Here is a 55,382-nt window from a genome sequence, read left to right as displayed (position 1 = left end):
GCCTGCTCGTTCGTCGAGTCATCCGGGCCGCCTTCCTCCAGCGGGATCTTGTGGTCGCGCTGCGTGGCCGTGGTCACGCGGTCCTTCAGCAGACATAGCACGCACAGCGGGTGCCGTGCGAAGAGGTCCGCACGCATCTTCTGGAGCCGGCGGCCGGTGATGCGCTTCGTCGGTGTCGTCTTGACCCACGATTCGCGCGGATGCTTCTCGCATCGCCCCGAGCCATCCGAGACGAGCGCTTTGCAGCCAATATGGCTACAGGGTCGTGGTGCGGCGCGAGGCATGCTCGATCCTTTGTGTAGACGTCTGCACAACGTCTGGGTAAATGTCGTCGCCCGCGCCTGGGTATTGCGCTTGCGTTGGAGAGTCGGCCTTTGTTCGTCGACGACTGTGCCTGTTACGCGCCACTGGGAGGCACGCTGGCGGCCTGCCGCTCACGTTGAAACCACAACTTCTAGCGATTCACCGTCCAGCGTTTGCTTGAGCTGGAGGGCCAATGCCACTACCATGTGAGCATGAAGAAGAAAGCCCGGTTGCCCGGGCAAGAGAACGAACCGTGTGTATCCCCCGCTATGCTGCGGATCGAGACGGATCACCACCTTTCGTCGTTGAGAATTCTGTGCGCTTATCGTTGTCGCCCAACGCCGCCGTGCTTAGGCTACGGCCGGATTACTGGTCGATGAGCGCCCAGCTCAGGCGCATCGCGGTGCATGCTCCATCCCATCGAGCGGCATGACGGCGATAGATGCGGTATTGCTTGCGGATGATGATGAGGGAACGTAGAACACGGGCGGCAGGTAGCCGCCGCTGCAACGGGTTACTCATAGGCCTCCTAGGTTCAAGAACACTGCAGGCACATCGAGGACGCAGAAATGCAAAAAGCCCGCACGAGGCGGGCTTTGGATGCAATTACTGCGATGATGACGAAAATATATACCCTCTGGAACATTTTCGTCAATGCATTATTTAATTTTTGCAACAGACCCCGCTCTCAACAAATAGCGGCTCGAGGCGCGCTACTGCCATCTGCTCCAGCTGTCGTACGTGTCCCTTGATGGAAGCGATGGCGCGCACGTAGGTCATGTGACTGCCGCCGAACTGCGCGGCCAAGTCGCGACTGCTGATCTCGATCTTCTTGTGGTTCGCGAAAATCCTCCCCAGCATGAAGTCGATCGCAAACCTATTCAGCCTGGGGAACATCGGAGCCAGCCAGTCGGACAGCCCCTTGATTGCGGCGATGCGCTCAGCAGAGAATGCATAGCGCCGCTGCACCCGCGGATGCTCAGTCGGTGGCAGTTGCTTATCCCCCAGGTCGAGGTCTTCATAGTCGACCTGTCCATACTTCGCCTGCAGCACCCAGCGTTCGGCATCGGGCAGCTTGGTACGCACCGCTTGCGTGATCATGGCGCACTGCGCACGAATCTCCTCGCCACGCAGGCCACTGAAGTTAACCGATCCGCCGCTGTTACCGCGCAGCTGCTCCAGCCACTCGCGCTGCACGTCGCTCTCGAGGCGAATCGACTCCATCGCCCGGATCAGCGCCTTTCGGAATGGCGCGTCCCCGCTCGGCTCCTGCCCCATGATCAGGAACGCCACGTGCACTGCCTGCCCCGCGTTCTCGAAGATCCCCTCCTGCTCCAACCTCATTGCTGCTCCCATCGTTCACCCTTTCAGTTATCTCGACGTTCTATGTCGCCCATCCACTAGCCCCGTTACCGCTTCTACTCGTCCCTCTCGACTACGTACGGCAAACCCCTGCTATCCCACTGCACCCGCGTCCTGGCCGGGCTTGGCACCCCGAACGTCCGCCCATTCTCGGCGGCGTAGAACACCGGCTCTCCCTTCACTGCCCTGCGCAAGACCGCATCGATGTTGTCCTTCCCGAAAACCGCTCGGTAATCGTCGATCAGCTGCGCCGTCACCGGCATCACCTCCCGCAACCCCCCTTTGCTCATCCCCTTGCCTCCTCAATCTGTCTAACCTCTAAATGGTTGGTCAGATAGGTTGGACGGCTTGAACCCGCATGGATGCTGGCTCTGTCTAACCTCCTAACCTGTCTAACCTGTTTTTTTGTTTTGCCAGCGACAAAAACGGCCCTTTTGACTCGTCGCACACGTATACGCGCACGCGGGCACATGTGCGGGCGCGACCCGGTTGGCGAGGTTGGACGGTTGGACGGAGCCAGTATCCATGCGGGTTCCAGCCGTCTAACCTCGAAAACGCTAGGTTGGACGGTTGGCCGCCCATGGTTGGACAAGTAGGCGTTGCGGATCGACGCCATCACCTTTTCCGCCTGCGCACGAAGCGCCCGCGATCCCTGGTGAAGCGCCGGCACGACGCCAGCTTGTTGGTCAGAATGGGAGCGGAGCATCGTCCTCTCCTGTCTTGGATGCCCCTTGCTCCGCTTCCGCTACGGGGCGTTCGTAGTACCACTCCCGCGCGCCACTGGACTCGCGATGCTTGGTCCACCCGAACTTGCGCATGATCGCGCCCACACGCATCGTTTCGGCCCTTGCCGGGCCGATCTTGGACAGCTCGAAGTGCAGCGCCCTGGTGAGCAGCTCGCGCGCCGTGACGCGTTTGAGCGGGCCCGCCGACATCGGCTTGCCCTCCGAATCGATCCCCTCGCAGAACTCCCAGATCCGGCCACGCCATGGGTCCGGGATCTCACGGCTGTCCTGCATCGGGTCGATCAAGCGCCGCTGCTGCTCGAAGGTTGGCCACCACTGCACCCCTGCCTTCATCAGCGCGATCGCTTCGCCGAACAGCTGGTCGCGGTCAGCCTTGAGCGCCTCGATGTCTAGACGGCCTGTCTCGACCGGCCAAAAGCGGCGATTACCGGTCGTATCCTTGAAGTAGGCGTCTTCGTTCGTCGTCGCGGCGAAAGCACAGCGGCGCGGAACGTTCTTCATCCGGCGGCCGTAGGGCTCGCGGAATCGGTCGACGGTGCTGGACATAAACGCCTTGATGGCGGTGACCTCGGAGCGGTTGAACTGCTCCAGCTCCGCGACCTCGTACAGCAGCACGCCCTGAATGGACAGGTAGCCATCCTTGTCGCCCATCCTGAACGGTGTATCGGCGAACCAGTCGCCGCCAAGAACCTTCAGCGAGGTCGACTTGCCTTGGCCCTGGCCGCCCTCGAAAACCGGCGCGTGGTCGTTCTTGACGCCTGGCTTGTAGCCGCGCATGACGATACCGATGAAGAACATCGTCGACACCAGGCGCAGGTATTCGGAATCTTCGGCGCCCCAATAGCGCGAGAGTGCCGTGGCCACGCGGGCCTGGCCGTCCCATCCAGCCGCACAGCGATCGAAGTAGTCGATCACCGGGTCAAACTGGTGCCGGCGAGCGGCCTGCGCGACTCCGCGCTCGATGTCGCCTACAGAGGCCAGCACCAGGCCGTAGTTCTGCGCCAGGTACATGCCCAGCTCGAAGTCGTCGGATTCGGTCCATTCGCCGGGCGTACTTGGCCAGGGCGTCTTGCGCAGCTTTACCTGCAAGCCAGAGAACAGGTCGAGCCCGACCATGCCGCGCAACCTGTCGTCGCCCTCCATCACCAAGTAGACGTTCTCGCGGCACCCCTTGATCCCACCGTTCGCGGTTGGAATGAGCTTGGCCCGCAAGGAGACGCGAGAACCCGCGCCTGCGCCAGCCGGCAAAGGGGTAGAAGCCGCCTCGAGCTGGTCGGACATCTGTTCGTTGAACCATTCGGGCACGTCGTCCGAAGAAGCCGACGCGTCAACCTGGTCGGCCGGCTGCGCCTCGGCGGCCTGCCCCGCGCCAACCACTTCTTGCGGACGCAGACTCGTCGCCCACTGGACGACTTCTTCTTCAGTGGCGCCGCCGGCGATCAGGTCCGCGACATCCCAACCATCAGGCTTCTCACCAGGCGGCGGGATGTCGACGAAGAAGACGTTGCAGCCCTGGGCGCGCAGGATATCTGCGATCTTGAGCATTGCGCCCATCCCCGGCTGTTCGGGTTCCGGCATCACCTCGCCAGCGCGCTCATGGCCTTTCTTGTAGACCTTGGCATCAGCGTCAGCCCATAGGATCACGTCGCGATTGGCAATCGCGGACCAGTCCGCCTTCTTGATGGCCTTGCCACCACCAGGCCAGGACAGGATCTCGAAGGCCTCGTGCATGGCTGGCATCGACACCGCGGCATCGACGCACTTCTCGCCCTCGACAATCAGCACCGGGACATCGAGTCGATGCGGCCCACGCAGATACAGAGGCCGCGGTTCAGGAAAGGATAGCCAACGCCATTCACGCACGCTGGTTCCGTTGCGCTCTGCAAACACGCAGGGCAGCACTTCTTTGCCCTCGCCATCCGAGCGCCGGAAGCGATAGATCACGCCCAAGAGCTGGCCGGCCGCGTTGCGGTACTCCCAGTGCAGCTCAGGGCGGCCACGAACGACGTGCGCCTTCGGATACGGCCCTGCGTCATCAGGAACGGGCAGAAGTGGCGTCCAGGGAGTGCGTTTTTTCTCCTCGGCCGGTGCTTCTACCCCTTTGTCCGCTGGCGCAGGCGCGGGATCAGGTCGTGTTGCCGCTGGCTTGATATAGGGTTTGATGCCCGTACGCTTGCTTGTACCATCCGCGATGTGAATACCCAGGCGCTCTCCGAGCGCTTTGCAGGCCTGGCCAGGCTTGAGGTCATGAATGAACGCGTAGAGCGAAATCAGGTCGCCGCCGGCTGCGCCGTCGGAGAAGTCGGACCAAACCCCGGCCTTGTCGCCGGTGAGCCGGATGCGGAGGGACTGCCCCGCCTCACCTGAGCGCGAGCCGATGCAGAACTCCTGGCCTTCCTGGACCCCGCTCGGGAACCACTCCTGCAGGAGTATAGAAATGGAGTCGAGCGCTGCGCGCCCGACTGCGGAAAAATCGTCCAGCGTCACGCTACCGCCTTCTCTCCGTGCTGCAGCAGCTGGCTGCTCATACGCGAGGGAATCTCGCGATAATCGAGCGCACCAGGGCGCATCGACACGACGCGCGGACGATTTTGCGCCGAGAGGGCGCGCTGCGGCGGGACATAACGGCCGGTAACGAGCTGCAGCTGGGGCGCAGCCTCCACCGCAGGCGGGCGCAGGTACAGCTGGCCCAAGCGCGTAATCGCAATGCTGGCACCGGTGATCTCAGCGACGCGGAGACGAACGAGCGCATCGACGATCTCCCGGGTGAATTCGTGGCTATTGCGCTTCCAGTTAACAGCACCCATGAGAGCCGCGGCGCTGACCAAGCCGGCGCCGTCCAGGTGCAGCAGCGCAGCATGTGCGCGGGTGCCTGGGCGTGGTCCGTTGATCCTGTTCATTCGACCTCCTTACCACCTTGCGGCGCGTAAATGCGGAGAGTGAGAGCCATCAGCTCGGCCAGCACTTTGTGCAGCTGGGCCACGTCGTGCTCGAGGAGCATCTGCTCCCGCTTGTCGATCAGGTCATCGGCGGTCGCTGCCGAGAAGTCCTTTGAGAACTGCCCAAGCTCCGCGTAGAGGGACTGGAACTTCGCCATCAGCAGTTCGTTGTCCTCGGCCAAGTCGCCAGGGAGCTTGATGAAGGTGCCGCCGCTTGCGGTCGCCACAGCTTCCGCGAAATGCGTGCACTGGGAGAACGCCTGGATCTGCAGTGCAGTATCGACCGTGACACCCTGCCCTTTGCGTTCGTAAACGCGGTTTTCCAACGCATCGCGGCTCATCCCGAGAGCGGCTGCGATCGCGTCCCAGCCGCCCGGGAACGCCTTGATCATCGAAAGAAAAGATTGCCTAATGTTCACAACTGCCTCTTAGTCTCGGTGGTTGCCGCGCTGGGCGGAAAAATTTAATCTTGCAAAATGGAAAATGTCTAACTTGTTTATTTCCACTGGGAAACAATAGGGGCGCGACGAAGCATCCGGGCTACCCAGTGATCATCAACTCCGACTATCTCAAGAGGGGTGTGCGCTCATCAGGAAAGTGTCCCGTGAATGAGGATCGCTTTCGTCAAAGCTGGGCGCTGTCGCCCGAGTGCTGGCCTGCGGCGCTGGTATGAGAAACAGGTCTGGATGATCCAGCTTGACCTGGGCGGGAATGCCCCGAACGGTCCAATTCTGGACGCGCTGGACAGTGAAGCCCAACTTATGAGCAAGCTTGGCTGGACCGCCAAGCTTTTCGATGAGTTCTTTGTCGTTCTTCATGTGCCAGCCAAGAGTGTGTTGGTCTAGCCACCATTAAACACCATGTTTAATCCGCTCGTCAACATGGTGTTTAACACATTTTGTTTAGTACCCCTGATAATTGCGCAATGCATGAGCAAATGGAAAGGCTGTACCGCGCAGCCAAAGAACTCCGGGACATCGAGGGCCAAACCGAGGTCGCGCTTGCGCTCGGCCAGTCGCCCCAAACAGTGAATAACTGGGAGAGCCGAGGCGTATCGAAGTTGGGTGCTTTGAAGGCGCAAACTGTGCTGGGATGCTCAGCCACCTGGATCCTGACCGGTCAGGGCACGATGCAAGTAGGTCAGTCTGGCGACGAGCCCTCGGCCCCTTCCGAGCGTCGCCTGGGCCTCGGCGTAGCTCGCGTTCAGGTTGCCGTTGATCCAGCGACCGTCCCCATCAGATTTGTCCAGCTGCGACTGCGTGCTGGTGCAACAGGGTTCGTCACCGAGCTTGAGCCCGATGACGGCGGAATTTATGAGGTCCCTGTGCAAGTCATTCAAGAGCTCGGGATCGAACCGCAGTGGCTACTCGCAATGCGCGTCAAAGGCGACAGCATGCAGCCAATGATGTTCGACAAAGAAATCGTCCTTGTCAGCCGAAAGCATGTGGACCCGATCGACGGCTTGGTTTATGCCTTCACCTTCGACGGAGAAGCCCTGATCAAGCAGCTAATCCAAAAAGGTAAGGACTGGTACCTGCATTCGTTCAATCACAAGTGGCCCGACATTAACACGCGTAGTGGCCAGTGCGACATCGTAGGTGAAGTGGTGTATCAACCAGGTCGATCGATCCGTAAATACCTGTAGCCGTGCGCGTCGATACTGCTGTCGTAACGATCCTCGGCGTACGGATTGTCTTGGTGTTCCCTCACCCCAGCTACGTTTACCCAGGCGTCGGCGATCTGCTCATCAAGCGCCTTGAGCCTCATTTCCCGACGACTCCGATCATGCTGGTGCACTTAGAATATGGCGAAGAACGTGCCTATGCGACCTTTCAAACAGCACCTTTCCTCACGGCACTCGATATCGACCAAATCTTCCTCAGAGAAGTGGACTTAGACGTCCTACCTGTCGAGGAAATCGAACTACCCTTCTGACCTCACCGCGCCAATGCCCCGCTTAGTCGGGGCTTTTTTTCGTCCCTCGCCTGTGGCTTTTTAAACACAACGTGTTGTTTCGACCAAGGACTAAACACCATGTTTGACTGAATTCTAAACATGGTGTTTAATATCATCGATTCTTTGGAACATCAACCACCGAGGACAACATGACTCCGTTCCGCATCACTGTGGCCACCCAAGCCCGCCGCGTAAGTTACGTCGCACTCTCAACATGCAGTTGCCAAGCAGCGATCGATGCCGTCGACTTGCTCACCTTGGGCGCCGACCCGTGCGCTATCACCGTGGTGCGCGCATGAGCGCCGTTCGCGAAATCCCGCGCGTGAAGACAGCGACGCCACGAATTGGCACTGGTCCGCTACACCAAGCACTAGCCACATCGGAGAAGGCTGCGGCCCTCCGCTCGTTCTGCCAAGCCACCGGCACTCGTCCGGATGAAGTGTCATCGGATGGAACCAGCCTCGATGTCCTCCGCGTGTTCGACGCGATGCGCACCCGCGGCTACGAGGTATCTAAACCGCAGCGCCCACAGCATCAGCCCAAAAAAGGCTTCACCACGTGGTGGGTCCATGTGCGGAAAGCCAACGTCGAATTTGCACTCGGCTTTTACACCGCCAACCAGCCCTAATCCAACCGCATTCCTGCAGGAGCAACCATGACTACTACACCTTCCCGCGCCATGTCCGTCGACGCGATTGCCGAAAGCACCTTGAGCAATGGCGGTGAATATGGCGAGTACGAACTCGGCAAAATCCGCAAGTCGCCTGACAACCGTAAGCGCTTTAACCAAGATGCGCTGAATGAGCTTGCTGCCAGCATCAAAGCAATGGGCGTCGCGCAGCCGATTCTGATTCGCCCCGTTATGCCAACGCCGGAACAACCCGAAGAGTTCGAGATCGTCGCCGGCGAGCGCCGGTACCGGGCTTCTACCATCGCAGGCATGAGCACAATCCCGGCCGTATGCCGCCAGCTGAACGACCTGGACGCGGCGAAGATCCGTATCTTGGAGAACCTGCAGCGCGAAGATCCACATCCGATCGAGGAGGCCGAGGGCTACCAGCTGCTCATGCTGCAGCACGGCTACAACGCGGACCAGCTGGCCGACGAGGTCAAGAAGAGCCGCGCGTATATCTATGGGCGCCTCAAGTTGTGCGCCCTCACCCCCGAAGTTCGCGAGCAATTCCTTGACGACAAAATCTCAGCATCGACGGCGTTACTGATTGCCCGCATTCCAGTGCCATCCCTGCAGGTCAAAGCCTTGGGCGAGATTCTCAATCCCCCCGCTTGGCAGGGCAGCGAGCCGCTCTCTTATCGCAAAGCCGTAGAGCACATCCAGTCTCGCTATATGCTCGACTTGTCAGCGGCTATCTTTAAACTCAACGACGGCAAGCTCCTGGCGGCGGTCGGCAGCTGCGTGAAGTGCCCGAAGCGTACCGGCAATCAGCCGGAGATTTTCGCTGGGCTAAGTGCAGACGTCTGCACAGATCCGGACTGCTTTGCCGAGAAGAAGGCTGCGCACCACACGGCCGCGATCACCCAGGCAAACAAGAAGGGTATCCCTGTCTACGAAGGCGACGAAGCCAAGACTATTCGGGATAAGCGATGGGATAAGGACTCCGACCTGGTAACGGCAGATCTGCACATAACCCGCTTCGAACGAAACGCCCCATCCACAAAGAACGAAGGCTATGTCAAAGACTACTTGAACGCCGAGGCTCTGGAACTCGTCGGTGTCGCCGCGTATTTGCGGGACCCGAATGGGGAAGCCACACCGTACTATCGCCGCAGTGACATCCAGATCGCGCTTGAGAACGTTGGCGCATGCGAGACGGAAGACGCGCGCGAAGCCCGTCTTGAGGAGATCAAAGCCGACCCCAGCAAAGCACCTCCAAAAACCGCCCATCAGATCAAGTGGGAAAAGGAGCAGGAGGAGCGCGAGGCCGCTGAGGCAGTCGCCGAAAAAGAGAGCGCCTACCGCTTGACCGTGTACAAGAAGCTGCGCCAGCAAGCCAGCTTGACTGGGTTAAGCCTGCCTTCGTTGCGCGAATATGTTAAGGCGGTGCTCGACCAGTTCCATTTGACAGAGAGCGTGCAGGAACTCTACGAAGTTGATCTGCGCACCGACGGGACGAACTTTATCGACACGGCTGATACCGGCACATTGCAGTTGCTTCTGCTCGACATCATGCTCGGAGAGACACTCGAGGCGAGCTGGTATGACATCAAGTCCGGCAATGCCGATGAAGACGGCTTTCAAGCCATCGTTTCGATGGCTCGCCACGAAGGAATCGACGTCGCAGCAGTGCGTGCTGAGATCTTCCCTCCGAAGCCCGAAGCTGCACCATTGGCAGATCGGGGCGGCGCTGATATCGGCTCGGTCGCCGTCCGCTACCGCCACCCGAGCACTCCCTCGCAGACCTGGACCGGTCGCGGGCGGCAGCCACTGTGGGTCAGCGAGTGGATTAAAAGCGGCAACTCGCTGAGTGATCTGGAGGTTACCTTGGCGTCGGCAGAAACCGACCAGGTAAATGAATCAGCCCCTGCTGAGACCCCACAGACTCCGATCGTCGAGCCGGAGGTGGCCGAAGCTCCTAATGATGCGCCGGCAGCGGAAACCCCGATAGCAGATACGGCGTCTGCAGACGTCGCGGCGATCACGCCAGAGATCGCATCATCGGCACCAAAAGGATCGAAGAGAAAACCTGCGCCGGCAGCTAAGAGGACCAAGTTGGCGCCGCCGAAGGTTTCGGACACTGAATCTTCGCCTTCTCCAACTGCAGCACCTGAGCCAGGCCCATGGCCATTCCCGAAGTCCTCGACCATTGAGCAGAAGCCGGCGAAGACCAGTCGCAAGAAGACTCCTGCAGCCGAGGTCTCAGCATGACCCATCTCAGCGATGAAACCGCAACCGTAGTGTCGCTCGCGCTGATCGATCGGCGCCGTGAGCTACAGCAGCAAGAAGCCTACTGGCGAGACCTTGCAGACGCCAGGGCGGAAGCCCTGACCCGTCAAAACCTCAACAAGGTGGAGGCCGCAATCATCGAGCTGGACCGACGCGGGATTCCTTGGCTGCACATGCACCCTGACTGCTGCGACTTGTTCGGCAATGCGAAGATCCCGGCGCCTGCAGGAGCTGCAGCATGACCTGGACGATAACCCGGTCAGCCAGCAAATGCGTGCGCTGCGGCCAGCCTCAAGGGGCTAAACATCTACCGGAATGCCCTCTCAACCGATTTACAATCAGGAATACGAACTGTGAAACCGCTCTACCTTGAACTTGAGGCAGTAGCCAGCGTAGTCGCTTTAGCTACAACCACCGTTCAGCGTCTAGTGCGTGAAGGGCACTTCCCCAAGCCACGTCAGCTGTCCGGCAGGAGGGTTGGCTGGCTTGTTCGCGAAATTGAGGAATGGGCGGAAGCCCGTCCGATATCAGTTTTGCCGCCGCCGTCGAACACAGCCAGACGCGGGAATTAGGCCATCGCTTTGCACATGGACCTACGGAAAGACCGTAGAGTCCTTCTCTATGGTTAGGGCTCCAGCGACATTGATAGCTCGTGCGTGCTCTCTGTGGCCCAAGCGTAAGTTCCAATAGATGCCGTCGTGCATGTTCGGATCCGGCTGGATATGCGAAAGGTACAGCATCATTACCACCTGATCTGTCCGGACTCCCCTTGTGGCCCGGTGCTGAAGCATCTTCTGAAATTCCTTGCGACCTCGAGCAGATTTATTCGTCTCAACATCCTCGGGGAACATGATCGCTCGATCAAGAAGTTCTATGAAGAGCACATGGCAGAAGTTAAACCAGTTTTCGAAGATATCGAAAACCGCGGTATCAATACCATTCGCTTTAGAAAGTTGGATCAGCTCGGCATGCAGTGCCCCTACACTCAGCGCGCGGGATACTTCTTCGACCATCGAACCATCGTGGCCGCAGAGGTGGCTAACCACAACTGCATCTGCGGCTTGCAAAACCGCGTAGCCTCCCGAATTTTTATCTAGTCCGGAATGCACAATCCAGTCGCAGTACAGCTTTAAGGTGGGATAGGTGCGAGCTAAATCTCCTTTCTCAAGGATTAATCTAGCCAGCCGCAAGATTTCGATGAACTCTGAATGGCGAACACTACCCTCCTTTTTCAGTGACTCAACATGACGTGCAAGCCTTGCCGCCGGATCGTAATTCATAAATTTCCCTACTTCCCTAGCTGCTCAAGTCGATCGGCCAGTTTAACAAGCCACTCTCTTCGCTCTCTATCATAGCGATGACGATTGTACACATTAGATCCCGTGTCAGGCGGGAGGTGGCCGATCAGCACTTCGCCGACTGGATCGGGGCACCCCATCGCGGCTAACAACGTTCGACACGATCGACGCAAGTCATGTGGCCCCCAACGTGTTACTGGTAGGCGTGGTCGCTGCTGGTCAGGACGCGTTTCCGAATAAGGCATGTGCGTCCACACTGCCACGCCAAGCGCTTTCTGCTCCACGTGGCCACTCCTCCCTCGCGACGGGAATAGATAGCCTTGGTCGGCCACGCCCAAGCGCCGACGCACAATCGCTTCTGCACGCCCGACCAGCGGCACACGGTGATCCTCTGCGCGTTCCCGCTGTCGGTTCTTTGTCTCCGCCTTCGGGATCGTCCACCATAGCCCATCCTTTTCCTCAGTGATGTCCTTGGCATGCATCGACGTAATCTCCGCCCCACGCAGCAGCGTCCAGAGATATAGCGTGAGCGCATCATCAACCGTACGGGAAAAGTTGGGCAGCCAGCGAATGAGCTGCCCTAACTCCCCATCACTCAGGACACGTTTGGCAGTCCCGATGCGCTCCCCCTGAAGGATGCGTCCCCGACTGCGCAGCTTCCCTCGCATGAGCAGGCGCCACCAGTTCGGCACGTTCTCATCAAGGCGGCCCGCATCGAGCGCATGATCCCAGGCCGCACCTAACTCCCTGCGAAGGTTAGAAGCCAACACCGGAGTGTCGATCATTCCCTGCAGCAGATCGAACGCCTGCGCGCGTGTCAGCTTCGACGGGTCCAGATCGGCCAGCTCCCCCAGGTGGACATTGAACAATCGGCGAACCTCTTTCGCGCCCTTCTCCTGCCGCCGCGGGTCGACGTGCTCATCTAAGTACTGGTCGCAGATTCGCCGTATGGTGACCTTCTTCGATGCCGCTTCACGTTGCGCTTCGCGCTCGGCCTGCTCAGCTTGGCGTGCAGCACGCCGCTGATCAGAGGGATCTTCACCGCTAGAGCGTATGTCTCGTAGTTTTTCCCATGCGACCACTGCGGAGTGGTACGACATCGCTGGCCAAGTACCGATTTTCACTTGGCGCATCCGACTATCAACTGGGCTCTTGTAGCGGTAAGTCCACGATCGCGTTGATGCGGTGGCCTCTAATCGGAGTCCAGGACAGTCGGAAATGGTAAAGTGTTGGCCGGGCTGGAGGAGCTTGGCGGCCTTGGCATCGAATTGCATCTTCTCTCTTGGCGTAGTTTTGGCGTAGCTTTTTAGGGCATTTGCCACATGCCGAGAATTGTAGCGTAACGCACCGGCGAGCGGACCATAAAAGTTACGCTAAATCATGGAGTGCTGCGGTACGTTATGGAGTGTCGAGACCAAAGCCGAGCTGCCAGGCGCGCGCCTAGATATCCTTATAGAACATGGACTTAGCAGAACAAATGCCGCTAGATCAACGAGTTGCAGAACACGGCAATAACAAACACACCCCAATGATGCAGCAGTACCTGCGCATCAAGGCCGACTACCCGACCATGCTGGTGTTCTACCGCATGGGCGATTTCTACGAACTGTTTTTCGAGGATGCCGAAAAGGCGTCCCGCGTGCTCGGCATCACCCTGACCGCGCGCGGCGCCTCGGGCGGCAATCCGATCAAGATGGCGGGCGTGCCCTTCCACTCGCTGGACGGTTACCTGGCCAAGCTGGTCAAGTTGGGCGAATCCTGCGCGATCTGCGAGCAGATCGGCGACCCGGCCCTGAGCAAGGGCCCGGTGGAGCGCAAGGTGGTGCGCGTGGTCACGCCCGGCACCCTGACCGATTCCGACCTGCTGCCCGAAAAGGCCGAACGTCCGCTGCTGGCCCTCTACCTGTTCAAGGAGCGCAAGACCGTCACCGCCGGCCTGGCCTGGCTGTCGCTGGCCAGCGGCGCGCTGCGCCTGATGGAATTCTCCGGCGAGCAGCGTACCGTCGAGCAGCGCCTGGCGCATGAGCTGGAGCGCATCGCGCCGGCCGAGATCCTGCGCGCCGACGGCGCCGAACTGTTCGACGAGGCGCCGGGCGTGCCGCAGTTTACCCATACTCAGCGCGTGCCGGAGTGGCACTTCGACGTGGTCAAGGGCCACCAAGCCCTGCTCGAGCAGCTGGGCGTCGCCACCCTCACCGGCTTCGGCGCGGACGGCCTGGGCGCCGCCTTCGGCGCGGCCGGCGCGCTGCTGCGCTATGCGCTGTCGACCCAGGGCCGCGGCCTGCAGCACGTGCGCAGCCTCACCTGCGAACAGGAAAATGAATATATCGGCCTGGACGCCGCAACCCGCCGCAACCTGGAGCTGACCGAGACCATCCGCGGCCAGGAGTCGCCGACCCTGTTCTCGCTGCTCGACGGCTGCCGCACCGCGATGGGCTCGCGCCTGCTGCGCCACTGGCTGCACCATGCACGCCGCGACCAGAACGTCGCCCGTGCGCGCCACCAGTCGCTCGAGGCCCTGCTCCAGGCGGATGCCTGCGGCGGCTTGTCCGCCACCCTGGCCCAGGTGCCGGACATCGAACGCATCACCACGCGCATCGCGCTGCTGTCGGCGCGCCCGCGCGACCTGGCCAGCCTGCGCGACGGCCTGCAGCAGCTGCCGGCCTTGCGCCAGCAGGTGGCGCGCTGCTTCATCCCCGGCGACTCCTGCCTGCTGCGCGAAATCCACGACGACCTCGCCACGCCCGAGGCCTGCCTCGACCTGGTGATGCGCGCGATCATGGAAGAACCCGCGGCGATGGTGCGCGACGGCGGCGTGTTCGCACGCGGCTTCGACGCCGAGCTGGACGAGCTGCGCGCCCTTTCCGAAAACGCCGGCCAGTTCCTGGTCGACCTCGAGACCCGCGAACGCGCCCGCACCGGCATCGCCAACCTGCGCGTCGAGTACAACAAGGTGCATGGCTTCTACATCGAGGTCACCAACGGCCAGGCCGACAAGGTGCCGGACGACTACCGCCGCCGCCAGACCCTGAAGAACTGCGAACGCTACATCACCCCGGAACTCAAGGCCTTCGAGGACAAGGCCTTGTCGGCCCAGGACCGCGCGCTGGCGCGCGAGAAGCTGCTGTACGACCAGCTTCTGAACGACCTGGCCCCGCACATCGGCTGCCTGCAGACCATCGCGCGCGGCCTGGCCCAGATCGACACGCTGGTGGCCCTGGCCAGCCACGCGCTGCGCAACAACTGGTGCGCGCCGCAGCTGGTGAGCGAGCCTTGCCTGAGCATCGTGGAAGGCCGCCACCCGGTGGTGGAGAACCAGATCGAGCGCTTCATCGCCAACGACTGCCGCCTGTCGAACGACCGCCGCCTGCTGCTGATCACCGGCCCGAACATGGGCGGTAAATCGACCTTCATGCGCCAGGTGGCCCTGATCACCCTGCTCGCCTACGTCGGCAGCTACGTGCCGGCGACCAGTGCGGCCATTGGCCCGATCGACCGCATCTTCACCCGCATCGGCGCCAGCGACGACCTGGCCAACGGCCGCTCCACCTTCATGGTGGAGATGACCGAATCGGCCGCCATCCTCAACGGCGCCACCGAGCATTCGCTGGTGCTGATGGACGAAGTCGGCCGCGGCACCTCGACCTTCGACGGCCTGGCCCTGGCCTGGGCCATCGCCCGCCACCTGATCGAATCGAGCCGCAGCTTTACCCTGTTCGCGACCCACTACTTCGAGCTGACCCAGCTGCCCGAGACCCACCCGAGCGCGGTCAACGTGCACCTGTCGGCGGTGGAGCACAAGGACAGCATCGTGTTCCTGCACGCGGTGCAGGAAGGCCCGGCCTCGCAAAGCTACGGATTGCAGGTGGCCCAGCTGGCGGGCGTGCCGCCCGCCGTGATCAAGGCCGCGCGCAAGCACCTGGCGCGCCTCGAGGCGCAGGCGCTGGACACCACGCCCCAGCTCGACCTGTTCGCGGCGCCAAGCGAAGAGCTTGATGAAGCGGCGCCGTCCGCACATGAAGCCCCGCTCGACGACGGCCTGCGCGATGCGCTGGCCGCCATCGATCCGGATGCGCTGACCCCGCGCGAAGCGCTCGAACGCCTCTACGAGCTCAAGCGCCTCGCCGCCTGATGCCGATACCGCGCCCGTCCGTCCTTCTCTCTTCCGTGCTCGCCGCGCTGCTGCTCGCAGCGCCGGCGGCCGCGCGCGACAAGAAAGACCCGAAGGACGAGACGGCGCACGAATTCGCCTTCGTCGGCAACAGCGCGGCCAAGCTGGCCGGGGACGAGGGCGAAGACCGCCTCAAGCGGGCACTGAAGGAGACCTCGGAGAAGTCGCTGGACTTCGTGGTCCTCACCGGCATCAAGGGCGACAAGGAAAGCTGCGGCGACCGCCTGTATCAAAAGCGGCGCGACCTGGTCGACGGCGCGCGGCGTCCAGTGATCGTCTCACTGGCCGGCAGCGACTGGACCGGCTGCCGCAACTCGGCTGGGCGCACCAATGCGATCGAACGCCTGAACCGGCTACGCGAACTGCTCTACGGCGAGCCTACCTCGCTGGGCGAGGACAAGCTGCCCGTTTCGCGCCTGTCCACCAGCCCGCGTTTTCGCAGCTATGCGGAGAACGCGCACTGGCAGGTCGGCAAGGTGGTGTACGCCACCATCAACCTCCCCGCCGGCAACAACCACTTCCTGCCGGCGGCGGGCCGCAACAGCGAATACGAAGACCGCATGGTGGCCAACCGCTTCTGGCTGAACCGCCTGTTCGCCATCGCGCGCAACGACAAGGCGGAGGCGCTGGTGCTGTTCGCCGAGGGCGACGCCAGGCCGCTGCTGCAGGAAGAAGCCAAGGGCTTGCGCGGCCTGCTGCGCCGCGAGCCGGCGGTGCAGGACGGGTTCGCCGAGACGCGGCGCCAGATCCAGGCGCGGGCGGGCAAGTTCAAGGGCAAGGTGCTGCTGGTCGACAGCGGCGCGCTCAAGGGCAAGCAGCCGGTGATCGAATGGCGGGGGAATCTGGGGCAGCTTTCGGTCGGGGAGAAGGCTGTGGAGGTGGAGGTGTCGTCGAAGGACGGCGCGGTGTTCAGTGTGGGTGACGCGAAGCGGTAGTCGTTGAGGCTCGCGGCTGCTCAAGCAAACTTGGGTCCCCGCCTTCGCGGGGATGACGTTTGCAGGGCGCGGCCCCAAGCTTACGTTTGCTTTTCGCCACCTACCCCAAAACCGTCATCCCCGCACAGGCGGGGACCCAAGTTCGTACCTAGCAGTTAGCGCGAATCGCAGCCGTCCCTCTGAACGGGACAAGCCACGACGCACCCAAGCATCACTGCAGCGGCTGGCTGCGGAAGTGATCGCCCTCTTCGCTGTCTTCCATTTCTTCATGGCCGTGATGATGGCCATGCGGGCCATGCACGTGGCCGTGCTGCACTTCTTCCGCGGTCGCCGCGCGCACGTCGACCACCGACAGGTCGAAACGCAAGGCCATGCCGGCCAGCGGGTGGTTGCCGTCCAGGACGACCTTGTCCTCGGCGATCTCGGTCACGGTGAAGATGGTCGGTTCTTCGTCGGCGCCTTCGGCCATGCCTTCGAACTGCATGCCGACTTCGATCGGCTCCGGCAGGCGGTTGCGCTCTTCGACTTTCACCAGCGCGGGATCATAGTCGCCAAATGCGTCTTCCGGTTCCACCTGGATCGTGGACGAATAGCCCGCTTCCTTGCCGTCGAGCTCTTCTTCGATCTTCGGCAGGGTATTTTCATAGCCGCCGTGCAGGTAGACCATCGGCTGCGAACCTTCTTCGATCAGGTTGTTTTGCGCGTCCGACAGTTTGTAGTTCACCGTCACGACCGTATCCTTGGCAATCTTCATCGCACATCCTTTCGTTGTAAGGTGCGGATTATACCCCTGGACGCGGATACCGCCCCGCTCCGATGGTTATAATGGCGCATGAAAAAATTACAGCTTCTTGGGGATATTACTCCCGCTCAGTTCTTGCGCGATTACTGGCACAAGAAACCCCTCCTGATCCGCCAGGCCATTCCTGGTTTCAAGCCTTTGCTCAAGTTCGACAGGCTGGCCGAACTGGCCCGCCTGAACCATGTCGAGTCGCGCCTGGTCACCCAGCGCGGCGGCCAGTGGGACATGCAGCACGGTCCGCTGGCCGAGCTGCCGGACCGCGGCGAAGCCGGCTGGACCATGCTGGTCCAGGGCGCCAATCTCTACGACGAGCGCGCCGACGAACTGCTGCGCCAGTTCCGCTTCGTGCCGGATGCGCGCCTGGACGACCTGATGATCAGCTACGCCAGCGACGGCGGCGGCGTCGGTCCCCACTTCGACTCCTATGACGTGTTCCTGCTCCAGGCCCAGGGCAAGCGCCGCTGGCGCATCGGCGCCCAGCAAGACCTGAGCCTGGTCGAAGGCCTGCCGCTCAAGATCCTCGCGAACTTCGAACCGGAAGAAGAATTCGTGCTGGAGCCGGGCGACATGCTCTACCTGCCGCCGCACTACGCCCATGACGGCGTGGCCGAGGGCGAATGCATGACCTATTCGATCGGTTTCCGCTCGCCGTCGTTCCAGGAACTGGGCGAAGCCTTCCTGCAGTTCATGGCAGACTCGATCGACCTGCCCGGCCGCTATGCCGACCCCGGGCTGCAGCCGGCCAAGAACCCGGCCGAGATCCCGCGCGAGATGCTGTCCAGCATCACCGAGGAACTCAACAAGGTGCGCTGGGACGAGGAAGACGTGACCATCTTCCTGGGCGAGCACATGTCCGAGCCCAAGCACAACGTGTTCTTCACCGGCCCGGCCAAGCCGCTGGTCGTGGGCCGCTTCATGGAAGCGGCGGCCAAGCGGGGCGTGAAACTCTCGAGCAAGACCCTGATGCTCTACCGTGGCAAGCACGTCTTCATCAACGGCGAGTCCTTCGCCGTCGGCCGCGCCGACAAGGCGGTGCTGGACGTGCTGGCCAACGAGCGCCGCCTGAGCGGCGCGCAGGTCGAAGGCGCCACCGACGACGTGCTGGACGCCCTGTACACCTGGTACCAGGACGGCTGGCTCGAACTCGGCTAAGCAGCCAGACGAGGAAGACCATGGACGAAGCGCTCACTGTCCGTTTCGACACCCGCCGCGAGTGCGAGGCGCAGTTCCGCGCCTGCCTGGCGGCGTCGAGCACGCTGCTGGAGCTGTTCGATCCGGATTTCGACGTTTTTCCCCTGGGCGCGCCGGACGTGGACGCCGCCCTGCGCGCCTTCCTGGCGGACGGCGGCCGGCTGCGCCTGGCGCTGCACGATCCTTCCCGCATCGAGCGCCACTATCCGCGCTTCCTGCGCCTGCTGCGCGACTACGGCCACCTGTGCGAATGCCGCCAGACCCGGCGCGGCCTGCGCACGCTGACGGATTCCTTCTGTATCGGGGACGGCAGGCACGTGGTGCGGCGCTTCCATAGCGACCACCTGCGCGGTGAAGCGGTCTTCCATTCGGAGGAGGCCTGCGATGTGCCGGAGCACCGGTTCGCGGCGATTTGGGAGGAATCCCAGGTTGTGCTGCAGCCGACGACGACCGGTCTGTAGATCAGAAAATTGCTTAAAAAACAGCGATTTCGGCTGCGGTTGCATCTTGTAACAATATGAAGCTTAACTCTTCATAAAATACTTTCACTGCAGCATGAGTTCGCTATTGCGATTCAGTAAATTTGGCTATAATATCAGGTCAGGAAGGTTCCGTTGCCTATATGGCAGTATTGCTATTTTTGAAGCACGAGAATTCCGCCGAGCAATAATTACCGGTAATTATTATTCGCAACAAGCAGTACTACTTTTAGAAATTAAGGAAAATCATGAAAAAATCCCTGCTGATCGTTTCCCTGATGGCTGTTGCTCTGGCTGCTTGCAGCAAGAAAGAAGAAGCACCTGCAACCCCAGCAACCACCGAAGCTCCTGTCGCTGCTCCGGCTGACACCGCTGCTGCTCCGGCCGCTCCGGTTGCTGACGCTACCGTTGCTCCGGCTGCTGACGCTGCCGCTGCTGCTTCGCAAGCTGCTTCGGCCGCTGCTGACTCGGCTGCTGCCGCTTCGGCTGCTGCTTCGACCGCTGCTGAAGCCGCCAAGCAGTAATCAGAATTTTTCTGATTCAGGAACCGGCCTGCGGGCCGGTTTTTTTTCGTCTGTACCTTGTGTGACTCTTCGCTGGCCGTTGAACTTGGATCCCGGCCTTCGCCGGGATGACGGCTCAACGACCAGTGGCAAGCCCATGCACGTCGTTCCGGCGAAGGCCGGAACCCAGGTTCACGGGTACCGCCAAAGCATAAAAAAACCGGCCCATCAGGCCGGTTTTTCATTCGATGACGAAGCCGATTACTTCAGCTCGTCATTCAGCAGCTTCAGGATCCTGGCCGCCGTCGGCGACGTATCCGGCTTGCCGTCATTGCTCTGCACCGTCACTTCGCTCACGCTGGCGCCCTGCGCGGCCTTGACCAGCACGCGGTAGCGCTGCGCTTCCTTGGCCTTCTCGTCGTCGCCGAAGGTGAACAGGCGCTTGAAGAAGCCTTCCTTGCTGGTCGCTTCCGGATCGACGTAGCGCACGAAGTAGATGCCCTGCACGCGGTCGCGGTCTTCGACGGTGAAGCCGACGCGGTCCAGCGCCAGGCCGACACGGCGCCATGCGCGGTCGAAGCCCTCGTCCACTTCCACCTTGTCGCCCACCAGCTTGGCGTGCTGCGGCTGCAGCGGCGCGTTGGCGACGGTCGTCTCGGCGGTCTTGACGTCCTTGGTGCCGGTCAGGTGGGCCACCATGCGGCCCAGGAACTGCGATTCCAGGCCCGGGTCGTTCGGACGCACGGTCCAGACCGTGGTTTCCTTCTGGGCGCCGGTCAGCACTTCCTCGGCGCCGCGGTGGCTCACGTAGATCTCGGTCGAGCCGTCCGGCAGGCGCTCCAGGCGGGTGCGGAACTTGTCGCGCTCGCCGGTCGAATAGGCGCGGTCGAACACCTTGCCGATGGCATTGCGCAGGAAGTCCTGCGGGATCTTCGAACGGTTCTCGACCCAGTTGGTTTCCATGGTGCCGGTCGTGGCCGACTCGGACTCGATGGCGAAGCCGTTGTCTTCCCAGAACTGGCGCAGTTGCGGCCACAGCTGTTCCGGGGTCTGCTTGACCACCAGCCAGCGCTGGTCGCCGGCGCGCTCGATGCGCACGGCGTCGCTCGAGACCGGGCCGACGGCTTCGGTCGAGCCGGCCACCGGGGCCGCCATCTGCTGGCCGCGCGACTGCTGGAAGCCGGAGGCGGTGGCGACGCCTTTGGCGTCCGGAACGGCGTAGCGGTTGTCACGCTGCAGCTGGGTCAGGTCCGGCGGCACTTCGAGCGCCGCGGCCTTCTTGGCACCCCGGTAATCCACCTTGTCCGATTCGAACACGGTGGTGCAGGCTGCCAGGCTGAGTGCGAGCGCGGTGAGCGTCAGCGCGCGGCCGGCGGCGGGAGCGGAAACCAGGGTCGTTTTCTTGCGAATAGTCATGTCGTTCGATGTCAGATACTAGGAACCCGAATCCTTGCGGATTCAGGACTGTGGATGGACGCCTGCGGCCACCAGGGCGGCGCGCACGGTCTCGTGGTATTGCGCGGACAGCGGCGCGAGCGGCAGGCGCAGGCCGGCCGGCATCTTGCCCATCTCGGCCAGCGCCCACTTCACCGGCACCGGGTTCGGTTCGATGAACAGCTTGCCGTGCAGGTCCAGCACGCGGTTGTTGATCTCGATGGCGCGCGCGATATCGCCGGCCATGGCGGCCTTGCACAGTTCGTGCATGGCGCGCGGGGCGACGTTGGCGGTCACCGAGATGTTGCCGGCGCCGCCGCAGAACAGCAGGGCCATGGCGGTGGCGTCGTCGCCGGAATAGACGCCGAAGGATTTGTCGACCATGCGCAGCAGTTCGATGCCGCGGCCGATGTTGCCGGTGGCGTCCTTGACGCCGACGATATTGTCCACCTGCGCCAGGCGCGCGATGGTCTCGTTGGCCATGTCGGCCACGGTGCGGCCCGGCACGTTGTACAGGATGATCGGGAGGTCGACGGCTTCCGCGATGGTGCGGAAGTGGCGGTACATGCCCTCTTGCGTCGGACGGTTATAGTAGGGCACGACCTGCAGCGAGGCGTCGGCGCCCACTTCCTTGGCGTGGCGCGTCAGCGCGATCGCTTCGACGGTCGAATTGCCGCCGGTGCCGGCGATGACCGGGATGCGGCCGGCGACGTGGTCGACCGCCAGCTTCACCAGTTCGCAGTGCTCTTCCGGAGAAACGGTCGCCGATTCGCCCGTCGTGCCGACGATGACGATGGCGTCGGTGCCTTCCGCGATGTGCCAGTCGAGCAGTTTGCGCAGGGAGTCGCGGTCAAGACTGCCGTCTTCGAACATCGGGGTGACGATTGCTACGATGCTGCCCTTAATCATAATCTTTGGACCGTGCGGGTAAATAAAAGTCTGATTGTAGCGGATCGCCCGCCGTCATGGTTCATTCCTGACCACAATATGGTCGAGCCTCGCCTCGGATTTCCCGAATGCCCGGCCCGCCGCGCACAGGCGCTGCACCTGGGCGGGATGCGGCGTCTCGACGTGGCCGTCCTCATAGGCCAGCACCTGCAGGCCGCCATCCGCCGCCAGCGCCAGCAGCTCTCCGGGCGCCAGCAGGAAATCCGGGTTCGAAGGCTTGCCGTAGACCTGGTTCCCCTGCGCGAAGGTTTCGTAGATCAGGATACCGTCCGGGCGCAGGCTCGCGGCGAGCTGCGCGAACAAGGGGCGGTACAGGTAATTGGTGACCACGATGGCGGCGAAGCGCCCCGCCTCGAAGGGCCAGGGCGAACCGTCCTCGAGGTCATACGCCATGGTCGTGACCCCGGGGCCGGCCGCCGCGGCCAGCGCCTCGGGCTTGCGGTCCAGCGCCAGCACCGGATGGCCGAGCGCCGCCAGCAGGCGGGTGTGGCGCCCCGTGCCGCAGGCCAGGTCCAGCACGTCGCCCTCGGGAACGATGGGCGCGAAGCGCGCCACCCATGGCGAAGCCGCCAGGTTCATCATGTTGATTGGCGAGTTCGTGTTCATGTATAGGCGATCCCCATCGCTTCGCGCACGTCGCGCATCGTTTCCTGGGCCAGGCGGCGCGCCTTGTCGCAGCCGTCGGCCACGATCGCGCGCACCAAAGTAGGATCGTCCAGGTAAGGCTGGGCGCGTTCGTGCATCGGTTCCTGTTCCGCCAGCACGCCGTCGATGACGGGCTGCTTGCACTCGATGCAGCCGATGCCGGCGCTGGTGCAGCCCTTCACCACCCAGTCGCGGGTGGCGCTGTCCGAATACACCTCGTGCAGCTGCCACACCGGGCAGCGGGCCGGATCTCCGGCATCCGTGCGGCGCACGCGCGCCGGGTCGGTCGGCATGGTGCGGATCTTCCTGACCACGCTGTCGCGCTCCTCGCGCAGCGCGATCGCGTTGCCGTAGCTCTTGGACATCTTGCGGCCGTCCAGCCCCGGCAGCCGCGAGGACTGCGTCAGCAGGGCCTGCGGCTCGGCCAGGATGATGCGGCGGCTGCCTTCGAGGTAGCCGAACAGGCGCTCGCGGTCGATATGCGACAGGCTGCCCGCATCGTCCAGCATGGCGCGCGCCTGCGCGAGGGCGTCGACCTCCCCTTCCTGGTGGTAGGCGGTGCGCAGTTCCAGGTACAGCCTGGCGCGCTTGCTGCCCAGCTTCCTGACGGCCGCAATGGCCTTCTCTTCGAAGCCCTTTTCCTTGCCGTAGATGTGATTGAAGCGGCGCGCGAGCTCGCGCATCATCTCGACGTGCGGCAGCTGGTCCTCGCCCACCGGCACGGTGCTGGCGCGGTAGATCAGGACGTCGGCCGCCTGCAGCAGCGGGTAGCCGAGGAAGCCGTAGGTGGCCAGATCCTTGTGCGCCAGGTTGTCGATCTGGTCCTTGTAAGAAGGAACCCGCTCGAGCCAGCCGAGCGGCGTGGCCATCGACAGCAGCAGGTGCAGTTCGGCGTGCTCGGGCACTTTGGACTGGATGAAGATGGTCGCCTGCGACGGGTCGATGCCGGCGGCGAGCCAGTCGACCACCATGTCCCAGGTGCTGCGCTCGACGATGCCGGGATCGTCGTAGTGCGTGGTCAGCGCGTGCCAGTCGGCGACGAAGAACAGGCAGGGATGCTCCGCCTGCACCCGGATCCAGTTCTTCAGTGCCCCGTGGTAGTGCCCCAGGTGCAGCGCGCCGGTCGGGCGCATGCCGGAGACGACGCGGTCGGGGTACATGGCTTAGCCGAGGAACATGGTCAGCGGCGTGACCAGCAGCCGGATCACGAAATTGGCGATGGCCATCAGCGGCCCCACCCAGTAGGCCAGGGCCCCGAAATACAGCAGCCCGAGCACGATGAAGAAGCCATACGGCTCGATGCGTGCGAACTTGTAGGCCAGGTGATGCGGCAGCATGCTGGTCAGGATGCGGCCGCCGTCCAGCGGCGGAATCGGCACCAGGTTGAAGGCGAACATGAGCAGGTTGACGAAGACACCGGCCTTCGCCACCTCGCGCGGAAACGCCTCTCCTACCTGGAACAGCACCAGCAGGACGCTGAGCAGCAGCCACAGGAAAGCCATCACGAAGTTGGCCGCGGGACCGGCCAGCGCCACCCAGGCCATCTGCTTCTTGGGATTGCGCAGGCGGCCGAACTCGACCGGCACCGGCTTGGCGTAGCCGAAGACGAAAGGCGTCGTCAGGTACAGGACGATGGGAAGAATAATCGTTCCGAACACGTCGATGTGCACCAGGGGGTTGAGGCTCATGCGCCCCTGTGCATAGGCGGTGTTGTCGCCGAAGTACTTGGCGGCGTAGGCGTGGGCGGCTTCGTGCAGGGTAATCGCAAAAAGAACGGGCAGTGCATAGACTGCGATGTTACGTATTAGTTCAGCATCCATGGGGGGATTCTAACAGAGCGGCCGCCGGGCGGCCGGTGGGAGGAAGACGGCTTCAGAGGCCGAAGACGGACGGGTCGCCCCTGCCCTCGCGCACCAGTTCGGGCGAGGGGCCGGTGAGATCGACCACGGTGGTCGGCTCCAGCGTACCGGCGCCGCCGTCGATCACCAGCTCGATCTGCTTGTCCAGGCGCTCGCGCACCTCTTCCGGATCGGACAGCATGTGATCGTCGCCCGGCAGCTGCAGGGTGGTGCCGATCAGCGGTTCGCCCAGTTCCTCGAGCAGCGCCAGGGTGATGCGGTTTTCGGGCACGCGCAGGCCGATGGTCTTGCGCGAGGGGTGGGACAGGCGGCGCGGCAGCTCGCGCGTGGCTTCCAGGATCACCGTATAGGGCCCGGGCATGGTGGCCTTCAGCAGCCGGTACTGGGTGTTGTCGACGCGCGCATAGAGCGCGATCTCGGACAGGTCGCGCGCCAGCAGGGTCAGGTGGTGCTTCTCGTCGACGCCGCGGATGCGGCGCAGCTTTTCCACGGCCGCCTTGTCGTCCAGGCGGCAGACCAGCGCATAGGCCGAATCGGTGGGAATGGCAATGATGCCGCCCGCGCCGACGATTTGCGCCGCCTGCTTGATCAGGCGCGCTTGCGGGTTCTCGGGATGGATCTGGAAGTATTGGCTCATCAGGATTCAAGTGTAGCGGATCAGCGCAGCGACTGGAGCGCGGCAATGCGCTGCTCCATCGGCGGGTGGGTCGAGAACAGGGCGCCCCAGCCGCCGCCGCTGCCGGAAATGCCGGAAGCGGCCATCGACTGCGGCAGCGCGCCCGGCGCCAGGCCGCCGAGGCGGGCCAGCGCATGCTGCATCGGCACCGGGCTGCCCAGCAGCTTGGCCGAGCCGGCGTCGGCGCGGAACTCGCGCTTGCGCGAGAACCAGGCGACGATGATCGAGGCCAGGATGCCGAAGGCGATCTCGCAGACGAACACGGTGACCATGTAGCCGATGCCGGGACGCTCACCTTCGCTGCGCAGCAGGATCTTGTCGACGAAGTAGCCGACCACGCGCGCCAGGAAGACCACGAAGGTATTCACGACGCCCTGGATCAGGGTCAGCGTGACCATGTCGCCGTTGGCGATGTGGGCCACCTCGTGGCCGAGTACCGCTTCGACCTCCTCGCGGTCCATCCCCTGCAGCAGGCCGGTGGAGACAGCCACCAGGGCGGAATTCTTGAAGGCGCCGGTGGCGAAGGCGTTCGGTTCGCCCTCGTAGACGGCGACTTCCGGCATGCCGATGCCGGTGCGCTCGGACAGGCGGCGCACGGTATCGACCAGCCACATTTCGGTCGAGTTGGCCGGTTGGTCGATGACGCGCGCGCCGGTCGACCACTTGGCCATGGGTTTGCTCAGCAGGAGCGAAATGAAAGAACCGGTGAAGCCCACCACCAGCGAGAACATGGCCAGCGCGCCGACGTCGATGCCCTGCCCCGTCACGGCCCGGCCCACACCGAGCAGGTTCAGCACGAGCGACACCACCAGCACCACGGCGAGGTTGGTGGCAAGGAAGAGGACGATGCGTTTCATGGGCCGGTCTCCTGGCAGCGTGGATGACAGGCTGCCAAGATTGGGCTGCATTACGGAAAAATCAAGGGCCTGGCGGCAGCGCTGAGCTCATCCGTGCTGGGCCAGGAAGAAACGCAGCATTTCGGCGGACGCGGACGGTCCCGCGGCATCGGTGTGCGAGCCGGCCGGGTTGCCGCCGGACCAGGCGTGGCCGGCGCCGTGCAGCTGCCAGTGTTCCACCACGGAGCGGCCCGCGCCGTCGCGCCAGGTGTGACGGGTGCAGCGGCGTCCCGCATGGTCGTGTGCCTCGGTGTGCTGTTGCAGCTCGACGCCGTGCGGCTTCAGGAACTGGGCCAGCACGGCCTCGCCGTTGCCGGGATTGACCAGGTGGTCGGCGTCGCCGTGGAACACGATGGCCGGCACGCCCTGGCGCAGCTTGCGGCCCTTGCCCGGTTCGCGCATCGCCTTGAGCCCCGACATCATGTCCTTCGCGCTTCCGGCCGGCAAGCCGGAGTGGATGCCGACCGCCGCGTACAGCTCGGGATAATCGGCGCCGAGGATGGCCGCCATCGCGCCGCCGGCCGAGAGCCCGGCCGCATATACGCGCGCAGGATCGCCCCCATGCTCGCCGATCACCTGGCGGGTCATGCCGGCCAGGATGGCGGGTTCGCCGCGCTCCCGGCCCTGGTGGGCCGGCTCGAACCAGTTCCAGCAGCCGTTGTGGTTCGCGCCCTTGTCCTGCTCCGGGTAGAGCACCAGGCAGCCATGCTCCTCGGCCAGCGCATTCATGGCGGTGCCGGTGGCGAAGTCGTCGGGGTTCTGCGTGCAGCCGTGCAGCATCACGACCAGGGGACGCGGCCCCTGCGCCGGCCGCGCCGGGATGTAGAGCTTGTAGCGGCGGGCGCCCGCGGCGCAGCTGAAGCTGCCGCCGACGAAGCGTCCCGGCGCCTGCGCGTCCGTATGTGCGCGATGGCGGGAGGGGTGCGGTGCATGTACTGCGCCGCGGCCATGCCTGCGGCTGGTGCCGGCATGCCAGCCGGGCACCTGGTTCAGGTCGACGAAGGGCGCCGCCGGCGCCATGGGCGCCTGGGGCAGGCCTCCCTGCGGCAGCAGGCCGGATTCGGCCAGCGCCTTCTGGATCAATGCCGTGGCTGCCGACGCGTCCTGCGTCTGCGCGAGCCGGGCCGACTCCACCATCTGGGAGATAAAGCGGTCTAGTGGTTTCATGCCTGTCCTTCTAAGTATGGATGCGGTCCGCCAGGGCTTCCCTGGCGGCGGGGGGCGCCACGAAGGCGCCAAGTACCTGGACCGAGGCGATGGCCGCGCGCGCCAGTTCGGCGTCGACGTCGTCCTCGATCACGGCCAGTCCCAGCACCTGGATGTCCAGTTGCTGGCCACTGGCCACGACCTGCTCGAGCTCGCGGCGCGAATAGCGGTGCATGCCCATCACATAGCGCTTGCGCACGATGGTTTGCCGGATGGTTTCCGCATGCACCTGCAGCAGGTTGCGGATTGCGGTGCGCACGAAATCGGTGCGGTTCGAATAAAACCCTTCGTCGACCAGCAAGTCGAGCTGGGCCAGGTCGACCAGGCCGACATTGACGGTGACCTTGTCGCTGTCGGGCAGTTTTTGTTGCGATGCTACGAGCTTCATGTCTCACTCCTTTAATCTATACTCCAGATGGAGTATATGCGGAGTATTTCAAGCGATATTTTTGAGATTTCGCCCGTGCGTCCTTCGGAAGCGATGACGCGTACCATGGAGATCCGCATCGCCGAGCCCCGGCAGGAGTCCCATGGAGATCGCCCACTGGTTTGTCCTGATCGGCAGCCTGATGCTCGCGCGCGGCCTGTGGGGCTCCACCATCGCCCACTTGCCCTTCACCTCCGCCAGCATCTACTTGCTGATCGGCATCGTGCTCGGCCCGGCGGTACTGGGCGTGTTCGCCTTCGATCCCTTGCGCGAAGCGGTCCTGCTCGAGAGCCTGACCGAAATCGCGATCCTGATTTCGCTGTTCTCGGCCGGGGTCAAGCTGCCGGTGCCCTTCAGCTTGCGGCGCTGGACCGTGTCGCTGCGCCTGGCGGTGCTGGCGATGGGCATGTCGGTGGCCCTGTGCGCGGTGTTCGCCACCGCCATCCTCGGGATGTCGCTCGGGGCGGGCATCCTGCTCGGCGCCATCCTGGCGCCGACCGATCCGGTGCTCGCCACCGACGTGCAGCTGCGCCATGCGGGCGACAAGGATCCCTTGCGCTTCGCCCTGACCTGCGAAGCCGGCATGAACGACGGCACCGCCTTCCCTTTCGTGGTCCTGGGTCTGCTCCTGATCGGCGCGGACGCGCCCGACCTGGCGCGCTGGCTGTGGCGCGACGCCCTGCTGGCCAGCCTGAGCGGGGTCGGCATCGGCCTGCTGTGCGGGGCCGGGATGGCAGGCTGCAGTTATCTGATCCGGCGCCACCACCCCAGCCACCAGCTGCTCGACGACCTGCTTGGGCTGGGACTCATCGCCCTGGCCTATGGCATCGCCCTGCTGGCCGGCGGCTGGGGCTTCCTGGCCGTGTTCTTCGCCGGCGTGGCCCTGCGCCAGACCGAATGGCGGCTGACCGAAGCGCCGCCGGACGGGCATGGCCTGGTGCACGGCGACGCCGGCGCCAGCGGCCAGGCCACGGTCAGCCAGGGCAGCCTGGTGTTCAAGGAGCACCTCGAGCGCCTGTCCGAGCTGGGGCTGGTACTGCTGCTGGGCGGCGCGATGACGCCGGCCCTGTTCTCGCTCCAGGCCTGGCTGACGGCGGCCTTCCTGATCTTCGTCGCGCGTCCGCTCAGCGTCATGCTGAGCCTCGCGGGCTCGAGGACCGGCGCGCGCGAGACCGCCATCGTCGCCTGGTTCGGCGTGCGCGGGATCGGGTCGATCTACTACCTGATGTACGCCATCAACCACGGCGTGCCCTCGGCGCTGGCGCGCGAGCTCGTCACGATCACGCTGGCCGTGATCATCCTGTCGATCGTCGTGCACGGCACCAGCGTCAAGGCCATGCTCGACCGCTACTGGGACTGAAAACGAAAAAACCCGCCGAAGCGGGCTTCTAGTCGTCCGGACGCTGGACGCATCCGGCGGCGCCTGGATCTTAGATCGGGCGGATATTGCTGGCCTTCTCGCCCTTCGGGCTGGCGGCGCGTTCGAAGGACACGCGCTGGTTTTCGGACAGGCTCTTGAAGCCTTGTGCCTGGATGTCCTGGAAGTGGGCGAACAGGTCGCCACCGCCGGCGTCAGGCGTGATGAAGCCGAAGCCCTTGGAATCGTTGAACCATTTGACGGTGCCGGTTTGAGTAGTCATGTTGAAGTATACCTTGAGTGAATTGGGCAAAATGCCGGAATGCACGTCCAAGCAAGCGGGTACGAAGAAGAGAATCAAACAGGACTGCCCAAGGGCAAGACGGGAAAGAGACCAACGAAGACGACTTGATGTAGTGCCCGATTGAAGATACAGGACCCGCGGCGTTTCACCTAATTATTTCGGATTTATTTTCGGCGCGGTGCAAAACTGTGCGGAACTTGCCGGACACACACATGGGGCTCAGGCCCAGTCGTGCCAGACCGGCGTCAGCCCGGCCGGCAGCGGCGGCAGCTCGGCGAATTCGATCCGCGACTCGCCGGGCGCGTGGAAATCGGTGCCGCGCGAGGCCAGGAAGCCGTAGCGCCGCGCCAGCTCGGCGTAGGTCCCGTACTGGTCGGGCGTATGGCTGCCGGTCACCACCTCGATGGCATTGCCGCCCAGCTGGCGGAACTCGTCGAACAGCACGCCCTGCGCCGTATCGCTGAACTTGTAGCGCCCCGGGTGGGCGATCACGGGAATGCCGCCGGCGCCGCGGATCCAGCCCACCGCGTCTTCCAGCGAGGCCCAGCGGTGCGGCACATAGCCCGGCTTGCCTTCGGTGAGGTAGCGCCGGAACACCTCCGGGGTCGAGCCGCATACGCCGATCTCGACCAGGTAGCGTGCGAAATGCGTGCGCGAGATCAGGTCCGGATTGCCGACGTAGTTGAGGGCGCCCTCGTAGGCGCCGGAAATACCGGCTTGCTCGAGCTGGGCGGAAATCTCGCGGGCGCGGGCTTCGCGGCCATTGCGGGTCGCGGCCAGGCCGTCGACCAGGGCGCGGTTGTCCTCGTCGATCTGCAGACCGACGATGTGCACGGTCTCGTTGGCCCAGGTCACCGAGATCTCGACGCCCGCCACGAACCGCATGCCCAGGTCGCGCGCGGCATTGCGCGCCGCCTTGATCCCGCCCACTTCGTCATGGTCGGTCAGGGCCCAGACGTCGACGCCGCTCTTGCGCGCATAGGCCGCCACGGCGGCCGGTGCGAGCACACCGTCGGAGACATTGGAATGGCAGTGGAGATCGACTTTCAACATGGGCCGGCAAACGGATGATGCGTTCTAAAGCAAAGCATTGTACGCGCTTTGCCGGCGCTCGTCGGCGTCAATAGGACTGCAGCATGGAGCGGACGGTACCCTCTTTCGCGAGCACGTAATCGTGGCCGGCGAGGACCAGGTTGGTGGTCGGCTGGATCACCTTCATGTTGATGAAGATGGCGTCGCGCGTTTCGGCATACGAGCCGACCACGACCGCCTGGGCATTGTGGGTGCTGGCCACTTCGCCGATCTCGCGCGTGAGCATCAGTTCGCCCTGGTTGCGCTTGAGATAGACGCTGTTGCGCAGCTTCATCTCGAGCATCTTCATGCCGCCCTGGGCGAGGCGGGTCGAGACCTGCTCGGACACCAGGCGGCCCAGCATCGAGGTCTGCTCGAGGGCGTCGATGTTGACCACGGTGGCCATGATGAGGGGTTTGTCGTCCGCCAGCTTGCCCTTGAGCTGGGCCGCCAGCGCGTCGGCCGCGCGGTAGTTGGCGGCCACGAAGGCATTGGCGGAGACGGAGGTGTAGTTGGTGTCTTCCTCAGTGCTGGCGCAGCCGCCCAGCATCAGCGGGAGGACCAACAAAGCAGTGCGAAAGACAGCGCAAATCGGTTTCGGCAGGCGCATGGCGGTTCTCAACGGTCGCGGACGACGAAGGTCTTGGTCGGCTGGAAGGCGGCGTCGTAGAGCGCGCGGTCCGCGTCGACCGTGTAATAGACCGAGGTGGTACGGGCATAGTAGCGCTGGTCGTCGGCCACCGACAGGGTCACGATGATTTCGGTCTTCGGCGTGGCGCCGGTGGCGAACTGCGAGCGGAACCAGCCATACGCGTCCTCGGTCGCGATGGCGGCGCTGGCCAGCCATTCGATCGTGTGGTCGATCCCGGTCAGCACCCAGGCGCCCGCCACCAGGGCGGTGCGCTCGCCGGCGAACTTGTATTGCGGGCGCTTGGCCGAGAAAGCCACCACTTGCGTGTCGAGCTCGACCTTGAGCACGCCCGGATCGGGTCGCTTGACGACGGTGTAGCCCTCGTTGACCAGCGCGGTGACGAGGTGGGTGGCGACGGCCTGGTTGAAGGTCGAGCCCTGCTGGGGCGCGACATAGAAGGCGCGGCGCGCATTGACCTTGAAGGTCGGGCCCATTTCCTTCGCCATGTGGCGGGCGATCACGCCCCAGTGCGCGGCTGCCTGGAGCTTGGCCTGCTGGGTGCTGGGGAAATTGGTGGCCACGGGGGCCGGGCTGTAAGGGACGGCGCACGCTGTCGTCAAGAGTGCACCGGCGAGCGCAAGGCCGGCTCGAATACCCATGGTCTATCCTGTTCAGTCTGAATTATTGCGCGTCCGGGATGCGCGCGGTCGGGGTGGACTGTAGCACAGGCGTTGCCGGTGGGCAATTTAGGGGTGGGGTGGATGCAACGGAGTTGACGGTGTTCGCGCAGAACTTAACCGGAACAAAGCCAGTGGGATTGTTCCGGCCTCCGCGGGGATGGCGGGATTTGGGCTAAAGGTGCACTCAAACAACGTCATCCCCGCGCAGGCGGGGACCCAAGCTTGCTGGAACGGCAACAACGTCAGCTTTCACCACCCACCAAGAACTCCTCCACCATCCCCGCCAGCATCTCCGGCTGATCGTGATGCAACATATGCCCCGCCTCCGGAATCATGCGCGCCTTCACCTCGCGCAAATGCCCCATGCGCCGGTCGATCTCCGCCCTCGCCTGTTCCTCGGGCCCCATCCAGCGCCACATGTCGGTCTCCTCCGCCTCGACCCACAGCACAGGCGCCGTGATCGCGCTCCAGCAGGCCATGATCTCCTCGACGTGGTACAGCAGCGGCCCATGCATCTTGTGCGCCGGATCGGCCAGGATGCGCCACTGCCCATCCTCGCCCTGCGCCGACCAGTGCCCGGCCAGGAAGGCCGCCCGCTCTTCGGAAAGGCGCGGATTGGTCTTGCGCAGGCGCCCCGCCACCTCGGCCAGGCTGGCGTAGCCGCGCATGCCGGGCGGGCTGCGCACTTCGTCCAGCCACTTCGCCACGCGCCCCGGATACTGGCCCGGCCGCGTGCCCGGCAGGCCGAAGCCTTCCAGATTGATCAGCTTGCCCACGCGCTGCGGGCGCACGCCGGCATAGATGCCGGCGATGTTGCCGCCCATGCTGTGGCCGAGCAGGTTCACCGCCTGGCCTGGCGCGTACTGGTCGAGGATGGCGTCGAGGTCGGCCACGTAGTCGGGGAACCAGTAGGTGTCCGAATGCGTCGCCTCGGTCAGGCCGAAGCCGCGCCAGTCCGGCGCGATCACATGCCAGTCGCCCTGCAGGCAATCGACCACGAACTGGAAGGAAGCGGACACGTCCATCCAGCCGTGCAGCATGAAGAGCTTGGGGGCGCCTTCGCGGCCCCAGTGGCGGACGTGAGTGCGCAGGCCGCGCACGCTGAGGAATTCGGATCGGGACGGTGTCATGCTGCCTCAAGAAATAGTACGGTCGTTCGCATTATTATATCGGGGAACGGTTGATTTCGCTTGCTCCGCCCCCATCTGCCGCCAGTCGGACGATGCGAAAGCGCAGGAGTTAAAATAGCGGTATTTCAACCCTCCGCGAGCACATCCATGGCGATTTACCAGCTGGGCGAGCATGCGCCCGAGATCGATGCGTCGGCTTTCGTGGCCGATTCGGCAACCCTGATCGGCAAGGTGACCCTCGAGGCGAACGCCTCGGTCTGGTTCGGCGCGACGATCCGCGGCGACAACGAGCGTATCACCATCGGCGAGAACAGCAATGTCCAGGAAGGCACGGTGATGCACACCGACATGGGGTACCCGCTCACGATCGGCAAGGACGTGACCATCGGCCACCAGGCGATGCTGCATGGCTGTACGGTGGGCGACGGCTCGCTGATCGGTATCCAGGCCGTGGTGCTGAACGGCGCGAAGATCGGCAAGGGTTGCCTGGTCGGCGCCGGCGCCCTGGTCACCGAAGGCAAGGAATTTCCGGACCACTCGCTGATCCTCGGTTCGCCCGCCAAGGTGGTGCGCACCCTCACGGAAGAAGACGTAACGCGCCTGCAGGGCAGCGCCGCCAGCTATGTGGCGCGCGGCCAGCTGTTCAAGGCGCAGCTCAAGAAAATCGGATAAAAATGACGACTCAAGACACCAGGGATACCCTGCAAAAATTCATCTTCGACAACGCCGCCGTGCGCGGCGAGCTGGTCGAGATTTCGGACACCTGGCGCGAGATCCAGGCGCGCCACGCCTATCCCAAGGCGGTGCGCACGGTGCTGGGCGAGATGGTCGCCGCGGCCTCCCTGCTGTCGGCCAACCTGAAGTTCAACGGTTCCATCGTCATGCAGGTGCATGGCGACGGCCCGGTGCGCCTGCTGGTGGTCGAATGCGACGCCCAGCTGCGCATGCGCGCCACCGCCAAGCTGGCCCCGGACGCCGAGGTGCCGGATGACGCCAGCCTGCAGGACCTGTTCAACGTGCACGGCAAGGGCCGCTTCGTGATCACCCTCGACCCGGTCGACAAGGTGCCGGGCCAGCAGCCCTACCAGGGCGTGGTGCCGCTCGACGGCGCCGACATGGCGACCGTGATCGAGAACTACATGCTGCGTTCGGAGCAGATGGACACCCACCTGTGGCTGGCGGCCGACGACAAGATCGCGCGCGGCCTGCTGCTGCAGAAGCTCCCGCGCCACAGCGGCGTGGAAGGCCAGACCAAGCAGGCCACCGAAGCGGAAGACCTGGAAACCTGGAACCGCGCCGTCATGCTGGGCCGCACCCTGAAGCGCGACGAGATGCTCACCACCGGCATCCAGACCCTGCTCCAGCGCCTGTTCTGGGAAGAGACGATCCGCGTGTTCGACCCGGCGCACCCGGAGTTCCACTGCAGCTGCAACCGCGACAAGGTCGGCAACATGCTCAAGATGCTGGGCAAGGAAGAAGTCGATTCCGCCCTGGCCGAACTGGGCGAGCTGGGCATCAACTGCGACTTCTGCGGCAAGCACTACTCCTTCGACAAGGTGGATTGCGCCCAGCTGTTCAGCACCGAAAGCCCGGTGCAGACCCTGATGCCGCCGAGCGGCCGCACCCACTGACAGGATTGCCGATGCGTGACACGCCCCGTAGCGCCTTCGCCCACGTCCTCGCCATGCCGACGCGCTGGATGGACAACGACAGCTACGGGCATGTCAACAACGTCAACTACTACAGCTTCTTCGACACGGCGGTCAACCGCTACCTGATCGAACAGGGCGTGCTCGACATCCACAAGGATACGGTGGTCGGGCTGGTGGTGGAAACGGGCTGCTCCTACTTCAGCTCGATCTCCTTCCCGGACACCGTGCACGCCGGGATCCGGGTAACGAAGCTGGGCAATTCCAGCGTGCGCTACGAGATCGCGCTGTATCGCAACGACGGCGAGACGCCGGCGGCTGCCGGGCACTTCGTGCACGTGTATGTGGACCGGGAGACGAATCGGCCGGTGCCGATTCCGCCGGCGACACGGGCTGTGCTCGAAGGCCTGGTGCGTCCGCAGTAGCCCCGCCCCCGACCCGTCATTCCCGCCACTGGCGGCAATGACGTGCCAAGGCTATCGACCAACAATTGGCCATCGGCCCGCTATTGAACCGGGATGCATCCCGGCAGGATCCCCACGCCAGTGCTAAGCTGTTAGTTCTTCGACATCAAGGAGGAAGCACGATGGACATCGATATCGGCATCAGCACCGACGACCGCGCGAAGATCGTGGAGTCGCTCTCGAAAGTGCTGGCGGACAGCTACATGCTCTACCTGAAGACGCACAACTTCCATTGGAACGTGACCGGGCCCATGTTCCAGACCCTGCACGTGATGTTCCAGGAACAGTACACCGAGCTGTGGAACGCGCTGGACGACATCGCCGAGCGCATCCGCGCCCTGGGCCACTATGCGCCCGGCACCTACAAGCGCTATGCGGAACTGTCGAGCATCACGGAGGAACCGAGCGTGCCGGATCCGCGCGAGATGATCCGCCAGCTGGTGGAAGGCCAGGAAATCCTGGTCCGCAGCCTGCGCGCCGGGGTCAAGATCGCGGACGAGATCGACGACTTCCCGACGGCGGACATGCTGACCACCCGCATGGAGGTGCATGAGAAGAATGCGTGGATGCTGCGCGCCTTCCTGGAACATGGGAAGGGGCATATGCAGGGGGATGCGTCGTCGCCGTGAGCGGAACGCGGCGGCTTGCGTGAGCCGCCGAAGCGTCCAAGCAGTCCAGGAGTAGAGCTTCAGTCAGCGCCGGTCCGGCCGCCCGACATATGCAGATCGACCACCTTCATGATCTCCAGCGTGAGATCGAGGTCGAACTCGCCGGACGCCAGCGCCGCCTGCAGCTGCTCGCGCGGCATGCCGACCGCCGCGGCCAGGCCCGGCAGGGCCGGCGCCTTGGACACCGCCAGCAGCGCGGAGGCGATCAGCTGGCCGTCGCCGTCTTCGAAGGCGTCCGCCAGGCAGTCGGCGATCGCGTCGAGCGAATCGAGCGCCGCGGGATCGATGGGAGTGTTTGGTGAAGTCATGAGCGGTTCCGACGCCTTCAGGGCTTCGGCTTGTCCTTGTCCTTCGGCTGGGGCGGAGGCGGCGGCACGGTCATCGAGACCGTGGGCTGCTCGTCCTTGCGCAGCACCTGCACGAAGATTTCGTTCTGCTTGATCATGCCCAGCTCGTAACGCGCCCGTTCCTCCACCGCGCCGGTACCCTCTTTGAGGTCGCGCACTTCGGATTCGAGCTTGCCGTTGCGGGCCTTGAGCTGTTCGGTCTTGAGGCGCACGGCCTCGACCTGTCCGCGCATGTCGGCCACGGACAGCCAGCCGCCCTTTCCGATCCAGAGCGGGTACTGGATCATCAGGAGCAGGGCGGCAAGGGCGATGGTAATCAGGCGCATGAACAGGTCAACTACGCAGGTCAACTGCGACAGGGGGCCGGCCGGGAAGGCCGGCCGGCCCGGGAGATCACTTCAGGTTGTAGAAGGCGTCGCGCCCCGGGTAGGTGGCGACGTCGCCCAGGTCTTCCTCGATGCGCAGCAGCTGGTTGTACTTGGCCATGCGGTCCGAACGCGACATCGAGCCGGTCTTGATCTGCAGGGCGTTCAGGCCAACCGCGATGTCCGCGATGGTCGAGTCTTCGGTCTCGCCCGAACGGTGCGAGATCACGGCGGTGTAGCCGGCGCGCTTGGCCATCTCGATGGCGGCGAAGGTCTCGGTCAGGGTGCCGATCTGGTTGATCTTGATGAGGATCGAGTTGGCGATGCCCTTCTGGATGCCCTCTTTCAGGATCTTGGTGTTGGTGACGAACAGGTCGTCGCCCACCAGCTGCACCTTCTTGCCCAGGGCGGCGGTGAGCGTCGCCCAGCCTTCCCAGTCGCCTTCGTGCATCGCGTCTTCGATCGAGATGATCGGGTACTTGTCGCACCAGGTGGCCAGCATGTTGGTGAAGTCGGTCGCGGACAGCGACAGGCCGCCCTCGCCTTCCAGCACGTATTTGCCGTCCTTGTAGAACTCGCTCGCGGCGCAGTCCAGGCCCAGGGCGATGTCCTGGCCCGGCACGTAGCCGGCCTGCTCGATCGCCTGCATGATCAGCTTGATCGCTTCTTCATGGTTGGCGACCGACGGAGCGAAGCCGCCTTCGTCGCCGACGGCGGTGTTCAGGCCCTTCGAGTGCAGGATCTTTTTCAGGGTGTGGAACACCTCGGCGCCGTAGCGCATGGCTTCCTTGAACGACGGGGCGCCCACCGGGATGATCATGAATTCCTGGATGTCCAGGTTGTTGTCGGCGTGTGCGCCGCCGTTGATGACGTTCATCATCGGCACCGGCATCTGCATCGCGCCCGAACCGCCGAAGTAGCGGTACAGCGGCAGGCCGGCTTCCTCGGCCGCCGCCTTGGCCACGGCCATCGACACGGCCAGCATGGCGTTGGCGCCCAGGCGGCTCTTGTTGTCGGTGCCGTCGAGATCGATCAGGGTGCGGTCCAGGAAGGCTTGCTCGTTGGCGTCCAGGCCCATGATCGCTTCGGAGATCTCGGTGTTGATATTTTCGCAGGCTTGCAGCACGCCCTTGCCGAAGTAGCGCTTCGGATCGCCGTCGCGCAGTTCGATCGCTTCGCGCGAGCCGGTCGAGGCGCCCGACGGGACGGCGGCGCGGCCCATCACGCCCGATTCGAGCAGGACGTCGCATTCCACGGTCGGGTTGCCGCGCGAGTCGATGATTTCACGGCCGATAATATCAACAATAGCACTCATGTAAACACTCTCCGATAAGGGGTAAAAAACGTGAAGAGGCGCGCCCAGCCGCAGGGCGCGCCTCATAGATGCTGTTACTTGAAGTCGGCTTCCAGGAAACCGGTCTTCTTGACGATGCGGTCGATCTCGACGAGGGTGGTCAAGAGTTCCTTCATGCGGCCGAGCGGCACGGCGTTCGGGCCATCGGACAGCGCATTGGCCGGGTCAGGGTGGGTCTCCATGAACAGGCCGGCGATCCCCGCCGCCACGGCGGCGCGCGACAGGACCGGGATGTGCTCGCGCTGGCCGCCGGACGAGGTGCCCTGGCCGCCCGGCAGTTGCACCGAGTGGGTCGCGTCGAACACCACCGGGCAGTTCGATTCGCGCATGATGGCCAGCGAACGCATGTCCGAGACCAGGTTGTTGTAGCCGAACGAGACGCCGCGTTCGCAGGCCATGAAGTTATCTTCCGGCAGGCCCGCTTCGCGTGCGGCGGCGCGCGCCTTGTCGATCACATTCTTCATGTCGCCCGGGGCCAGGAACTGGCCCTTCTTGATGTTGACCGGCTTGCCCGAACGCGCGCAGGCGTTGATGAAGTCGGTCTGGCGGCACAGGAAGGCCGGGGTCTGCAGCACGTCGACGACGCTGGCCACCTCCGGGATTTCTTCTTCGGTGTGGATGTCGGTCAGGACCGGCACGCCGATCTGCTTGCGCACCTCGGCCAGGATCTCCAGGCCCTTTTCCATGCCCGGACCGCGGAAGGACTTGCCCGACGAGCGGTTGGCCTTGTCGAAGGACGACTTGTAGATGAAGGGAATGCCCAGCGCGCTGGTGATTTCCTTGAGCGTGCCTGCGGTGTCCAGCGCCATCTGGCGCGATTCGATCACGCAGGTGCCTGCGATCAGGAAGATCGGCTGGTCGAGGCCGACGTCGAAACCGGCGAGTTTCATGCTGCATCTCCTTGCAGTGCCGGCGCTTGTGCGTTCGCCGCCACGTTGGTGTTGGCCGACTGGTGCGCCAGCGCGGCCTTGATGAACGACGTGAACAGCGGGTGGCCGTTACGCGGGGTCGACTTGAACTCCGGGTGGAACTGCACGCCCACGTACCATGGGTGCACGTCGCGCGACAGTTCCATGATCTCGAGCAGGTCTTCGTTCGGGGTGCGCGCCGCAACCACCAGGCCGGCCGCTTCGATGCGCGGCAGGTAGAAGTTGTTGCCTTCGTAGCGGTGGCGGTGGCGCTCGGTCACGACGTTGCCGTAGATCTCGGCCGACAGGGTGCCCGGATTCACCGCGCAGGTCTGGGCGCCCAGGCGCATGGTGCCGCCCAGGTCGGAATTGGTGTCGCGCTTCTCGACCTTGCCGTCGTGGTTCTGCCACTCGGTGATCAGGGCCACGACCGGCTGGTCGGTGTCCGGATCGAACTCGGTGGAGTTCGCGTTCGGCAGGCCGGCCACGTGGCGGGCGTACTCGATCAGCGCGACCTGCATGCCCAGGCAGATGCCCAGGTAGGGGATCTTGTTCTCCCGGGCGTAGCGGGCGGCCTGGATCTTGCCTTCCACGCCGCGCTTGCCGAAGCCGCCCGGCACGAGGATCGCGTCGTACTTGGCCAGGTGATCGCAGCCCTTGTTCTCGATCTCTTCCGAGTCGAGGTATTCGATGTTCACGCGGCTTTCTGTGTGGATGCCGGCGTGGCGCAGCGCCTCGGTCAGGGACTTGTACGATTCGATCAGGTCGACGTACTTGCCCACCATGCCGATGGTGACTTCGCGCTTCGGGTTTTCCAGGGTGTGGATCAGCTTGGTCCACATCGACAGGTCGGCCTTCGGCGCTTCCAGGCCGAGTGCTTCCAGGATGATGTCGTCCAGGCCCTGGTCGTGCAATACCTGCGGCACCTTGTAGATGGTGTCCACGTCCCACACGCTGATGACGGCCTGCTCTTCCACGTTGGCGAACAGCGAGATCTTGGCGCGCTCGTCGTCCGGAATGCGGCGGTCGGCGCGGCACAGCAGCGCGTTCGGCGAGATGCCGATCTCGCGCAGCTTCTGCACGCTGTGCTGGGTCGGCTTGGTCTTGAGCTCGCCGGCCGAGGAGATGTAGGGAACCAGGGTCAGGTGCACGAAGGCCGCGCCCTTGCGGCCCTGGCGCAGCGACAGCTGGCGCGCCGCTTCCAGGAAGGGTAGCGACTCGATGTCGCCCACGGTGCCGCCGATCTCGACCAGCGCCACGTCCACGCCTTCGGCGCCGCGGCGGATGTAATCCTGGATCTCGTTGGTGATGTGCGGGATCACCTGCACGGTCTTGCCCAGGTACTCGCCGCGGCGTTCCTTGCGGATCACCGATTCGTAGATCTGGCCGGTGGTGAAGTTGTTCACCTTCTTCATGCGGGTGCTGATGAAGCGCTCGTAGTGACCCAGGTCCAGGTCGGTCTCGGCGCCGTCGTCGGTGACGAACACTTCGCCGTGCTGGGTGGGGCTCATGGTACCCGGGTCCACGTTGATGTACGGGTCGAGCTTGAGCATGGTGACTTTGAGGCCGCGGCTCTCGAGGATCGCGGCGAGGGAGGCGGCCGCGATCCCTTTGCCCAGGGAAGACACGACGCCGCCAGTGACGAATACGAATTTGGTCATTGTGCAGATAGGTGCCGGACGGCACGCGCGGGAAATTGAAATTATACCTTAAACGCGCGAAGTCTTCTGTCCAAGCAGTCAGCTTCCGGGCCCGGACAGCGCGCTTGCCGGAAAAAAAGCTAGCCGCCACACATTCCATAACCCAACATGCATTAACTATTTATCATCTACCGGATAGCGATTATGATGCCCGCACTCTTCGTTATCCCTGGCTTGCCATGATCCTCGCACCAGATGCCGTTTCCGCTCCCGCGCCGGACCTTCCCGCGTCCCCTGCTGCCGCGCGCGCCGAGCCTTGGGCAAGCGCGCCCGCGCCGCGAGTCCACGTTCCCGTCTTTACGGGCAGCGGCCAGGAGTATTTCCGCATCTGGGTCGTCAACTTGCTGCTGAGCCTGGTCACCCTGGGCATCTACTCGGCCTGGGCCAAGGTGCGCCGCCTGCAGTATTTCGACCGCAACACCCGGCTGGCCGGCGCCTGCTTCGACTTCCGCGGCGACCCCAGGGCGGTCCTGCGCGGACGCCTCCTGGCCCTGGTGCTGCTGGCCGGCTACCACTACGCCTTCGGGTTCTCGGTCGCCTTCGGTGTCGTCGTGATCGGCGCGATCCTGATGGCCCTGCCCTACCTGATGCGCGGCGCGCTGCGCTTCCGGCTCGCCAACACGCAGTACCGCGGCCTGTGGCTGGGCTTTTCCGGCTCCGTGTCCGAGGCCTACCGGTGCTACACGGCGCCGGTGGCCGCCTTCCTGCTGCCCGGCCTGCTCCTGGCCGTGTTTCCCGAACAGCCGGCCTGGGGCGGACTGGCGTCCCTGCTCTACCTCGGCTGGCCGCTGATGCATGGGCAGATGAAGGCCTACCAGCATCGCCACCTGTTGTTCGGGAACCGGGCCGCCGCCTACGAGCTGAGCCCGTGGCGCTTCTACCGCGCCTACCTGGTGGCGGGCGGCATCGGCCTGGCGTTCGGCATCGCCGCCAGCCTCCTGGCTGGCGTGGCGATCGCCGCGACGGGAGCGGAGAGTGGCGCGCTGGCCACTTTCGTCCCGATGGCCATCCTCGCCTTGACCGGCTATGTCACCTATTTGCTGGCCGGTCCCTTCATGCAGGCGCGCCTCGCCAACCTGGCCTGGTCGCACACCCTGTTTTCCGGCGTGCGCATCGAATCGACCATTCCGGTGCGCGGCTTCGTCATGCTGCAATCCAAGAACGCCGTGCTGACCGTACTCACGCTCGGCCTCTACCGTCCGTACGCGGTGGTCGCGGCCTACCGCTACCGGCTCGAACACACCCGCGTCGAAGTCGACGGCGATGTCGAGGCCTCGGCGCGCGCCACCCAGGGCCGCAAGAACGCCGCCGGCGACGGCGCGGCCGATGGACTCGGCATCGATCTGTCCTGGTAACCGACACATGACCACAGCTTATTATTTCGACGGCGTCAGCGCCCGCCTCCACACGGTCGACCTCACCGCCGGCAGCACCGGCCTGGGCCTGCGCGGCGCGGTCGAGCGCGACTATCCGCTCGCCGGCACCACCTTGGCCGAGCCCTTCGCCGGCACCCCGGCCGTGCTCTACTTCCCCGACGGCGCACGCTGCGAAGTACCCTCTCCCGCCGCGGGCGCCGCGCTGGCGGGCCTGCTCGGCTACCGCAAGCCGCTGGCGGTGCGCTGGCAGGAACGCATCGGCGCGGCGCTCGCCTGCCTGGTGCTGCTGGTGCTGCTGCTGGCCGCGACCGTCCAGTGGGGCATCCCTGCCGCCACCGAACACATCGCCGCCGCCCTGCCGGAGGAAGTCGACCGGACGCTCGGCACGTCCGCGCTGTCCGCCCTGGAACACCAGGGCCTGCTGCTGCCCTCGCGCTTCAGCGAGCAGCGCGTGGCGCGGCTGGAAGCGCTGCTGGAATCGGTGGCCCCGGGCGACAAGCGCTTGCGCCTGCTGGTGCGCGACGCGCCGCAGCTCGGGCCCAATGCCATGGCCCTGCCCGACGGCAGCATCGTCCTGACCGACCAGATGGTGCGCATGGTGATCGGCAAAGGCGATTTGACCGAGGAAGCCGCGGCGGCCCTGGCCGGTATCCTCGCCCACGAAGCGGGGCACGTGCGCCTGCGCCATTCGGCGCGTTCGCTGACCCGCGCTTCCCTGACGGCGGCGCTGTCGGCCACCCTGTTCGGCGACTTCAGCGCCGTGGCCGCCGGTGCGCCCGCGCTGCTGATGGACCTGAAATTCTCGCGCGCCATGGAGCTGGAAGCGGACGACCATGGCCTGAAGCTGATGCTGGAACGCGGGATCCCGGTCGAGCCGCTGGCCGCCCTGTTCGAGACGTTCGGCGAGGACGAGCCGGAAGACGGCTGGATCGATGTGACGGCAGGGTATATCTCGACCCATCCCGCCAGCCATGAGCGTGCACAGCGCCTGCGCGAAGCCGCCGGGCTCGAGTAGACAACTTTGCAAGGGTGTGCCTGAAACGCTACACAAAGTCACAAAAATGAAGCGTTAACATTGCCATTCGGCAATAATCTATGCTTTCCGACTTTTGTGCCTATTCCTATCGCTCCCGCCGGCTGACGGCGGAAGCGGCAGCGCCCACTCTTCCACTATGAGCATTTTCAACACACTGAATATCGGCACGCGGCTGGCCGCAGGCTTCGCACTGACCCTCATCTTCACCGGCCTGATCGCCGCCGTCGGCGTCTGGCGCCTCAACCAGGTGGCCGACGAAACCCGCGAGATCCTGGCCCAGCCGCTGGCCAAGGAGCGCATGATCGCCGAGTGGTACACCCAGATCTTCGCCGCCGTGCGCCGCACCGCCGCCATCGTCAAGAGCAGCGATGCTTCGCTGGGCGACTATTTCAAGGAAGACGCGGCCGCTACCGGCAAGCTGTCGGCCGACCTGGTGAAGCAGATCGAGCCCCTGATCAGCGGCGAGGACGAAACCGCCCTGTTCAAGGCGGTCATGGAGCACCGCAAGGCCTACAGCGCGGCGCGCGACAACGCCGTCAAGGCCAAGGGTGAAGGCAACGTCGAACTGGCCAACCAGATCCTGGAACAGCAGTTCACGCCCGCCTCGAAGGCCTATCAGGAAAAGGTGCGCGAGCTGCTCGACCTGCAGCACAAGCGCATCGGCGCCAGCGCCGCCGAGATCGACGCCGCCGCCAGCCGCGGCAAGGTCCTGATCGCCTCGCTGGCCGCGGCCGCGCTGGCGCTCGGCGCCGTCTTCTCGTGGCTGCTGACCCGCTCGATCACCGTGCCGCTGCGCGAAGCCGTGCGCGCCGCCGAAACCGTGGCCGCCGGCGACCTGACCCACCGCATCGACACGGCGAGCGGCGACGAGACCGGCGCCCTGCTGCGCGCACTGGGCAACATGAACGACAGCCTGGCGCGCATCGTCAGCCAGGTGCGCACCGGCACCCAGGCCATCAGCGGCGCATCGGGCGAGATCGCCGCCGGCAGCTTCGACCTGTCGAGCCGCACCGAGCAGCAGGCCGCTTCGCTCGAGGAAACCGCGGCCTCGATGGAGGAACTGACCGGTACCGTGCGCCAGAACGCGGACAACGCGCGCCAGGCCAACCAGCTGGCGATCGCCGCCTCGAACGTGGCCAGCGAAGCCGGCACCGTGGTCGAGCAGGTGATCGCCACCATGGGTTCGATCAATGAATCCTCGCGCAAGATCGTCGACATCATCGGCGTCATCGACGGCATCGCCTTCCAGACCAACATCCTGGCCCTGAACGCGGCCGTGGAAGCGGCGCGCGCCGGCGAACAAGGCCGCGGCTTCGCCGTGGTGGCGTCCGAGGTGCGCAACCTGGCCCAGCGCTCGGCAACGGCGGCCAAGGAGATCAAGCAGCTGATCGGCGACTCGGTCGACAAGGTCGACGCCGGCGCCAAGCTGGTCGACCACACCGGCGTCACGATGCAGGAAGTGGTGAGCTCGATCCGCCGCGTGACCGACATCATGGGCGAGATCAGCTCGGCCAGCCAGGAACAGATCCAGGGCATCGACCAGGTCAACCAGGCGATGGCGCAGATGGACGAGGCGACCCAGCAGAACGCGGCCCTGGTCGAGGAAGCGACCGCCGCCACCAGCTCGCTGCAGCAGGAAGCGGCGCGCCTGGCGCAGGTGGTCGACGTGTTCAAGGTCGGTCACGAGGCGGCGCAGCCCGCGCCCGCGGTGCGCGCCACGGCCACCAAGCTGGCGGCGCCGCGCGCAACGGCGCCGGTCAAGCGCCCTGCTCCCGCAGCCGCACCGGCCAAGGCGTCGCGCCCGGCCGCGAAGGCCGCCGCGACCGTCGGGGACGAGTGGGAACAGTTCTAATCGTGCATGCGGCCACGCTCTGGCTGCACGCTTGCACCGTTACCTGCAAAAACGTCGCCCCGGCGCACGCCGGGGCCCAAGTTCCCTCCCGAAGCCGCTGAGTCCGCATCACTTCCGAACCAGCCGGCGCCTCAGCGTGCGTGTGCCGCGGCGACGCTGCAAACTTGGGCCCCGGCGTTCGCCGGGGCGACGGTCTTTAGGCTAACAAGCGCCCTAGCGCGACACCATCTCCCGCATCTTCCTGCGCATCTCGCGCTCCCGCTTGTCCTCCGCCATCCAGTCCTCGCGCATGGCCCGCCACAGCGCGACCACCATCAGCACAATCACCAGCGCGAACGGCAACGCAAACAGGATGGTCGCGGTCTGCACGGCTTTCAGGCCGCCAGCCAGCAGCAGGCTGATGGCGATCCCCGCGATCAGCACTCCCCACACGATCTTCACCCGCCCGGACGGGTTCGGGTTGCCGCGGCTGCTCATCATGCCCAGCACCAGCACCGCCGAGTCGCCCGAGGTCACGAAGAACACCACGACCAGCACGGTGGCCACCACCGACATGATCTGCCCGAAGGGCAGGAACTGCAGCATGTCGAACAGCGCCAGTGCCACGTCGGCCTTGACCGTCTCGGCCAGCGGCACACCCTGCCAAATCTGCATCGTCAGCGCGCTGCCGCCGAATACCGAGAACCACAGGAAGGCCGCCAGCGAGGGCGCCAGCACGGTGCCCGCAATGAACTCGCGCAGGGTGCGCCCGCGTGAAACGCGCGCGATGAACAGGCCGACGAAGGGCGACCAGGATATCCACCAGGCCCAGTAGAAGATGGTCCAGTTCGCGACCCAGCTGCTGTCGCGGAAAGGCGTGGAGCGCAGGCTCATGCGGGCGATGTCGCTGACGTAGCTGCCCAGGGTATTGGTCAGGGTATCGATGATCGCCACGGTCGGGCCGAGCACGAACACGGCCAGCGCCAGCAGCAAGGCTAGCAGCATGTTGAAGTTGGAGAGCAGCTTGATGCCCTTCCCCACCCCGCTTACCGCCGAACCCACGAACACGGCGGTGGTCACGACGATGATCGCGACCTGCCAGGTTTCGCTGATGTCCGCGCCGAACACGGCGTGCAGGCCGCTGTTGATCTGCAGCGCGCCCATCCCCAGCGAGGAAGCCACGCCGAAGGCCGTGGCCACGACCGCCAGCACGTTGAATACGCCCGACATGGCGCGCACCGGGCCCCATGGCAGCGACCCGGTCACCGTGCTGATGAGCGGCGTGCCGGCGCGCCGGTACTGGAAGAAGGCGATCGCCAGGGCCACCACGCTGTACACCGCCCAGGGATGCACGCCCCAATGGAAGAAAACGTAGCGCATCGCCGCATTCGCCGCCTCCGGCGTGCCTGCCGCCACGCCGGGCGGCGCCGTCACGTAGTGGGAGACCGGCTCGGCCACGCCCCAGAACACCAGGCCGATGCCCATGCCGGCCGCGAACAGCATGGCGAACCAGCTGCCGACCGAGAACTCGGGCTCGTCGTCCTCGTTGCCGAGTTTGAGGTTGCCATAGCGGCTGAAGGCGACAAAGGCGGCGAACAGCACCAGGCCCAGCACCACCCAAAGATAGAACCAGCCGAAGTTGCGGGTCAGCGCCGCCAGGGTGGCGTCGAGCGCCGCTGCCATGTGCGCCGGGGCGAGGATCCCCCACGACACGATCAGGAAAATGAAACCGGCGGAGAAAAGCATTTGCATGTGGGCCCCTGTGATGCAAGCGGTGTGCGATATTGATGGCCTTGCCGGAGGCGGGCGCCACCGATGCGCGGCGCAAGGCCTTCCCTGCAAAGGAAAGCGGTGCGCCGCACAGGCCGGGCGCGGCCCAGGTGGACCGCATATGAACGAAGGCGGATCAGGTGATCGCCATATTGGGATGCAGGGCTCCGGCACGCCGGCAGCACTACTCATCCATTATATCCGAAACAATTAATTTGCACAAATATAGATACTTCAGTGGAATATTTCTCGCCCCGCCTGGTCGCTCGAATGTTTGACATGCGGATAGTCCCGAGGCATACTGCACAGACATGTTAGCGCTATCAAGTATTATCTGCACAGACGCGAACGGAGAGCCCAGGCTCTCCGCACAATAACGGAGACAACACATGCTTACACGCGGGGACGCAGATCCGGGCAGCGCCACGCTTGGCGAGGCCACGCGCGCGGAGACCACCGCCAAGCCGGCGGACAGGGCTCTTACCTGGCGCGAAAAGCTCAGCTACGGCATCGCCGACATGGGGTTCAACTTCTTCTGGACCAACGTCGCCACCTTCCTGCTGATCTTCTACACCGACACCTTCGGCATCTCGGCCGCGGCTGCCGCGACCCTGATGTCGGTCATCAAGATCGTCAACGCCTTCACCGACCCCATGATCGGCGCCGCGGCCGACCGCACCGCGACCCGCTTCGGCAAGTTTCGTCCCTACCTGGTCTGGATGTCGATTCCGCTGGGCGCGGCCGCGGTGCTCACCTACACCACGCCCGACCTCGAAGGCGACGCCAAGCTGGCCTGGGCCTACGGCACCTACCTGATGATGATGGTCTGCTATACCTGCGTGAACATCCCCTACAACGCGCTGTCGGGCGTGATGTCGGCCGATCCGCAGGAGCGCTCCACCATCAACGGTCTGCGCTTCATCTTCGCCTTCGCCGGCAGCACCCTGGTCACCGCCGCCACGCCCTCGATGGTGCAGTGGCTGGGCGCCGGCAACGATGCGCGCGGCTGGCAGCTGACCATGGCCGCCTGGAGCGTGGCCGCCGCCCTGCTCTTCCTGGTCACCTTCCTCAACACCCGCGAGCGGGTGGCGCCGATGCCGGGCCAGAAGTCGGACATCAAGCGCGACATCCTCGACCTGATGGCCAACCGCCCGTGGATGGTGCTGTTCGTGCTGGCCCTGGTGATCATGGTGACCATCACCCTGCGCACCACCACCGCCGCCTACTACTTCAAGTACGTGGTCAACCGCCCCGAGCTGATGGCCACCTTCGTGCCCACCTACATGGTGGCCGCCGCGGTCGGCGCGGCCTGCACGCCCCTGCTGACGCGCTTCGTCGACAAGAAGCGCTTGATGATCGTGCTCATGAGCGCGACCGCGGTCTTGTCGTCCGCCTTCTTCTTCATCCCGCCCGAGCGCATCGACCTGATGTTCGCGCTGCAGGCCGGCCTGGGCCTGGTGCTCGGTCCCAAGTCGCCGCTGGCCTTCTCGATGTACGCCGACACCGCCGACTACAACGAGTGGCGCACCGGCCGCCGCGCCACCGCCATGACCTTCGCCGCCGCGACCTTCTCGCAGAAGCTCGGCACCGCGCTGGCGGTGGCCGTGATCGGCTCGGTGTTCACCGCGCTCGGCTATGTGCCGAACGCCGCCCAGAGCACCGGCTCGCAGGCGGGCATCGTGTGGCTGATGTCCTTCGTGCCCGCCGCCTTCGCCCTGGCGGCGGTACTGACCATGTGCTTCTATAACCTCGACGCCAAACAGCTGGCCCGCATGCAGGCCGAACTGGCCGCGCGCAAGGCCGGCGCGTGACTGACCTGGAGATGTAATGCTGAACCCCACCGAGAACGGCGCCCGCTACGAACTGCACAGCCCCACCGCCATGCCCAAGGCCGGCGGCTTCCTGTGGAACCGCAAGATGATGATCCAGGTCACCTGCCGCGGCTATGCCACCGCCCAGTTCATGCAGCCGGAGCCGGCCAAGTACTCGTACGCGCCCAACCTGGAGGCCAAGACCTTCATGCAGCCGGAGCAGGCCTATTACGCCCACCATCCGGGCCGCTTCTTCTACGTGAAGGACGAAGAGACGGGCGAAGTCTTCTCGGCGCCCTACGAGCCGGTGCGCGGTGAACTGGACCGCTTCGTGTTCTCGGTCGGCCAGGGCGACCTGCGCTGGACCGTCGAGAAGCTCGGCATCCGCGTCGAGCTGAACCTCGGCCTGCCGGTCGAAGACGTCGCCGAACTGTGGTCGCTGAGGGTCACGAACCTGTCCGGCCGCCCGCGCCGCATCAGCGTCTATCCGTATTTCACGGTCGGCTACATGTCGTGGATGAACCAGTCGGCCGAGTACCGCGCCGACCTGGGCGGCATCGTGGCGTCCTGCGTTACGCCCTACCAGAAGCTGCAGGACTACTTCAAGAACCGCCTGTTCAAGGACAAGACCTACCTGCTGTGCGAGAACCCGCCCGACGCCTGGGAAGCCAACCAGCTGGCCTTCGAAGGCGAAGGCGGACTGCATGCGCCGTCCGGCCTGGACGCGGAACGCCTGGCCGGCGGCGACGCGCGCTACGAGACGCCGGTGGCCGCGCTGCAGTACCGCCTCGCGCTGGCGCCGAACGGGACCAGCGTCCAGCGCTTCCTGTTCGGTCCCGCCTACGACGACGCCGAGATCGCGGCCATGCGCGCGCGCTACCTGAGCGCGGAAGGCTTCGCGGACGCCGCGCGCGCCCAGGAAGCCTACCTGCTTGAAGGCGCCGGCTGCGTCGAAATCGAGACGCCCGACAAGGAACTGGACAACTTCGTCAACCACTGGCTGGCGCGCCAGGTCTACTACCACGGCGACGTGAACCGCCTGAGCACCGACCCGCAGACCCGCAACTACCTGCAGGACAACATGGGCATGGCCTTCGTCAAGCCCGCGGTGGCGCGCGCCGCCTTCCTGCACGCCCTCACCCAGCAGGAAGCCAGCGGCGCCATGCCCGACGGGATCCTGCTGTTCGAAGGCGCGGAGCTCAAGTACATCAACCAGATCCCGCACACCGACCACTGCGTGTGGCTGCCGGTCTGCCTGCGCGCCTATCTCGACGAGACCGGCGACGAGGGCATCCTGTCCGAGCAGGTCGCGGCCCATGACGGCACGCGCACGGCCTTCGAGCGCATCTCGATGGCGATGGACTGGCTGCTGCACAAGCGCGACGGGCGCGGCCTGAGCTACATCGAGCAGGGCGACTGGTGCGATCCGATGAACATGGTCGGCTACAAGGGCCGGGGCGTATCCGGCTGGCTGACGGTGGCCGCGGCCTACGCCCTGAACATCTGGGCCGACGTCTGCGCCGCGCGCGGCGAGGAGCGCCTGTCCGCTCACTTCCGCGCCGGCGCAAGCGCCATGAACGAGGCGGCCAATACCCACCTGTGGGACGGCGCCTGGTTCGGGCGCGGCATCACCGACGACGGCGTCAAGTTCGGCGTTGCCGCCGACCTCGAGGGCCGCATCTACCTGAACCCGCAGAGCTGGGCCATCCTGGGCGGCGCGGCCAGCGAGGAACAGCGCGCGCTGATGCTGGCCCAGGTCGACGCCCAGCTGGACACGCCTTATGGCGTGCAGATGTTCGCCCCGCCCTACAGCAAGATGCGCGAGGACGTCGGCCGCGTCACCCAGAAGCACCCCGGCTCGGCCGAGAACGGCGCGGTCTACAACCATGCCTCGGTGTTCTACATCTACAGCCTGTACACCGTGGGCGAGACCGAGCGCGCCTTCGGCGCCCTGCGCAAGATGATTCCCGGGCCCGATGCAAACGACTACCTGCGGCGCGGCCAGCTGCCGGTGTTCATCCCGAACTACTACCGCGGCGCCTACAAGGAATACCCGCGCACGGCGGGCCGTTCGAGCCAGCTGTTCAACACCGGCACGATTTCCTGGGTCTACCGCAGCGTGATCGAAGGCCTGTGCGGCCTGAAGGGCGATGCACGGGGATTGACGGTGGCGCCGCAGCTGCCGCGGGCCTGGCCAGGCATGAAGATCACCCGCCGTTTCCGCGGCGCGACTTTCCACGTGGAGGTCACGCGCGGGTCCGGCAATGGCGTGCAGGTCGTATGCGACGGCGAAGTGCTGCCTGCCGGCCGCATCGAGGGCATCGAGGCCGGCCGCAGCTACACGCTCGAGGTCCTGGTTCCCTGACGCGGCAGGAGGGACTCAGTCGCCGGGGCCCTCGCCCGGCATGGTGTCGGCCATCAGGCGCAGCTCTTCGGGCGTGAGTTCTTCCGGCTTCTTGTTCTTGAGGCCGTCCACGTCGGCCGGTGGAGAGGCGGGCGCCTCCTGCCTGCTGGCGCCCTGCTCGCCCTGGTGCTGGCGCTGTTCCTCCTGCGGTTCGGGCTGCTGTTCCCGGCCGCTCTGCGGGTTCTTGTTCGGCTGATCGTTGCTCATGCTGTGCTCCCTGCTGTCACATGAATTCGGAAGACCCAGTGTGGCACAGGGAGCGATTCGGCGGCGTACCGCTTACACCACCTCGTTCCAGGTCGGCTTGCTGATATAGGGACGGGCGTACTCGCAATACATGCCGTCGTATTGCGCGACTTGCTTGCCGCCGTCCTTGAGCACATAGTGGAACTGGTTGCAGGGCGTGTCGCCGATCGGATGCTCGCCGACCTTGGTGATCGACACATGGTACTTGTTGCCCTTCCAGCCCACGCTCTGGCCCTGTTTCAGGGCCACCAGCAGCTTGGCGAACTCGGCCGAATAATCGCCGCCTTTCTTGATGAGTCCATGGCCGCCCCAGGCGTCGAAGGCGTAGCCGCCCTCGCAGCCGTGGCAGCGGATCTTGCTGGCTTCGCGGAAAGCGTGCTTGGCTTCGCGCGCCTGCTTGAACTCGAAGTCGCGGAAGCTGTGGACCGCGCAGGCGGCGTTCTCCGGCCATAGGCCGGCAGGTTCGAAGCTCTCCGGCCTGGCGCCAAGCAGCAGATTGTCTTCCTTCAAGCGCTTTTTGCAGCCTGCGGCAAGCGCTGGGGCGGCGGCGGCCTGCGGCGCCGGGGCGGCAAAGGCAGAGGAAGCAGCGGCAGGAATAGCGGAAATCGGCGCGCCCGCCGCCGCGGCGGTATCGGCCGCCTGCGACTGGTCTTGTTCCGGTGCGCCGCTGAAGGCGCGGTCGATGGCGCCGGTGACGGCGCGGTCGACATTGCCCGACACGGCGGCGCGCGCCGCGTTGACGGCGGAATTCTTCAGGAAGTCGCCGAAGGACTGGGCCTGGCTGTTCAGCGACAGGCAGGCGCCGCCCAGGAGGAGGATGAGCTGGATGTGTTTCATGGAGATCCCCAGGTTGGTCAAGGCAGCCGCGCAGGAAGGTCCGGCTTCCTGCGCTCACTGGCAAACCCGAAGTCTAGTGCGCAGGCGCGCCGCGGTCTCACATCACCGGTGGGGGGAGTTTTACGCGCCAGGCGCGGACCGGTGCGTCGCGCTGGCCAGGATGCGGCCCACCAGCGTGTCCGGATCGTCGCCGATACCGAGCGTCATCCCCGCCTCGTCGGGCTCCAGCGGCTCCAGGGTGCGCAACTGGCTGTCCAGCAGCGAGGCCGGCATGTAGTGTCCGGGACGCTCGCGCATGCGCGCTTCGATCAGCGCGCGCGCTCCTGCCAGGTGGACGAAGCGCACATTGCCTGCGCTGCGCAGGATGTCGCGGTAGGCGCGCTTGAGCGAAGAGCAGGACAGCACGATGCCCTGCCCCTGCGCGCGCAGGATCTCGTCGCGCAAGGCTTCGAGCCAGCCCTGGCGGTCCTCGTCCGTCAGGGCGATGCCCGCCGACATACGCGCCACGTTGGCCGGCGGATGAAAATCGTCCCCTTCCACGAAGCGCACGCCGAGCGCCGCGGCCAAGCGCGCGCCGACCGCGCTTTTGCCGCAACCGCATACGCCCATGACCACCCAGGCAATCCCATCGTGTTTTATCCGCATGCTTCTTTGATAGCGCTATCAAGGAGCCAGCATAACCGGCCTGCCGCGCGCTTGTAAAGCGGCGCGGCGGGCGAAGGGATGAACTGCGGGGCCGGTCAGGCCTTGCGTTTGCGGCGCAGGCCCATGGCGGCGGCGCCGAGGCCGAGCAGCAGCAGCGAAGCCGGCTCCGGCACCTCGGCCGGATCGGCCGGACGCTCGACCACGCTGCCGCTCAGGTTCAGGGTCAGCTTGTAGCCGGAACCGAGCGTGCTCGTGGCAAACGCGCCATCGGGCGCGGCGTCGGCGAAGGTGAACTCGTAGATGGCGCCGAAGGAACCGATCATGTCGGTCAGGAAGCTGGCGCCATAGTTGGTGCTTGCGCCCGCCGCCAAGGTGCCGAAATTAGCCACATTGGTCGTGAACCGGTTGCTCGAGTCGCCGCTTTCGCTGATGCCGGTCATGGTCAGGCCGACGCGGTCGCCCGCCAGGTTATGGATGAAGAACACCAGGTCGGCCACGGCATCGCCCTGGTAGACCGAACCGAAATTCAGGTTCATCACGGTGTTGCCCCAAGGATCGAACGACTGCGAGGCGTGCTCCAGGTAGCTGTAGCTGGCGGTGAGCGAGCCGAACCAGTCCAGGGTCGAGGCGGTGGTGGCCTGGCTGTTGTAGCTGTTCAGCGTGGTGTCCGCCGACAGCGAAGTCGCGGTGTGGGTCACGCCCACGGTGCCGCCGCCCACGTAGTCGTTCAGGTTGGCCGAGCCGACCGTGGCGTTATGGTTGAGCGTAGTGGAGGTGGCGCCGTTGTTGCACGCATCCTTCGGCTTGCCGGCGCAGCTGTCGCTGGCAGAGAGATTGGCGGTCGCCCCCGACACGTTGGTCGGCACCGTCAGCTTGATTGCGCTGCTGCCCGTACCGATGGCGTTGGCGTTGCCCATATTGCTGCCGGCACTGGTGCCCGCACTGCTCACGTTCGTGCTCTGCTTGTAGGTGGATGCCAGCCCTACGTTAACGCCGGTTAACACGCCGGTGGCGCTGTTGAACTGGCCCAGCGTGGTCGTTCCCAGATTGACGTTGGATTGGCTGGTGGCGCCATCGGACGCGTTCTTGTTGGCGCCCAGTGTGTCGTTGACCGAACGCGTCAGGTTGAAGTTGTTGGTGGTGGTCGTGATGAGGGTGGCGTGCGCCAGCGTCGGCATGGCGAGGGCGCCCACGGCGGCCAGCATGGCCACATGCATGGTTCTCTTTAACATTTTCATCCCTTGTTATAGGTTCCTATCATCTCGCCGAACCGGGCGGTTCAACGATTGCTGGAACTACGTGTACTTACGCAAATTGCGTGCCAAAGGATGCAAGGTACTGATACCGCTATCTATCTTTCTTTATCCACTCAGCATTGACAAGGGACGTTGTAAGTTTTACCGACAGCCACAAAATATTCCTGCTGGCAAGTGTGTGACTTCGGTAACGAAGCGCTTCAGGTGCTTTCGCGCTCGCGCACGGTAAAGCCGAGGTCGATGCGTTTCTGCTCCGGCTCCGTGCCCCCGATCACTTGCAGCAGCAGCTTGGCGGCTTCGAAGCCGATGCGGTAGCGCGGCGTGTCGATCGTGGTCAGCGAAGGCATCATCCATGCCGAGGCCGGCAAGTCGTTGAAGCCGCAGATGGCGATCCGGTCAGGCACCGGGATGCCACGCCGCTGGCAGTGGTAGATGGCGCCGTGGGCCAGGTCGTCGTTGCAGAAGAAAACCGCATCGCAATCGGGCACGCTGGCCAGCATCCGGTCCATCAGTTCCGCACCGAGGGCGATGGTGGAAGGCGCCGGCACCATGATTTCCAGGCGCGGGTCGGCCAGGCCGGCCGCCTGCATCGCCTGGCGGTACCCATCTGCACGGCGCAGGGTGCGCTCGTCGAGCTGGGCGCCGACGAAGCCGATGCGGCGATAGCCTTTGCCGATCAGGTGGCGCGTCATCTCGACGCCGGCGTCGAGCTGGGAAAAGCCCACCGACAGCACGTCCGGGCTGTCGGCCAGGTCCATCATCGACACCACCGGCACCCGCGAATTGGCCAGCATCTGCGCCACCGGCGGGCTGTGCGTGATGCTGGTCAGCAGGATGCCGTCCGGATTCGACTGCAGGTAGACGCGCAAGAGCTTTTCCTCCTCGCGGTCGGAGTAGTGCGTGTTGCCGATCAGGAGCTGGTAACGGCTGGGGCCGACCGCGTCGTGGATGCCGTCCAGCACCGCCGGGAACACGGCGTTCGACAGCGAAGGCACCAGCACCACGATCACATGCGATTGCGCCGAGGCCAGTGCGCGCGCCGCGCGGTTGGGCACGTAGCCGAGTTCGTCGACCGCCTGCTCCACCTTGACGCGGGTGGCTTCCGACACCAGCTGCGGCTGGCTGAGCGCGCGCGAGGCCGTCATGATCGATACCCCCGCCAGGGCCGCCACCTGTTCCAGCGTCGTGCGTCCCGTTCCCCTTGCCTTGCCACCGCTGCTTCTGCTCATCCGTCTTCCTGTTATCGTTATTCGCTTATTGCTGACCTGCCAGCCACCCCGGATTGCACCTTGCTTTAGCATCAATGTCAATATGTGGTGGGTGGCGCGCCGTGTTTCGGCTGTGGCTAATCCAACAAGTGGGTGGACAGCATAGCATCCGTTTGACGGATCGGAGCGACACTGCAGGCGCGGCAAGCGTGCGTTCCTTGACGCTGCGGGGGGCCTCGGGCAGAGTTCTTGCTATTGCCACGCAGCATCCGATAGCCTCCATGATCGATTACCAGCCGCCCGCCGTCGACGTCCAGCCCGCCACACCCGCCCCTTCCTTCGACCAGCAGTACGAGCAGGCGCGCAGCCTCGCCAACAGCGGCCAGCCGGCCCTGGCGGTGGCCGCCTATACCACGCTGCTGGCCCGCTCGCCGGGCAACGCCGACGTGCTGCTCGGACGCGGCATCGCCTACACGCGCCTGGAGCGCTGGAGCGAGGCGGAAGCCGACCTGAGGGCGGCCGCCCAGGCCTCGCCCGAGTACGCCGACGTCTGGTCCGCGCTGGGCGACCTGTACCGCTGGAGCGAGCGTCCCGACCAGGCCGTCGAGGCCTACACGCGCCTGCTGGCCCTGCAGCCGGACGCCCCCGCGCCCTGG

The 55,382-nt window shown here is 64.6% G+C and carries 56 protein-coding genes (1 of these 56 running past the window's edge); 23 read left to right on the top strand and 33 right to left on the bottom strand.

What is annotated here, in order from left to right:
• From V7778_RS16640 to V7778_RS16620, 5 genes are all read right to left on the bottom strand, one after another.
• Positions 1-284, bottom strand: the 5' portion of a protein-coding gene (locus tag V7778_RS16640; protein ID WP_335557278.1) for an HNH endonuclease. It extends 76 nt beyond the left edge of the window; only the first 284 of its 360 coding nucleotides appear in the window; the start codon lies at positions 282-284; its stop codon lies beyond the left edge, outside the window.
• Positions 285-966: 682 nt separating this feature from the next.
• Positions 967-1,647, bottom strand: coding sequence for a hypothetical protein (locus tag V7778_RS16635; protein WP_335557276.1), 681 nt, complete (start codon positions 1,645-1,647; stop codon positions 967-969).
• A 704-nt stretch (positions 1,648-2,351) separates the two neighbouring features.
• Positions 2,352-4,898 (bottom strand): VapE domain-containing protein, encoded by a 2,547-nt coding sequence (locus tag V7778_RS16630; RefSeq protein WP_335557274.1) that lies wholly within the window; start codon positions 4,896-4,898, stop codon positions 2,352-2,354.
• A complete protein-coding gene (locus V7778_RS16625; protein WP_335557273.1) occupies positions 4,895-5,311 on the bottom strand; it encodes a hypothetical protein in 417 nt (138 codons plus the stop codon). The genes V7778_RS16630 and V7778_RS16625 overlap by 4 nt, the downstream gene beginning before the upstream one ends.
• Positions 5,308-5,769, bottom strand: a complete 462-nt coding sequence (locus V7778_RS16620) for a YmfL family putative regulatory protein (RefSeq protein ID WP_335557271.1) — start codon at positions 5,767-5,769, stop codon at positions 5,308-5,310. The genes V7778_RS16625 and V7778_RS16620 overlap by 4 nt, the downstream gene beginning before the upstream one ends.
• Before the next feature lie 189 nt (positions 5,770-5,958).
• Between V7778_RS16620 and V7778_RS25175 the strand changes: the two genes are divergently transcribed.
• From V7778_RS25175 to V7778_RS16585, 7 genes are all read left to right on the top strand, one after another.
• On the top strand, positions 5,959-6,195 hold the full coding sequence (locus V7778_RS25175; protein WP_442920732.1) for a hypothetical protein: 237 nt from the start codon (positions 5,959-5,961) through the stop codon (positions 6,193-6,195).
• 92 nt (positions 6,196-6,287) lie between these two features.
• Complete coding sequence (locus V7778_RS16610) at positions 6,288-6,995, top strand: S24 family peptidase (protein ID WP_335557267.1); 708 nt, start codon at positions 6,288-6,290, stop codon at positions 6,993-6,995.
• A 2-nt stretch (positions 6,996-6,997) separates the two neighbouring features.
• Positions 6,998-7,285 (top strand): hypothetical protein, encoded by a 288-nt coding sequence (locus V7778_RS16605; protein ID WP_335557265.1) that lies wholly within the window; start codon positions 6,998-7,000, stop codon positions 7,283-7,285.
• A 316-nt stretch (positions 7,286-7,601) separates the two neighbouring features.
• Positions 7,602-7,934, top strand: a complete 333-nt coding sequence (locus V7778_RS16600; RefSeq protein WP_335557263.1) for a hypothetical protein — start codon at positions 7,602-7,604, stop codon at positions 7,932-7,934.
• Between the two features lie 27 nt (positions 7,935-7,961).
• The gene (locus tag V7778_RS16595; RefSeq protein WP_335557262.1) at positions 7,962-10,190 is read left to right on the top strand and encodes a ParB/RepB/Spo0J family partition protein; all 2,229 of its coding nucleotides are present in this window, start codon (positions 7,962-7,964) and stop codon (positions 10,188-10,190) included.
• Entirely contained in the window at positions 10,187-10,450 is a 264-nt protein-coding gene (locus V7778_RS16590; protein WP_335557260.1) for a hypothetical protein, read from the top strand. The genes V7778_RS16595 and V7778_RS16590 overlap by 4 nt, the downstream gene beginning before the upstream one ends.
• 111 nt (positions 10,451-10,561) lie before the next feature.
• A complete protein-coding gene (locus tag V7778_RS16585; RefSeq protein ID WP_335557258.1) occupies positions 10,562-10,780 on the top strand; it encodes a helix-turn-helix transcriptional regulator in 219 nt (72 codons plus the stop codon).
• Positions 10,781-10,801: 21 nt separating this feature from the next.
• Here V7778_RS16585 and V7778_RS16580 read toward each other — a convergent pair whose 3' ends face one another.
• Together V7778_RS16580 and V7778_RS16575 are read right to left on the bottom strand one after the other, a co-directional pair.
• On the bottom strand, positions 10,802-11,488 hold the full coding sequence (locus V7778_RS16580; RefSeq protein WP_335557256.1) for a hypothetical protein: 687 nt from the start codon (positions 11,486-11,488) through the stop codon (positions 10,802-10,804).
• 8 nt (positions 11,489-11,496) lie between these two features.
• Positions 11,497-12,780: a tyrosine-type recombinase/integrase gene (locus V7778_RS16575; RefSeq protein ID WP_335557254.1), complete on the bottom strand. Its 1,284-nt coding sequence runs from the start codon at positions 12,778-12,780 to the stop codon at positions 11,497-11,499.
• 254 nt (positions 12,781-13,034) lie between these two features.
• Here V7778_RS16575 and mutS point away from each other — a divergent pair, with 254 nt between their 5' ends.
• Positions 13,035-15,638: a DNA mismatch repair protein MutS gene (mutS, locus tag V7778_RS16570; RefSeq protein ID WP_335557252.1), complete on the top strand. Its 2,604-nt coding sequence runs from the start codon at positions 13,035-13,037 to the stop codon at positions 15,636-15,638.
• A complete protein-coding gene (locus V7778_RS16565) occupies positions 15,638-16,612 on the top strand; it encodes a hypothetical protein (protein ID WP_335557251.1) in 975 nt (324 codons plus the stop codon). Before mutS ends, V7778_RS16565 begins: the two co-directional genes overlap by 1 nt.
• A 211-nt stretch (positions 16,613-16,823) precedes the next feature.
• Here V7778_RS16565 and V7778_RS16560 read toward each other — a convergent pair whose 3' ends face one another.
• Positions 16,824-17,366 (bottom strand): FKBP-type peptidyl-prolyl cis-trans isomerase, encoded by a 543-nt coding sequence (locus V7778_RS16560; protein ID WP_335557249.1) that lies wholly within the window; start codon positions 17,364-17,366, stop codon positions 16,824-16,826.
• Between the two features lie 78 nt (positions 17,367-17,444).
• On the opposite strand from V7778_RS16560, the gene V7778_RS16555 reads away from it, so the two are divergent.
• The 3 genes from V7778_RS16555 to V7778_RS16545 all read left to right on the top strand — a co-directional run bounded on the left by V7778_RS16555 (position 17,445) and on the right by V7778_RS16545 (position 19,608).
• Complete coding sequence (locus tag V7778_RS16555; RefSeq protein WP_335557247.1) at positions 17,445-18,566, top strand: cupin domain-containing protein; 1,122 nt, start codon at positions 17,445-17,447, stop codon at positions 18,564-18,566.
• A 20-nt stretch (positions 18,567-18,586) separates the two neighbouring features.
• A complete protein-coding gene (locus V7778_RS16550) occupies positions 18,587-19,066 on the top strand; it encodes a DUF7931 domain-containing protein (RefSeq protein ID WP_335557245.1) in 480 nt (159 codons plus the stop codon).
• Between the two features lie 266 nt (positions 19,067-19,332).
• Positions 19,333-19,608 carry a hypothetical protein gene (locus tag V7778_RS16545; protein WP_335557243.1) on the top strand — a complete coding sequence of 92 codons (276 nt, stop codon included), beginning with the start codon at positions 19,333-19,335 and terminating at the stop codon, positions 19,606-19,608.
• A 240-nt stretch (positions 19,609-19,848) separates the two neighbouring features.
• Here the strand turns inward: V7778_RS16545 and bamC are convergent, their stop codons facing one another.
• From bamC to V7778_RS16500, 9 genes are all read right to left on the bottom strand, one after another.
• On the bottom strand, positions 19,849-21,003 hold the full coding sequence (bamC, locus tag V7778_RS16540; RefSeq protein WP_335557241.1) for an outer membrane protein assembly factor BamC: 1,155 nt from the start codon (positions 21,001-21,003) through the stop codon (positions 19,849-19,851).
• Positions 21,004-21,045: 42 nt separating this feature from the next.
• Positions 21,046-21,930 carry a 4-hydroxy-tetrahydrodipicolinate synthase gene (gene dapA, locus V7778_RS16535; protein ID WP_335557240.1) on the bottom strand — a complete coding sequence of 295 codons (885 nt, stop codon included), beginning with the start codon at positions 21,928-21,930 and terminating at the stop codon, positions 21,046-21,048.
• A 54-nt stretch (positions 21,931-21,984) separates the two neighbouring features.
• Positions 21,985-22,575 carry a class I SAM-dependent methyltransferase gene (locus V7778_RS16530; RefSeq protein WP_335557238.1) on the bottom strand — a complete coding sequence of 197 codons (591 nt, stop codon included), beginning with the start codon at positions 22,573-22,575 and terminating at the stop codon, positions 21,985-21,987.
• Entirely contained in the window at positions 22,572-23,774 is a 1,203-nt protein-coding gene (locus V7778_RS16525) for a tryptophan--tRNA ligase (protein WP_335557236.1), read from the bottom strand. Before V7778_RS16525 ends, V7778_RS16530 begins: the two co-directional genes overlap by 4 nt.
• A 3-nt stretch (positions 23,775-23,777) precedes the next feature.
• Entirely contained in the window at positions 23,778-24,434 is a 657-nt protein-coding gene (locus V7778_RS16520) for a site-2 protease family protein (protein WP_335557234.1), read from the bottom strand.
• 52 nt (positions 24,435-24,486) lie between these two features.
• Positions 24,487-25,110, bottom strand: a complete 624-nt coding sequence (locus tag V7778_RS16515) for an L-threonylcarbamoyladenylate synthase (protein ID WP_335557232.1) — start codon at positions 25,108-25,110, stop codon at positions 24,487-24,489.
• A 20-nt stretch (positions 25,111-25,130) separates the two neighbouring features.
• Positions 25,131-26,006: a protease HtpX gene (gene htpX, locus V7778_RS16510; RefSeq protein ID WP_335557230.1), complete on the bottom strand. Its 876-nt coding sequence runs from the start codon at positions 26,004-26,006 to the stop codon at positions 25,131-25,133.
• 87 nt (positions 26,007-26,093) lie between these two features.
• Entirely contained in the window at positions 26,094-27,212 is a 1,119-nt protein-coding gene (locus V7778_RS16505; RefSeq protein WP_335557228.1) for an extracellular catalytic domain type 1 short-chain-length polyhydroxyalkanoate depolymerase, read from the bottom strand.
• A 10-nt stretch (positions 27,213-27,222) separates the two neighbouring features.
• Positions 27,223-27,639, bottom strand: coding sequence for a CopG family transcriptional regulator (locus V7778_RS16500; RefSeq protein ID WP_335557226.1), 417 nt, complete (start codon positions 27,637-27,639; stop codon positions 27,223-27,225).
• Positions 27,640-27,781: 142 nt separating this feature from the next.
• Here V7778_RS16500 and V7778_RS16495 point away from each other — a divergent pair, with 142 nt between their 5' ends.
• Entirely contained in the window at positions 27,782-29,038 is a 1,257-nt protein-coding gene (locus V7778_RS16495) for a cation:proton antiporter (RefSeq protein WP_335557225.1), read from the top strand.
• 70 nt (positions 29,039-29,108) lie between these two features.
• Here V7778_RS16495 and V7778_RS16490 read toward each other — a convergent pair whose 3' ends face one another.
• The 5 genes from V7778_RS16490 to V7778_RS16470 form a co-directional block, all read right to left on the bottom strand.
• Positions 29,109-29,318: a cold-shock protein gene (locus V7778_RS16490; RefSeq protein ID WP_211518821.1), complete on the bottom strand. Its 210-nt coding sequence runs from the start codon at positions 29,316-29,318 to the stop codon at positions 29,109-29,111.
• Positions 29,319-29,558: 240 nt separating this feature from the next.
• A complete protein-coding gene (locus V7778_RS16485) occupies positions 29,559-30,392 on the bottom strand; it encodes a 3',5'-nucleoside bisphosphate phosphatase (protein ID WP_335557223.1) in 834 nt (277 codons plus the stop codon).
• A gap of 67 nt (positions 30,393-30,459) precedes the next feature.
• Positions 30,460-31,020 carry a FlgO family outer membrane protein gene (locus V7778_RS16480; RefSeq protein ID WP_442920731.1) on the bottom strand — a complete coding sequence of 187 codons (561 nt, stop codon included), beginning with the start codon at positions 31,018-31,020 and terminating at the stop codon, positions 30,460-30,462.
• 8 nt (positions 31,021-31,028) lie between these two features.
• Positions 31,029-31,700, bottom strand: a complete 672-nt coding sequence (locus V7778_RS16475) for a hypothetical protein (RefSeq protein WP_335557218.1) — start codon at positions 31,698-31,700, stop codon at positions 31,029-31,031.
• 263 nt (positions 31,701-31,963) lie between these two features.
• Entirely contained in the window at positions 31,964-32,851 is an 888-nt protein-coding gene (locus V7778_RS16470; RefSeq protein ID WP_335557216.1) for an alpha/beta fold hydrolase, read from the bottom strand.
• Positions 32,852-32,998: 147 nt separating this feature from the next.
• Between V7778_RS16470 and V7778_RS16465 the strand changes: the two genes are divergently transcribed.
• The 4 genes from V7778_RS16465 (at position 32,999) to V7778_RS16450 (ending at position 35,593) form a co-directional block, all read left to right on the top strand.
• Positions 32,999-33,523, top strand: a complete 525-nt coding sequence (locus V7778_RS16465; protein ID WP_335557214.1) for a gamma carbonic anhydrase family protein — start codon at positions 32,999-33,001, stop codon at positions 33,521-33,523.
• Positions 33,524-33,525: 2 nt separating this feature from the next.
• Complete coding sequence (gene hslO, locus V7778_RS16460; protein ID WP_335557212.1) at positions 33,526-34,482, top strand: Hsp33 family molecular chaperone HslO; 957 nt, start codon at positions 33,526-33,528, stop codon at positions 34,480-34,482.
• An 11-nt stretch (positions 34,483-34,493) separates the two neighbouring features.
• Complete coding sequence (locus V7778_RS16455) at positions 34,494-34,925, top strand: acyl-CoA thioesterase (RefSeq protein WP_335557210.1); 432 nt, start codon at positions 34,494-34,496, stop codon at positions 34,923-34,925.
• A 161-nt stretch (positions 34,926-35,086) separates the two neighbouring features.
• On the top strand, positions 35,087-35,593 hold the full coding sequence (locus tag V7778_RS16450; protein ID WP_335557209.1) for a Dps family protein: 507 nt from the start codon (positions 35,087-35,089) through the stop codon (positions 35,591-35,593).
• A 59-nt stretch (positions 35,594-35,652) separates the two neighbouring features.
• Here V7778_RS16450 and V7778_RS16445 read toward each other — a convergent pair whose 3' ends face one another.
• From V7778_RS16445 to V7778_RS16425, 5 genes are all read right to left on the bottom strand, one after another.
• Positions 35,653-35,940: a hypothetical protein gene (locus tag V7778_RS16445; protein WP_335557207.1), complete on the bottom strand. Its 288-nt coding sequence runs from the start codon at positions 35,938-35,940 to the stop codon at positions 35,653-35,655.
• A gap of 17 nt (positions 35,941-35,957) precedes the next feature.
• Positions 35,958-36,305: a cell division protein FtsB gene (gene ftsB / locus V7778_RS16440; protein WP_335557206.1), complete on the bottom strand. Its 348-nt coding sequence runs from the start codon at positions 36,303-36,305 to the stop codon at positions 35,958-35,960.
• A gap of 67 nt (positions 36,306-36,372) precedes the next feature.
• Complete coding sequence (gene eno, locus V7778_RS16435; RefSeq protein ID WP_335557204.1) at positions 36,373-37,659, bottom strand: phosphopyruvate hydratase; 1,287 nt, start codon at positions 37,657-37,659, stop codon at positions 36,373-36,375.
• Between the two features lie 74 nt (positions 37,660-37,733).
• Positions 37,734-38,588: a 3-deoxy-8-phosphooctulonate synthase gene (gene kdsA, locus V7778_RS16430; protein ID WP_335557203.1), complete on the bottom strand. Its 855-nt coding sequence runs from the start codon at positions 38,586-38,588 to the stop codon at positions 37,734-37,736.
• Positions 38,585-40,267: a CTP synthase gene (locus V7778_RS16425; RefSeq protein ID WP_335557201.1), complete on the bottom strand. Its 1,683-nt coding sequence runs from the start codon at positions 40,265-40,267 to the stop codon at positions 38,585-38,587. The genes kdsA and V7778_RS16425 overlap by 4 nt, the downstream gene beginning before the upstream one ends.
• 218 nt (positions 40,268-40,485) lie before the next feature.
• On the opposite strand from V7778_RS16425, the gene V7778_RS16420 reads away from it, so the two are divergent.
• The 3 genes from V7778_RS16420 to V7778_RS16410 all read left to right on the top strand — a co-directional run bounded on the left by V7778_RS16420 (position 40,486) and on the right by V7778_RS16410 (position 44,570).
• Positions 40,486-41,661 carry a YjgN family protein gene (locus tag V7778_RS16420; RefSeq protein ID WP_335557200.1) on the top strand — a complete coding sequence of 392 codons (1,176 nt, stop codon included), beginning with the start codon at positions 40,486-40,488 and terminating at the stop codon, positions 41,659-41,661.
• 7 nt (positions 41,662-41,668) lie between these two features.
• On the top strand, positions 41,669-42,697 hold the full coding sequence (locus V7778_RS16415; RefSeq protein WP_335557198.1) for a M48 family metallopeptidase: 1,029 nt from the start codon (positions 41,669-41,671) through the stop codon (positions 42,695-42,697).
• 157 nt (positions 42,698-42,854) lie between these two features.
• Complete coding sequence (locus tag V7778_RS16410) at positions 42,855-44,570, top strand: methyl-accepting chemotaxis protein (RefSeq protein ID WP_335557196.1); 1,716 nt, start codon at positions 42,855-42,857, stop codon at positions 44,568-44,570.
• Between the two features lie 213 nt (positions 44,571-44,783).
• Here the strand turns inward: V7778_RS16410 and V7778_RS16405 are convergent, their stop codons facing one another.
• Entirely contained in the window at positions 44,784-46,301 is a 1,518-nt protein-coding gene (locus V7778_RS16405; RefSeq protein WP_335557194.1) for a BCCT family transporter, read from the bottom strand.
• A 407-nt stretch (positions 46,302-46,708) separates the two neighbouring features.
• Between V7778_RS16405 and V7778_RS16400 the strand changes: the two genes are divergently transcribed.
• On the top strand, positions 46,709-48,130 hold the full coding sequence (locus V7778_RS16400) for an MFS transporter (protein ID WP_335557192.1): 1,422 nt from the start codon (positions 46,709-46,711) through the stop codon (positions 48,128-48,130).
• 16 nt (positions 48,131-48,146) lie between these two features.
• Complete coding sequence (locus V7778_RS16395) at positions 48,147-50,495, top strand: GH36-type glycosyl hydrolase domain-containing protein (RefSeq protein ID WP_335557190.1); 2,349 nt, start codon at positions 48,147-48,149, stop codon at positions 50,493-50,495.
• Positions 50,496-50,510: 15 nt separating this feature from the next.
• On the opposite strand, the gene V7778_RS16390 is transcribed toward V7778_RS16395, so the two are convergent.
• The 5 genes from V7778_RS16390 to V7778_RS16370 form a co-directional block, all read right to left on the bottom strand.
• Positions 50,511-50,741 carry a hypothetical protein gene (locus V7778_RS16390; RefSeq protein ID WP_335557188.1) on the bottom strand — a complete coding sequence of 77 codons (231 nt, stop codon included), beginning with the start codon at positions 50,739-50,741 and terminating at the stop codon, positions 50,511-50,513.
• Positions 50,742-50,813: 72 nt separating this feature from the next.
• Positions 50,814-51,617: a hypothetical protein gene (locus tag V7778_RS16385; RefSeq protein ID WP_335557186.1), complete on the bottom strand. Its 804-nt coding sequence runs from the start codon at positions 51,615-51,617 to the stop codon at positions 50,814-50,816.
• Positions 51,618-51,737: 120 nt separating this feature from the next.
• A complete protein-coding gene (locus V7778_RS16380; protein ID WP_335557185.1) occupies positions 51,738-52,262 on the bottom strand; it encodes a gluconokinase in 525 nt (174 codons plus the stop codon).
• Between the two features lie 95 nt (positions 52,263-52,357).
• Positions 52,358-53,494, bottom strand: coding sequence for a PEP-CTERM sorting domain-containing protein (locus tag V7778_RS16375; RefSeq protein WP_335557183.1), 1,137 nt, complete (start codon positions 53,492-53,494; stop codon positions 52,358-52,360).
• A gap of 224 nt (positions 53,495-53,718) precedes the next feature.
• On the bottom strand, positions 53,719-54,747 hold the full coding sequence (locus V7778_RS16370; RefSeq protein ID WP_335557181.1) for a LacI family DNA-binding transcriptional regulator: 1,029 nt from the start codon (positions 54,745-54,747) through the stop codon (positions 53,719-53,721).
• A gap of 260 nt (positions 54,748-55,007) precedes the next feature.
• Here V7778_RS16370 and V7778_RS16365 point away from each other — a divergent pair.
• On the top strand, positions 55,008-55,382 hold a 375-nt coding region (locus tag V7778_RS16365), incomplete at its 3' end, for a tetratricopeptide repeat protein (protein WP_335557180.1).

This window comes from Massilia sp. DD77 (assembly GCF_036961685.1).
Lineage (GTDB): Bacteria > Pseudomonadota > Gammaproteobacteria > Burkholderiales > Burkholderiaceae_D > Telluria.
The sequence above is the reverse complement of the archived record's forward strand: the minus strand, read 5'-3'. Positions and strand labels throughout refer to the sequence as shown.

Coding starts and splice junctions, on each gene's coding strand:
- V7778_RS16550 (WP_335557245.1), top strand. CDS start 18,587: ATGGACGAAGCGCTCACTGTCCGTTTCGACACCCGCCGCGAGTGCGAG.
- V7778_RS16560 (WP_335557249.1), bottom strand. CDS start 17,366: ATGAAGATTGCCAAGGATACGGTCGTGACGGTGAACTACAAACTGTCG.
- V7778_RS16405 (WP_335557194.1), bottom strand. CDS start 46,301: ATGCAAATGCTTTTCTCCGCCGGTTTCATTTTCCTGATCGTGTCGTGG.
- V7778_RS16420 (WP_335557200.1), top strand. CDS start 40,486: ATGATCCTCGCACCAGATGCCGTTTCCGCTCCCGCGCCGGACCTTCCC.
- V7778_RS16565 (WP_335557251.1), top strand. CDS start 15,638: ATGCCGATACCGCGCCCGTCCGTCCTTCTCTCTTCCGTGCTCGCCGCG.
- V7778_RS16395 (WP_335557190.1), top strand. CDS start 48,147: ATGCTGAACCCCACCGAGAACGGCGCCCGCTACGAACTGCACAGCCCC.
- V7778_RS16490 (WP_211518821.1), bottom strand. CDS start 29,318: ATGACTACTCAAACCGGCACCGTCAAATGGTTCAACGATTCCAAGGGC.
- V7778_RS16475 (WP_335557218.1), bottom strand. CDS start 31,700: ATGGGTATTCGAGCCGGCCTTGCGCTCGCCGGTGCACTCTTGACGACA.
- V7778_RS16425 (WP_335557201.1), bottom strand. CDS start 40,267: ATGACCAAATTCGTATTCGTCACTGGCGGCGTCGTGTCTTCCCTGGGC.
- V7778_RS16495 (WP_335557225.1), top strand. CDS start 27,782: ATGGAGATCGCCCACTGGTTTGTCCTGATCGGCAGCCTGATGCTCGCG.
- V7778_RS16635 (WP_335557276.1), bottom strand. CDS start 1,647: ATGAGGTTGGAGCAGGAGGGGATCTTCGAGAACGCGGGGCAGGCAGTG.
- V7778_RS16470 (WP_335557216.1), bottom strand. CDS start 32,851: ATGACACCGTCCCGATCCGAATTCCTCAGCGTGCGCGGCCTGCGCACT.
- V7778_RS16555 (WP_335557247.1), top strand. CDS start 17,445: ATGAAAAAATTACAGCTTCTTGGGGATATTACTCCCGCTCAGTTCTTG.
- V7778_RS16465 (WP_335557214.1), top strand. CDS start 32,999: ATGGCGATTTACCAGCTGGGCGAGCATGCGCCCGAGATCGATGCGTCG.
- V7778_RS16385 (WP_335557186.1), bottom strand. CDS start 51,617: ATGAAACACATCCAGCTCATCCTCCTCCTGGGCGGCGCCTGCCTGTCG.
- bamC (WP_335557241.1), bottom strand. CDS start 21,003: ATGACTATTCGCAAGAAAACGACCCTGGTTTCCGCTCCCGCCGCCGGC.
- V7778_RS16450 (WP_335557209.1), top strand. CDS start 35,087: ATGGACATCGATATCGGCATCAGCACCGACGACCGCGCGAAGATCGTG.
- hslO (WP_335557212.1), top strand. CDS start 33,526: ATGACGACTCAAGACACCAGGGATACCCTGCAAAAATTCATCTTCGAC.
- V7778_RS16480 (WP_442920731.1), bottom strand. CDS start 31,020: ATGCGCCTGCCGAAACCGATTTGCGCTGTCTTTCGCACTGCTTTGTTG.
- ftsB (WP_335557206.1), bottom strand. CDS start 36,305: ATGCGCCTGATTACCATCGCCCTTGCCGCCCTGCTCCTGATGATCCAG.
- htpX (WP_335557230.1), bottom strand. CDS start 26,006: ATGAAACGCATCGTCCTCTTCCTTGCCACCAACCTCGCCGTGGTGCTG.
- V7778_RS16375 (WP_335557183.1), bottom strand. CDS start 53,494: ATGTTAAAGAGAACCATGCATGTGGCCATGCTGGCCGCCGTGGGCGCC.
- V7778_RS16410 (WP_335557196.1), top strand. CDS start 42,855: ATGAGCATTTTCAACACACTGAATATCGGCACGCGGCTGGCCGCAGGC.
- eno (WP_335557204.1), bottom strand. CDS start 37,659: ATGAGTGCTATTGTTGATATTATCGGCCGTGAAATCATCGACTCGCGC.
- V7778_RS16595 (WP_335557262.1), top strand. CDS start 7,962: ATGACTACTACACCTTCCCGCGCCATGTCCGTCGACGCGATTGCCGAA.
- V7778_RS16380 (WP_335557185.1), bottom strand. CDS start 52,262: ATGCGGATAAAACACGATGGGATTGCCTGGGTGGTCATGGGCGTATGC.
- V7778_RS16400 (WP_335557192.1), top strand. CDS start 46,709: ATGCTTACACGCGGGGACGCAGATCCGGGCAGCGCCACGCTTGGCGAG.
- V7778_RS16520 (WP_335557234.1), bottom strand. CDS start 24,434: ATGGATGCTGAACTAATACGTAACATCGCAGTCTATGCACTGCCCGTT.
- V7778_RS16625 (WP_335557273.1), bottom strand. CDS start 5,311: ATGAACAGGATCAACGGACCACGCCCAGGCACCCGCGCACATGCTGCG.
- dapA (WP_335557240.1), bottom strand. CDS start 21,930: ATGATTAAGGGCAGCATCGTAGCAATCGTCACCCCGATGTTCGAAGAC.
- V7778_RS16370 (WP_335557181.1), bottom strand. CDS start 54,747: ATGAGCAGAAGCAGCGGTGGCAAGGCAAGGGGAACGGGACGCACGACG.
- V7778_RS16505 (WP_335557228.1), bottom strand. CDS start 27,212: ATGAAACCACTAGACCGCTTTATCTCCCAGATGGTGGAGTCGGCCCGG.
- kdsA (WP_335557203.1), bottom strand. CDS start 38,588: ATGAAACTCGCCGGTTTCGACGTCGGCCTCGACCAGCCGATCTTCCTG.
- V7778_RS16545 (WP_335557243.1), top strand. CDS start 19,333: ATGAAAAAATCCCTGCTGATCGTTTCCCTGATGGCTGTTGCTCTGGCT.
- V7778_RS16445 (WP_335557207.1), bottom strand. CDS start 35,940: ATGACTTCACCAAACACTCCCATCGATCCCGCGGCGCTCGATTCGCTC.
- V7778_RS16600 (WP_335557263.1), top strand. CDS start 7,602: ATGAGCGCCGTTCGCGAAATCCCGCGCGTGAAGACAGCGACGCCACGA.
- V7778_RS16500 (WP_335557226.1), bottom strand. CDS start 27,639: ATGAAGCTCGTAGCATCGCAACAAAAACTGCCCGACAGCGACAAGGTC.
- V7778_RS16525 (WP_335557236.1), bottom strand. CDS start 23,774: ATGTACCCCGACCGCGTCGTCTCCGGCATGCGCCCGACCGGCGCGCTG.
- V7778_RS16580 (WP_335557256.1), bottom strand. CDS start 11,488: ATGAATTACGATCCGGCGGCAAGGCTTGCACGTCATGTTGAGTCACTG.
- V7778_RS16415 (WP_335557198.1), top strand. CDS start 41,669: ATGACCACAGCTTATTATTTCGACGGCGTCAGCGCCCGCCTCCACACG.
- V7778_RS16610 (WP_335557267.1), top strand. CDS start 6,288: ATGGAAAGGCTGTACCGCGCAGCCAAAGAACTCCGGGACATCGAGGGC.
- V7778_RS16515 (WP_335557232.1), bottom strand. CDS start 25,110: ATGAGCCAATACTTCCAGATCCATCCCGAGAACCCGCAAGCGCGCCTG.
- V7778_RS16485 (WP_335557223.1), bottom strand. CDS start 30,392: ATGTTGAAAGTCGATCTCCACTGCCATTCCAATGTCTCCGACGGTGTG.
- mutS (WP_335557252.1), top strand. CDS start 13,035: ATGATGCAGCAGTACCTGCGCATCAAGGCCGACTACCCGACCATGCTG.
- V7778_RS25175 (WP_442920732.1), top strand. CDS start 5,959: ATGAGGATCGCTTTCGTCAAAGCTGGGCGCTGTCGCCCGAGTGCTGGC.
- V7778_RS16575 (WP_335557254.1), bottom strand. CDS start 12,780: ATGCAATTCGATGCCAAGGCCGCCAAGCTCCTCCAGCCCGGCCAACAC.
- V7778_RS16590 (WP_335557260.1), top strand. CDS start 10,187: ATGACCCATCTCAGCGATGAAACCGCAACCGTAGTGTCGCTCGCGCTG.
- V7778_RS16390 (WP_335557188.1), bottom strand. CDS start 50,741: ATGAGCAACGATCAGCCGAACAAGAACCCGCAGAGCGGCCGGGAACAG.
- V7778_RS16530 (WP_335557238.1), bottom strand. CDS start 22,575: ATGAACACGAACTCGCCAATCAACATGATGAACCTGGCGGCTTCGCCA.
- V7778_RS16455 (WP_335557210.1), top strand. CDS start 34,494: ATGCGTGACACGCCCCGTAGCGCCTTCGCCCACGTCCTCGCCATGCCG.